Below are 57,671 nucleotides of genomic sequence, written 5' to 3'. Positions count from 1 at the left end.
CCAACATCTCACGACACGAGCTGACGACAGCCATGCAGCACCTGTGGTGCACCCTCGAAGGCGCCCCTGTTTCCAGGGGATGCAGCACCATGTCAAGTCCGGGTAAGGTTCTTCGTGTTGCGTCGAATTAAACCACACGCTCCGCTGCTTGTGCGGGCCCCCGTCAATTCCTTTGAGTTTTAAGCTTGCGCTCGTAGTCCCCAGGCGGCCGGCTTACCGCGTGAGCTAAGGCACCCAGCACACCAACGTGCGCCAGACGCCGAGCCGGCATCGTTTACGGCGTGGACTACCCGGGTATCTAATCCGGTTTGCTCCCCACGCTGTCGCGCCGCAGCGTCAGGTCAAGCCCAGGTGGCCGGCTTCCCCACCGGCGTTCCTCCGGATCTCTACGCATTTCACCGCTCCACCCGGAATTCCGCCACCCTCTGCTTGCCTCGAGTGGACTCGTATCGGCGCGCCTCGCCCCGTTAAGCGGGGCGCTTTCAGCGCCGACGCAGCCCACCGCCTGCGCGCCCTTTACGCCCAGTAACTCCGGACAACGCTTGCCCCCTCTGTCTTACCGCGGCTGCTGGCACAGAGTTAGCCGGGGCTGCTTCTGGTGGTACCGTCAGCATCGTCCCACCCGAAAGGAGTTTACAACCCGAAGGCCGTCGTCCTCCACGCGGCGTTGCTCCCTCAGGCTTGCGCCCATTGGGGAAAATTCCTTGCTGCTGCCTCCCGTAGGAGTCTGGGCCGTCTCTCAGTCCCAGTCTGCCCGGTCGTCCTCTCAGACCGGGTACCCGTCATTGGCTTGGTGCGCCGTTACCACACCAACTACCTGATGGGCCGCAGGCCCCTCCCAGAGCGCCTTGCGGCTTTCCTCCGTCGAGCGTATGCGGGATTGTCCCGTCTTTCGACGGGGTATCCCCCACTCCGGGGCAGGTCACCCACGTGTTCCTCAGCCGTTCGCCACGCAGCCAGGCACGCCTGCTGCGTTCGACTTGCATGCATTAGGCACGCCGCCAGCGTTCGTCCTGAGCCAGGATCAAACTCTACATTGCTGGACTACGATGCGCGATGGATCACGCTTGCTTGTCAAGGTGCGAATGCGGGCGAACAAAAAACTAGTGTCACGGAAGTGACGCTAGTTGGCGAGAGCGCGCCCGCTGAATTGTCAGGTCTACCGTGGCGGTGAGACCGTTGCCGTCGCAACGCTGCGTAGTATACTCGAAGGTCGTCAGCTTGTCAAGTGGCAGGGCAATGGCGGGCAACGCACACGCCAGATCGCTTCAGGAAGCGGTAAAGAGGCCAGAAGACTGCGAACCATCGGATCGTTCTATGTAAGATTCACTGTCTCGTCTTCCGCATGGTCTCTCTCCTCTTTGCCGATCCACCCCTTTGTTATACTATGCATAGTTGTGCTTGCGAATGAGGTGCATCCATGTGGCTCACTCTTCTCTGGGTTGTGATCGGATTGGGGCTTGCCGGTAGTTTTCTCGGTCAGTGGCAACGAATGCGTCAGATTCCACGGTTAACGTCGCCGTGCCTTCCCCCTGATCCGCCATTGATCTCGATTTTAATTCCTGCGCGCAATGAAGAGCGGGGAATTGGCCGTTGTGTGCAAGGAGCATTGGCCCAGCGCTATCCTCATATTGAGGTGATCGTGGTTGATGATGGCTCAACCGACCGGACACCGGCAATTCTGGCCGATCTGGCAGCTACCGATGCCCGGTTACGGATAATCACCGGGAAACCTCTGCCACCGGGTTGGGTTGGTAAATGCCATGCCTGCCAGCAGGCCAGTAGTGCGGCGAGCGGTGAATGGTTGCTCTTTCTCGATGCAGATACGGCGCCGGCGCCTGATCTGGCAGCCGCCTTGCTTTGTCATGCCTTGACGACCAATGGCGATATGGTGACGATCTTTCCCTTTCTTGAGTTGAAAACGTGGTCTGAACGATTGATCTTGCCGCCATTCGTGGCCTTGATCGTGTCCATCTTTCCTTTTGAGCGCCTGGCTAAGCCTGATGTTCGCCCAGAAGAGGTGTTAGCGAACGGTCAATGCATCTTCGTGCGGCGTGCGGCGTATGAAGCGATTGGCGGCCATGGAGCGGTACGGGCTGAGGTGCTGGAAGATGTTCGCCTCGGCCAGCGTTTGCGCGCTGCCGGTTTCACGGTGCGTGGTGCGATTGGAATGGAGTATCTGGCAGTACGGATGTATACGAATGCGGCTGAAGTGATCGAGGGTTTGATGAAAAATGCCTCGGCAGGATCGCGGAGTGGTGGCTGGCGTTCGTTAATGGGGATGACGTTGCTATTGGCACAGGCGTATGGCCCATTGCTGTTGATGATCGGCGGTTGGTTCACCGGTGGCTGGGCAGGAAGTCTGGTTTTGCTGGTCGGAATGGTATCCTGGCTGGTTGGCCTGCTGTTTTGGGGAACGCTGTATCAACGGTTTTACCGGCTCAACCCACTGCACGCCGTTCTCTGGCCGGTCGGTTTGCTGATGTATTTGCTGATTGCCGGGTATGGCATTCTGCGCGTTCGATTAGGACAGGGAGTGGTTTGGAAGGGGCGGCGGTATGCCGGTTAGCCGGGGTGGTGGGCCGATACCTATCGGCCCACCGGTGCTGCTCATCAGGCCAGCTTGAAGTCAATGTGCAGGAATTTGCGGGTTACCGGATGGCGTTGCACGACATAAATCACGACCGGGTATGTCGTACCTTCGATGTCGAGGTTGAAGGACTCGCCTTTCGGCACCGTTCGGAAGATCTGCTCGAAATCGCGTTCGTTGATCTGAATCGCCGTGGTTTCAACGCCTTTGCCGTAGAAATTAGCCGGCAAAATTCCTTCCCGACGGAGTGTTTTGACTTTTTTGCCAAAGATGTGGCGCCGCTGAGCTGTCAGGGTAACGTTTGCCATAGTTTGCCTCTCTTTAGTATTTACGGAGGGGAGAAGCCAGCCCGTTGCCGGCCCGAGACCCTCCAGCGATCCGAAGGGATAGTATATCATAAAGCCGGAATATCGCTGCAATCTGAGGTGATTCGTTGTCTATGAATCCTGTCTCTGAACTGGTGGCTGATGTGGCCGTCCTCACAGACTCCTTGCCATCCCAACACCAGGGCATCTTCTCGTACCGTGTACCTGATCATTTGCAAGCGGCCATCGCGATAGGACAACTGGTGTGGGTACCGTTGCGCCAACAGCAGGTTCAGGGGGTGGTTCTGGCAATGCAGCGCCGCACTGTCAGTGGGTTGCGCGATCTGATTGACCTGGTCGATCCTGATCTATCGATCCCACAACTGACGATTCAATTAGCGCATTGGGTGGCCGAGAACTGCTATACAACGCTGGCAGCGGTGCTTGATCTCTGTTTGCCGCCAGGCATGATCCGGCAGGCGGTGACAACCTGGCGGGCAACGGCGGCAGGGCTTACGTGTGAATTGGGTGCATTACCAGAGCGTGAGCGGGCGATCCTCTTTTATTTGCGTCGGCACGGGGAATTGAGTGAGGCCGACTTGCGGGCGGCGCTGCGCGGAAGTGATGCAAATCTGCGGGCTGCGTATCGGTCATTGGCTGAACGAGGTCTGATTACACGCCGCTTGCGTATCGATCCACCGCGAGTACGTCCCCAACAAGAGCAGTTTGTCCGGTTAACGTTGCCCGATCTCGATCAAGCAATAGCCGAACTGCGCCGTGCACCCAGACAGGCAGCAGCATTGCGCTGGCTGGCTGAACGGACGACAAGCGATCCTCCTACGGTGAATGAATTACGGCGGGCGACAGGTATTGACAGTACAGGGATACGTGCGCTTGAACGGCGGGGTTTTGTACAACTGGTTGGTCGTGAAATCTATCGGGATCCACTGGCAACAGTACATCCGGCCACCGATACACCGCCACCATTGACAAGTGCTCAGCGGGTAGCGTATGAGACAATCGTGACTGCGCTTGAAGCCGGTACGGGCGGAAGGTTTCTGCTCTATGGGATCACCGGTAGCGGGAAAACTGAAGTCTACCTGCGACTGATCGCTCGTGCGTTACGGCTTGGCCGACAGGCATTGGTACTGGCGCCGGAGATTGCCCTCACGACCCAGTTAGTCCGTCGCTTTGTGGCTCGTTTTGGTCATCAACTGGCGGTCCTGCATAGCGGGTTAAGTGATGGTGAGCGCTACGATGAGTGGCGGCGATTGCGGCGGGGTGAAGCCAGGGTGGCTATCGGTGCACGTTCTGCTCTTTTCGCACCATTACCCGATCTTGGTCTGGTGATTGTCGATGAGGAGCACGAACCTGGCTACAAAAGCGATGCAGCACCTCGTTACCATGCGCGTGATGCAGCATTACACCTTGCCGATCTGGCCGGAGTAACGGTCGTCCTTGGTAGTGCGACCCCAAGCGTTGAAACCTACTATGCCGCCCGCAATGGTCAGATTCAGTTGCTCGAATTACCAGAGCGAATTGGTGCCCAGATTGGCGTTGATGGTCTCGTTCACAGTCGCCCCTTGCCGCTGCCGCCAGTGCGTATTGTTGATATGCGGCATGAGCTACAGCAGGGGAATACATCTATCTTCTCGATCAAACTGCAACACGCGCTGGCGCAGACCCTTGCCCGTGGGCAACAGGCGATCCTCTTTCTCAATCGCCGGGGAGCCGCTTCCTTTGTTTTTTGTCGGGATTGTGGTTACGTTGCCCGTTGTGAACGGTGTGCCGCGCCACTCACCGTTCATTACGATACGGCAACCACTGCTGAAGCCGGCGAGTCGGTGCGCGTTTTAATCTGCCATTCATGCGGTCAGCGCACGGCTACGCCGGTAGTCTGTCCACAATGTCTCAGTCACCGCATTCGCGCCTCGGGTATCGGCACACAGCGCGTTGCCGAGGTGGTACGTGAATTGTTTCCCGATGCACGGGTAGCACGCTGGGATCGGGATAGTATCAGTGGAAAGAATGCCCATGATGCCCTGCTAGAAGCAATGGTACGCCACGAGATCGATGTGCTGGTCGGTACGCAGATGATTGCGAAAGGGCTTGATCTACCTCTGGTTGGGTTGGTCGGTGTGGTATTAGCCGATACCGGTCTGCATCTGCCCGACTTTCGTAGTGGCGAGCGGGCATTTCAACTTCTGACCCAGGTTGCTGGACGAGCAGGGCGACGGAGTGAAGGGGCGCAGGTCATTATTCAGACCTATCAACCCGATCACTATGCACTTCAGGCCGCCTGTGAGCACGACTACCGGGCATTTTTTCGGGAAGAGATCGCCTTCCGGCGGGCACTGGCTTATCCGCCCTTTGGCCGATTGGTACGTTTCGTCACCACCGCAGCAACCGAGTCAATCTGTCGACGACAGGCCGAACAGCTTGCTGTTACCTTGCAGACGTACATCACCGGTCGTGATTTGGTCGGCTGGCGTCTGATCGGACCGGCGCCGGCATTCTTTCGCCGACAACGTGATCGGTGGCGCTGGCACGTGTTGTTGCGGGTGCCACCGGCTACAGACATCCGGGAGATACGTCTGGCCCTGGACGCGGTTGGCCCGTTGTACGGTTGGGTGATCGATATTGATCCGGTGCATGTGTTGTGAGGGAGGGGGTGAGCACGGTGAGACTCTAAGAGTTTTCAATACTGATCGTAAGTCTAAGTATTGTCTAAGAGTGGCGCCACACAAAGACGACATCTGAACCATACTCTCACAGCTATATCTCCAGGTACAGGTCATAGTTGCCAACCCAGATCGCATCGAGTAGAATTTCAGCATCGTGCAACAGTTGCCAATCCGGTGGGGGGTAATGGACGAAGACCGGTCTGTCGCGGCGCACACATGGCATATTCAGGCATTAGGTGCGCTTCGAGTGGATGCAGGTCAGGGCTTTTCAAAAGTTTCATAATCGAGTAGCGTGAACTGAAAACGGTGGGTACGTGGCGAAGCAAGGTGTGAAGGGTGGGCGATGGGAAGCGCGCTGGACGCCGTGCGCCAGTTCACCGACTCGCGGTCTCGGCAAGAGTGGATCTATACGTTGTGGCAACTAGTGGCGATTGTGATTCTGGCAGCGATGACGGAGAGACCTCGCTGTGAGGGATGTGGGTGTGGTGGTATGCCTACGCAGCGATGGTGGTGGATCAACCGCGGCGGTGGTGGTAGCCTGGGGCGAGTACGCAGTGGTACGCTGTGTGGGTACTGGACAGCGGGGTGCTGGAAGCACAGCTGCGGCTCTGGTTATCGGCGGAGCAGGTGGATGTGTTCAACGACAAGCGGTTGCGTGGCAGCAGGCATGTAGAGGAACATGCGCTGGCGATGATGAAGATAGCAGGACAGGAGCTGGGGCAGGTGGTGACGTAGCGGCTTGTGGAAGGGGAACATGCGCTGGCTGCGGCACCGGCGCTCGTGGCAAAGGTGCCGCCGGTGGGTGCGTGGTGCGTGCCGATGCTGGCTGGTGCAATGCCCCCGTTGTGCAACCAGTAGGTGAACAAGAGGGACTACATCGGGCTGATGACGCACCATCAGCCGGAGCTGCGGAAACCGGTAGAGGCGTGGATCGCCTGCTGGTCGCAGGAGCGGGGCAACCAGCCCGTGTCCACGCAGCAACCAGCAAGGGGTACGGACGCAGCGAGCAGTGAGCGGTGTGATGCCTCTCTTGACGACAATGATGCAGCGCTCGCTACATGAGGCATGCGGGTGTCCAGGGGGCAACTGGTGTTGCCATAGCTACCGACATTGACAGACAGCGACCGCTCATCAGCATGAGCATCCCCTCTTTCCAAGTCTGATCGTGGCGATTACCGTCTATTGGGCGAATCAGCCAGTCCCGCAATTGCTACCTGCTGGGGGCCTGAAAGGATACAGGCGAGCTGAATGTTATGCAAGTCTGCTGGTAATAAAGAGAATGATCTGGTGGTTTGCAATTTCTTCCCAAGTGTGATGTACGTAGAAATGATTGTGATACCAAATTCAGCGAAGCTGTATGCAGCAAGCGGTATCACTAACAATCAAGTTGACTGATGCAGGAATTAGTATGGATAACACCAGATCAGTCATCCAGGGCTGTCATTGCCCGTAAACGTTTCATGTCACGCAGTGGTGTTGTACCAAAGAACCGTTTATAATCGCGTGTAAAATGCGAAGGATCGTGATACCCAACCTGGAAGGCTGCACTGGAAGCATCAAGTCCTTCACTCAGCATCAAACGGCGTGCTTCTTGTAATCTAAGCTGTTTTTGAAATTGCACCGGCGTTAGCGTCGTAATAGCCTTAAAGTGATGGTGAAAGCTGGAGACACTCATTCCCAGTTCGCGTGCCATTTCAGCAATGCGTAATGGTTGGTCGAATTCAGCTCGTAAGCGCTCCAGGGCTTTGATAATGCGCTGTATCTGCCCCCCAGTGGCTGCAATCTGTTGTAGTCGGTCACCCTGATTGCCGCGCAGTAAGCGAAAAACAATTTCACGAACGATCAATGGGCGCAGAAAATTCGCCTCTTCAGGAGGATCCTCGGCTAGTCTCACTAGACGAGTGACCGCATCGAGTAGTTTCCCCTCCAGGGGACTGACATGAAAAGCGCAGACAGAGCGATTGGTCAGACCAGATTGTCCTGCTTCAGCAATCACTGATCCTACAAGTGCAGGATCAAGCTGTAACACGATGCCCAAATATGGTTGTTCAGGTGAGGCGGCGATCACTCGCGTAGTAATGGGTAATGCAGCGGCGGTAATCAGATAATGTTGAGCATCGTAGCAATATCGGTCACTGCCCAGAACTACTTCTTTTGCACCTTGTAGCACGACACATAGGGCTGGTGTAGACACACCATGACGTTTGGATGTAGGTCTGGTAGTGTAGTATAAGCGCAACCCACCAGGAAGCTCGAGAGTATCACTCTCGTATTGACGAAACAGCCGGAGAACGTATTCTGTCAATGCTGCGCGCTTGCCGGCAATGGGGGTTTCCCTGACTGTTGAAGGATCTGCTACGGCTAACATAAGCTCTTTCTGGCTTTGGAGATTACTTCAAAGAACGTACAGGATCATTCAATAATGCTGGACTATCATTCTATCACAGACACCTCTCCTTTCTCTACAATGACAAACAAGTCAAGAACACGAGGCTCCACCTGCATGATATTAGGAGGGTATATGCGCGGTACTGCGCTATATGGCCCATATGACGTGCGTTCAGAGTATGTTCCTGATCCGACGATCATCGAACCAACAGATGCCATTATTCGCTTGTCGGCAACCTGTATTTGTGGCTCAGATCTCTGGCCGTATCGGGGTGTTGATCCTATAACTCGTCCTGTACCGATGGGTCATGAATATGTTGGGATTGTCGAGGAAGTTGGCAGTGCAGTCAAAATAATCAAGCCTGGTCAGTTTGTTGTTGGCTCGTTCTTCGCTTCCGACAACACCTGTCCAATATGTCAGGCTGGTTATCAAACCTCGTGTGTGAATCGTCAACCGGGTGCACCTACTGGGGCGCAGGCGGAGTATGCGCGTATTCCACTGGCCGATGGGACATTGGTGCCTACACCTGATCTCCCTCCTGCCGATTTGATTCCTGACCTGCTGGCAGCTTCGGATGTGCTGGGTACCGGCTGGTTTGCAGCCGTTGCGGCAGAGGTCGGGCCTGGAAAAACGGTAGCTGTGGTTGGTGACGGTGCCGTCGGGTTACTGGCAGTTCTATCAGCGCGACAAATGGGTGCCGAACGGATTATTCTGATCGGAAGTCGCCATCCACAACGGCAGGCGCTGGCCCAAGAGTTTGGTGCAACGGATGTTATTGAGGCGCGAGGTGATGAGGCGATTGAGATGCTCAAAGAGCTTACCGATGGCTTGGGTGTACACTCAACGATAGAAGCTGTCGGTACGCAAGAGTCAATGATGCAGGCGATTCGGGCCACCCGGCCTGGTGGACATGTAGGTGTTGTCGGTGTTCTCCACGATGTGGCTATTCCAGGTCGTGAGTTCTTCTTTTCACATGTTCACCTGCACGGTGGTCCTGCACCGGTGCGTCGTTTTTTGCCGGAATTGATCAATCTCATCTGGCAACGTGTAATCAAACCCGGTAAAGTTTTTGACCTGACACTACCGCTGGAACAGGTTGCAGAAGGCTATCGTGCAATGGACGAGCGCCGGGCAATTAAGGTGCTACTGAAGCCATAGGAGCGACATCAACATTTGTCGCCCATGATAAAAGCAAAGGCTAATCGGTTGTTGCAAGGAGGCTTGCCAATGAGTGTGTGGAAACCCGAAGATATTGACGTCATTGGCAATTCAATGGAAGTGCGGGTTGCCGCTCTGAGGCGGGATGGTACATTGCAGAGACCGGTTACCATCTGGATCGTGCGAGTCGGTAATGAGTTGTTTGTGCGCTCCTGGCGTGGGCAAAAGGGCGAGTGGTTTCGTGACGCTCAGGCGCAAGGGAGAGGACGGCTGTGGGCTGGTAGTATCGAGCGAGACGTCTGCTTTGTGATGGAAACCGATCCCGAACTTAATGACCAGATTGATGCTGTCTATCGTACGAAATATCGCCATTTCATGCAATACGTCATCCCAATGATTCGTCCAGAGGTGCGCACGACAACTCTGAAGCTTATGCCGTGTTCGTAGAATGCCACACATTCCCTCAACTACCTCAAACGATGGTGTCTAATGAACGTTAATAGTGGTTATCGCGCTTCTGAACGTTGAACTGACTGCATGTACAGCGTATTTCAAATGCACCCGACATCGGTGACCGCTTCTCTTGTGCTGATTGATGCTACGCAGAGGTTGTCATCTGCAAAACTGTTTTATTGTCGCGGAATACAGGCACGATTGTACTATCGAATTGCCAACGACGTATCTTTATTTGATCCGCTGGTCGTGAAGGCACCAGATGACAGGCAACTTCACGCATAAGCCTGGAAGGAGTACCATGTATGAAACAACGCAGGCTGGGCAATAGCGATTTGAACGTCTCGGCGATTGGTTTAGGCTGCATGACCATGACCGGTGGCTACAGTGTTTCTCCGAATCGTCAAGAGATGATCGCACTATTGCGCAAAGCTGTTGAGTTGGGGGTCACATTCTTCGATACTGCCGAAGTGTATGGTCCATTCATTAACGAGGAACTTGTCGGCGAAGCTCTCGAACCATTTAAGGGGCAGGTTGTTATTGCCACCAAGTTCGGATTCAAGCATGATCACAACAATCGCCCTACCCCTGCTGCGGGTTTAGACAGTCGCCCTGAACAGATCAAACGAGTTGCCGAAGCATCATTGAAGAGATTAAGAGTGGAAGCAATCGATCTCTTCTATCAGCATCGGGTTGATCCGAATGTGCCTATCGAAGAGGTGGCAGGGGCGGTGAAAGATTTAATCCAGGCCGGAAAGGTCAGATACTTTGGCATGTCAGAAGCGGGGGCGCATACGCTTCGGCGTGCACACGCAGTTTGTACGGTGACGGCAGTCCAATACGAATACTCGCTATGGTGGCGACGCCCTGAGCAAGACATCCTCCCTCTTTGTGAAGAGTTGGGAATCGGTTTTGTCCCGTACAGTCCTTTGGGGAAAGGATTCCTTACCGGGAAAATAGATGCAACGACCCACTTTGATAGCACCGATTTGCGTAGTCGTATCCCGCGCTTTACATCAGAGGCACGCAAAGCTAATCAGGCGCTGGTTGATCTCCTCGACGAGATTGCCCGCCAACATCATGCCACACCGGCGCAGATTGCACTGGCCTGGTTATTAGCTCAGAAGCCCTGGATTGTGCCTATCCCGGGTACAACGAAACTGCATCGTCTCGAAGAGAATATCGGTGCAGTGAAGGTTGAGCTGACGTCATCTGATCTACAAAGAATCAATGATGCAGTGGCTCTGATCCCCATTCAGGGCGCACGCTATCCTGAAGAATTGGAGCGGATGACCTATCTGTAGAACGTACCCCAACATGTATGATGCCGTTGTAAAAATGATCATAGCCGACAGTTGGCTTTGAGGTACATCCTTAAATATCTTCAGGATGAAGGATCATATCCCCAAAACACGCGACGAGGGCCTTTTCGCCCTCGTCGCAGATTACTTAACCCTTTACGGTATGTTGAGAGATGTCACTGTACCTACGGTATCAGAACCGGTGTTGTTGCCTGGGTGCCGGCCAGATGGGTAAACAGATCATCAAGAACCCGATTGGCCAGAATGAAGGTTTGCGAACGCCACCAGTAACCCGGTACCAGAAACGCCTGTCCGGCTTTGACGGCGTTCAGCGACTGCCAGATTGGTTTTTCTACAAACGCTTTGAGGTGAGCATCCTCTGCGGCTGCTGTTTCAGGATTGCTTGAGGCATAGGTGAAGAAGAAGATCGCATCACCATCGGCGAGATCGAGCCGTTCATCAGAGATCATAATGTATTGTGCTGCGCCGTATTCGGCTTGTGCGGCTTCACCGACAAACCGTTGTGATGGTGGTCGCTGCAGCCCGACATCGCTCAGTATAGCGCCGGGAGGTGTATCGGGCATCCACAGCGAAGTACCATAAGTACTGGTAGCAATTACTGAGATTTCCTGTTGGATGCGATCACCGAGCGCTGCTCGTAGCTCACTAATACGCTGTTCATAATTAGCCAGCATTGCCTCATACATATCAGAAGCATTGAGAACGTCGGCCCACAAGCGCATACCCAGTTTCCAGTCGTTGTAGATGACCGGATCGGCAAAGACTACGGGTGCAATCTGTTGGGCTTGATCAACATCAATCGTTTCACCTACCGTTGTGCCACCAACGGCTAGAATAAGGTCAGGTTTTAACAGGGCGACCTTCTCCAGATTGGCAGGGTAGCCAACATCTTCGACTGTCGTCAGCCGTTCGGCAAACTGCGGTGCGAGTAGGGGTAGCTCGCTCAAGATCCACCCACTGGTGGCCAGCAGGGTCTTCTCCGTCAGTAACACCATTTCAACGGAGGCCATGTCGAGGGCGATAATCCGTTCAGGATTTTCGGGAATGCAGAGTGGTTCGGTAGCAAGGAGTTCGTGATCAAAACTGCGAAAGCCCGGCTGACAAGACTGCGTCGCTGCGGGATCGGTTTGTGAGGCAACGGTTGGTGTGGCGACCGTGAGAGCTGGTGTTGTTGCCAGATCAGGTGTGCTGGTCGGGTTTTGACCAGCGGTCTGTTGAGCACAGCCTGAGATCAGGATCAGGCATACGATCAGCATGGAGATGCGCTGAAACGCTGTCATAGATGGTTCTCCTGTAGACACAAACATTTGGTGATGACTCCGCTTAACCGGACGGTTAGCTATCAACATACCCCTCAACGTTGTGCAGCCTGTGTTGTCGGGTCGCCATCAACAGCGGCGGCAAGCTGGGGTACCAGTTCTTCAAATACGAGCGGCAAGCTCAACACACTGCTATAGACCAGGGCCGGCCCGACCAGATCACTCTCGGCGTCGCCGGTAGAGTCAAGCCAGATGACGCGACCTTCCTGCGTGGCGCGTAGTTGTTGAAAGAGCGGATTAGCTTCAATAACAGCTCGCTGTTCAGGAGTAACCGTCCAGATCAAGACATCGGTATCGAAAAGATCAAGGCGTTCACCGCTAATCGAGCCGAAGAACGATGTGCTGGCTATCTGGTCGAGTTCGGCAGGGAGTACAAAGCCGAGCGAGGTTAAAAAGCGCATCCGTTCGTGTTGGGTGCCAGAGAAGAAGAATTGTCCTTCGTTCGCTGGTGAGGCAATGACCGCTGTGGCGCCGGCAAACTGTGGATACTGCTGTCGGAGTTCAGCAAAACGTGCTTCAATTGAGGAAATTAATGCCTCAGCCTGTTCTGATCGTCCGAGCGCCTGCCCGATTACACGAGTTTGTTCCTGCCAGGGGACACCAAAATCGACGTAGGCATCAGATTGCGCGAGCGTGGGGGCAATCTGACTCAGGGTGTTGTACTCCTCTTCGGTAATACCGGCAGAGACGGCGATGATCAGGTCTGGATTTAGGGCGGCGATGGTTTCAATGTTGAGCTGACCAAAGGGCATGTTGAGAACTTGCGGACGAACGTCACCGAAGGCAGCTTCTTGCCACGGCCAGGCTGTGCGTGTGGCATCACCAAACCAGTAGCGTACCGCAATGGGACGCACGCCCAGGGCGAGGATCGGGTCCTGGTCGGTGTATCCTAGCGCAATTACCCGTTGTGGCGCCGCCGGGATGGTGGTGCTTCCATACTTGTGTTCGATGGTGACGGGGAAGGTTGCAACAGTTGAAGCAGGTGTTGCGCCAGGCGCACTTGTCGGTGCGGGATTTTCCGTAAGTGCATCTGGTGCGCTCGTAGGCGTGACAGTCGCCGGCGCACCTCCACAGGCGGCGAGCAGAGTGAGCAGGATGACAAGGATGAATAGTCGGTATACCATAGTGAAGACTCCGTTCAGGGATTGACAAGATAGTTCGGCTCCGCAAGGATTTGTCGTTGGCACGTGTTATTGACTTGTAACCAGGTGCTTGACGAGATCTCTCCAGTGTTGGAGAGAACGATCATTGTTCCGCTACGCATCGGCTTTCGCTCACTGCTGGGTCGCGACAAATGTCTGCCAGCGGTTCACTATATCAGACTCGGTTGCAACCGTCCCATCGCCCAGCAGCGCTGCACGCACATCCTGCACGATCCAGTCGACACTGAATGCGTTGGACGAGAGCCACAACTCGGCGACTACGTTGACAACCCGGTTGGCTTTGACCGCGCCGAGCGTCGCCCAGAGCGCTGATGTAATGAGCGTGTCAGGGTTATAGGCGCCACCACTCAGCAAGAAGATTACGTCGGCGTCGTGGTCGTTCAGACGCTCAGCCGAGATCGTGATGAATGGGTTTGTCGGCTCGGTCGAAATGTCTTGCGCTGCTGGTCGCTGCAACCCGACCTGTTCGAGGATCGAACCGACCAAGCCTGTCCGACTCAGCGCGAAAGAGTTGCCTGCGATGCTTCCGATCACCGAAATCGTTTGACCGGCCTTTCCCGCACTGGATAGGTCAGTCTTAAGCGTGGTCAACCCACGCTCGATTCGGTCGATGAGGGCAGCCGCGGCCTCAGCGCGACCGACGGCTGTACCGGTCACCTTAAGCTGATCCTGCCATGATGCGGTGTACTCGATCACGGTGGTCGGCGCGATTAACTCCAGCTTCTCCTGAGCTGCCACCGTCGTTGGGATCGACACACCCACAATGGTCGCCGGCTTCAGCGCGGTAAGTGCTTCAAGATTGCCCCCGTCGCGTGAGGCTAGCACCGTCTGCACACCGGCGGCGTCGAACACCGCTTTAGCACTGGCATAGCCAAACGTGAGAAAAACACTCGTGGGCTTTACACCAAGCGCAAGAATTGACAACCCGGCAAACTCGTCGAGCGCTACTACTTGCAGGGAGGTATTGCCGGCGGCAGTTGGCGCTACTGACGTTACCGGGTTGACGGGACTCCACGATCCACAACCAGTTAGGGCACCCAGTGCCAGCAGCCCTGTACCGATCAGGAAGCGACGACGTGTCACCAGTCGTTCAGCCAGTTCAATTCGCTCGAAGAGGCTGAGGTGAGCCGCACCGTTAATCTGGAGCCACATGGCAAGTTCACCCAGATCTGTGGTGTTGGGGGCATGATGAACGAGAGCATCGAGAGTGCTCATGTCGGTTTCGACGGATGTGGTAGCAATCATTTTATTCCTTACCTTTCCGGGTCATACAAACAGAACTCCTCTGCGTCAATCGGACGTAAGGCGCAACGATCATTGGCAGAGGCTGGTACGGCGATCCCGTAGGCGATACACAACGGTACGCCGCTGCGCGGATCGGGCACGACTGCACCCTCGACGCCGAACACCTCACGCAGCAATGCTGGAGTAACTACCTCGGTGGGCGCACCAATAGCGGCGACTTTGCCGGCTTTCAGCGCGATAATGTGATGAGCATGCCGAGTTGCATGGTTCAGGTCATGCACTACCATCACGATGGTGCGCTGTTCGCTGCGGTTCAGCCGCTCCAGCAACTGAAGCACTTCGATCTGATGCGCCAGGTCTAGAAAAGTAGTTGGCTCATCAAGGAGAATGACCTCAGTTTCTTGCGCCAGCGTCATCGCGATCCAGGCGCGTTGCCGCTGACCACCCGATAGGGTATCGACCGGTCGTTCAGCCAGGTCGGTCATGCCGGTCAATTCAAGCGCTTTGACAACGGCGCTTTCGTCGTCGGCAGACCACTGCTGAAACCAGGATTGATGAGGGTAACGACCCTGTGCAACCAGTTCGCGGACGGTTAGTCCTTCTGGCGCCACCGGGCTTTGCGGCAGAATACCGAGTTGTTTTGCCAGTTCACGGGTTGGCATCCGATGAATGGCTTTGCCATCCAGATAGGCTGCGCCTCCCCTCGGCGCCAGTAAACGGGCTAACCCGCGCAACAAGGTGCTCTTGCCACAGCCGTTTGGTCCCACCAGCGCGGTGATCTGACCACGCGGGATGGCAACATCCATGTCGTGGATGATGATGGTTTGATCATAGGCCAGGGTAAGTTTCTCAGTATGCAACATAGATCATTTCTTTCTCAGATGATCCCGATGCGTGTAGACGTAACATGTTCATCGCTTTTGCTGTCGCCACAGCAATCCGATAAAGAAAGGTGCGCCAATGGCAGCGGTAACCAATCCGGCAGGTAGTTCGATGGGTGAAAACAGCGTGCGCCCCACCAGATCGGCCAGGACGACCAGGAGTGCGCCGATGATGCCGGCGGTTGGCAACAAGCCGCTATGATCAGGACCAACCAGTCTCCGCCCGATATGTGGCGCCATTAAGCCCACAAAGCCAATCGTACCCGCAGCAGCAACTGTTGCTGCTGCCAGGGCGACCGCTGTGAGCAGTAACAGGCCGCGCCGCCAGGCCACTGGGATGCCTAATCCCTGCGCGACTTCTTCACCCAGATTGAGGGCGTTGAGATCGCGAGCCAGAAAGAAGGCCAGTGGTACAAAGATAACGATCCACGGCAAGAGGGGCCAGAACTCTTCCCACGAGCGTCCGTAGACACTGCCCGTGATCCAGACCAGCGCCCGTTGTACATCCCAAATATCGCCAAAGGTGATCATCAAGGTTGTGGCTGCGCTACAGATTGCCCCCAATCCAATGCCGACCAGGACCAATCGAATGGGAGAATCGCCGCCTCGCCAGGCCAGAAGATAGATCAATGTGGCGACCGTAACAGCACCGCCGAAAGCAGCAATAGGAATCACGCCGGATGGTACGTTGCGTACGACCACGATAAGGGTCACGGCGCTGAGGCTGGCGCCGGCGCTGATGCCAAGGATGCCGGGATCGGCCAGTGGATTGCGGGTCAAGCCCTGGATAATCGCTCCAGACACCCCAAGTGCCATGCCGACTAGCGCAGCGACGAGCATACGCGGTAGACGTAAAACGTTCACGATGAAGGAATAGTCTTCATTGCCGGTCGGTAGGCCGAGCACAGTCCGTATCACATCGAGCGGTGGGATAGGGTATGCACCGACCCCAATGTTGATCACCATTGCTGTGATCGTTGCCAGCAGTGCCAGAGTCAGTACCGGCGGCACACGTCGGTCAATGCGAAAAGAAAGACCACGGGTGCGCAGGGTTAGCCACGGTGACTGCTGACCACGGGAAGATGGAACCTCAACACTCATGCCGTTACCTCTTCCTGAACGAGCTGCTGTTGCTGGGTGTACTTCTGCGCCATGTAAGCGAGGAGTCGTGCCTGCCGATCTTCGGCAGTGCGGTGGGGGCATGTCAGGCAATACTCACCACCTTCAGTTTTGTACCAGTAACAGCAAGTAGCCCGCCGGAGAAAAAGCTGCCGGTTTTCACCGTAACTGAGCTGGATCAACCCAACTTGCCGATTGTTCAGCGGCGAGCCGGGTACACGGATCACTGCCTCAACTTCGGCTTCGATCTGGGTCGGGTCAAACGCTGCATGTTGCTGGGCAAGCCAGATCAGCGCATTGGCTACTGCATCAGCAACGTTCAGCCATAGACCGCGCGGTTTGCAACCTAACGCCGCGCAAATGTGTTCAATAACCACCGCAAAGTGCGACTCAATACCTGTCCGCATCGCATCCCGCAGCGCTGCGCGATCGGGCACGATAGTCGCATCCGGGTGTTCTGCTGCCGGGTCATCAGGTAAGGCGCTAAAGCGTCCGCCGAGGAGAGCCAGTGCGTCTGCCTGGTGCTCGGCAGTGAAGTGGACGCGCGTATTGGCAGGGGCCAAATCTGGCACCCGCTGTTCAAACAGATAGCACGCCACCACGGTAGGAATAATTGGCCACTGGTAGTTCTGCAACAGCGTGCTACCGATAATAGCCGCAGATGTTGTGCGCAGGCGGGTCTGTTCTGCAGCGATCATGCTCGTGAGCCAGGGCGAACCTGACACAAAATCATCTGCTACGGACACCCAATTTCCATCGGCAGGTATGCCAAATTCTGGTTTGAGATACTCACTGATTGTGCGGATCCGGTCCAGCGTTTGCGCTAATGGTTGCATCTCGATATTCCTCTCATGCGATCAGGTACGCTGATGATGCCATCGCCAGCCACTCATATCACCCTTCACGCTGTCATCGTTTCACCCGCCAGCGCACCAGATAGACGAAGAAGGGTCCGCCGATCAGGGCGGTCATGACCCCAACCGGCAATTCGGTTGGGCGAATGATGAGGCGTGCGGCCACGTCAGACAGCACCAGAAAGGTGGCGCCAATCAATGCGGCATAGGGTAAAATCCAGCGATAATCCACTCCAACCAGAAAACGCACCGCGTGGGGAATGACCAGACCGACAAATCCAATCGGACCGGCAACGGCCACGCTGGCGCCGGCCAGAAGCACGGTCGCTATGGCAGTCAACAGCTTTACCCAGCCGGTGCGTTGACCGAGACCCTTCGCGATCTCGTCACCCAGTGAGATGGTGGTGATCTGCCGCCCCAGCGCCAATGCCAGTAGCAATCCACAGATCAGGTATGGCGACGCCTGTGCCAGCAGGTTGAGATCACGGCCGGCGACGCTGCCGGCCAGCCAGAAGCGCACCTCTTCGAGGGTACGTTGATTGAAGATCAGGATACCGGTGGTGAATGATGAAAGCAGTGCGGTAAGTGCGGCACCGGCAATCGTGATCTTCAGCGGTGTAGGTCCACCACGACCAATTGAACCGAGTGCATAGACCGCCAGTGCAGTGAGTGCGGCACCGGTAAAGGCAAACAGAGCGTACAGGTACAACGAACCAATCTTGAGAAAGAAGACGGCAGAAACGACACCCAGTGCCGCCCCGGTTTCAATGCCAAGGATGCCCGGATCGGCCAGCGGGTTGCGGGTCAGTCCCTGCATCAGTGCCCCGGCCACCGCCAGCGCTGCGCCAACCAGGGCTGCCACCGCCGCGCGCGGCACCCGCAAAGTACGGATGATCAGGTGCTCGGTCGATGCCGGGTTAAAGGCGATCAGTGCCTGCCATACATCGTTAGGCGCGATGTCCGCAGCGCCGAAAGCGATGCTGCTCAGCAGGGCAAGACCGAGGATGATTGCACATACCGGTAAGCCAAGCAAGAGCATCTGGCGCGAGCGCTTGATGCTGATGGTCTGTGTGCTAGAAGTATTTGCAGCAACTGTAGCCATCGAAAAAGGCTCCCTCTATGCTACGCTAGTGGTAGTAACAATCGTTCAATGTCATCCAGAACTCCTTGTGCCGAGCGTAGACCGCCAAATGTTTCCCAATGGGCACCGGTTACCTCAAAAGCTCGTCCGGCTCGGACAGCGGGTATTTGTTGCCAGATTGGGTTGGCGAGCAGTGAGCGGACACTGCTGATTTCTTCTGGGCTAATGCCAGGGTAATTGGCGCTGTATAGCAGGACATCTCCTTTGAGTTCAGGTAATACTTCCAGGCTCAATGCCTTGAAGAAAGTGTCATCGCTGACAATCTCATCGGCAGGTCGTTGAACTCCCGCATCCGCAAGGATCCTGGCAGGCGCCCATGCTTTCGGACCCTGAAGATAGAGCAGTGGTGTTTCCCCAATTAAGGAGAGGTATGACACTGTGAGGTCTGGTATACGAGATCGCAGCAGAGCTACTCGTTCTTCGTATGCTGCAATTCCTCGTTCAGCTCGCTCATAGGTGCCGGTCGCTTCGCCCAGGGCGCGATGTTGCTCTTTCCAATCGAGGGCTGTAGGAATTGATCACGGTTGGCGCAATCTGGCTTAGTTCTTCGTAAGGTGGTTCGACAAAATCGATCCCAATGATAAGATCGGGCTTCAGAGCAGCTACCGTTTCCAGGCTACCGAGTCGTCCATTTCCGATACTCACAATGTTTGCACTCTCTTGGTCACTTAAGCCTGGATAGACTGCCGGACTTCCCAGACTGACTGAACCAATGACAGGAACACCGAGTTCGACTAAAGGCGTCAGTGTGAAGAAGGCATCGAGTGCGATAACCCGTTGTGGTTTAAGCGGCACGTCAGTTGTGCCATATGCATGCCGCACCGTGCGCGTCGCCGCCACCGTCGCCGTTGGTGCGGCAGCCTGCTCCTGTGTCCCACAGCCGGTGATCATGCCCAGGGCTAACACCCCTGCACCGATCAGGAAGCGACGGCGGGTGATCAGCCGCTCGGCCAGTTCGATGCGTTCAATTGGGCTGAGGTGCGCTGCGCCGTTGCACTGCAACCAGGTAGCCAGTTCTAGCAGATCGTCCGTGGCCGGAGCGTGGGGGGCAAGATGATCGATGCTCCATGTGTCTGTGGCAATGTGTTGCGTGTCCATTGTGATGTGCCTCTTGCTTTATACCTATCTGTCAACGAAAATCCCCTGCCGTGTTAAGCGAACGTGAAGAGAGAATCTGTTCAATATCGTTCAGAACAATGAAGAGTGCATCGACCAGTCGAAAGCCCCAGACTCCATAATCGACGGCGAAGATTTGATTGTTCTGACCGGCGAACGTCGCTGACAATAGCTGTAAAACTTGTGGCTCTGGCTGCGTACCGGCCTCAACGCCGATGAAGATGACATCGGCATCGTAGTCGGCCAGGCGCTCCAGGCTAATCGCGGGAAACGGGTCATTGTCAACGTTGCCATTCGTTTTTGATCGTCGTGCGCCAAGATCGGTCAACACCCGGGTGCCAGGGGTCAGATCGAACAGGATCAGGTAGTTATCTTCAGCACCGACACCGTAGCTGTCGATGCGGGTATATTCGAGGGTGTTTAGCGTATCAGCATAGCGTTCTCTGAGTGCTGCGATCCTCGCTTCGTAGCGGGCAAGCTGCTCGTCGATCCGATCCTCCACGCCGACGAGCGATGCCAGAAAGCGCTGGTTCGATAGCACATCGTCGCCAGCAGTCTGATCGATCAGGACAGTCGGCGCGATTGCTGTCAGTTGATCGAGGATCTGTTGGTGTGAGCCACGTGTGCCCAGGATGAGATCAGGTTGTAAGGAAGCGATTGCTTCAAGGTTCGGCTCGTACAATAACCCAACCTCAACCGTCTGCTCCAGTGCTGGCGGGATAGGGCCGAGGGATCGTAACCGCTCGAAGGGATCACCGAGTGTAATGCTGCCCATGCCAATCGGAGCAAAGCCTAGCGATGCCAGTGCATAGGCGTTGTCCAGATCGTGTAAAGCCACCACGCGCTGCGGCACGGCTGGCACCTCGACCCTTCGCCCCAGGCCGTCGACAACCGTGCGCGTTGTTGCCACCATCGCCGTTGGTGCGGCAGCCTGCTCCTGCGTCCCACAGCCGGTGATTATGCCCAGAGCTAACGCCCCTGCACCGATCAAGAAGCGACGGCGGGTAATGAGCCGCTCGGCCAGCTCGATGCGTTCAATCGGGCTGAGGTGCGCTGCGCCCTGCTGGCGCAGCAACTCAGCGATTTCAGTGATGCTCAGGCCACGCAGGTCGAGCTGATCATAGCGACTGAGCAGAGCGTCGGTAGTGTCAATGAGCGTTGCAGCACACATGCGAGTGTTCCTTTCAATTCGTGGTACTTCCATCCACCAGTTCCGCCGCTTCCAGCACCGGCACTGCTGCTAATGTTGGTCTTCCGCGCAACAGCCACAGATTCGGCACCAGGAGGATGGCACTGGTCACAAATGCAGCGCGTAGCGAGCGGTTGCCGATTGCGCCCAGAGGTAACCCGCCCGCCAGTTGCCCCAGCGCGTCACTTTGCCCACCGAGCGAGAGCACCGTTGCCCGCACCCGTGAGTCGTCGATCTGCGCGTTTTGCCAGGTGCTCAGCAGGGGGCCGATCAGCCCACGTGCCACACTGAAACCGAGAAAAGCGATCACCGCGATGCCAATGTGCGGTGCTAGCCCGTAGATCAATAGCCCCGCAACCATCACAGCCGTAAACCCGAACACCAGCCGTTGCGTCTGGCGCTGATCGTCGGAGCGCAGGCGGCGACGTAGCACTTCGGCGGCAGCGATTGACAGCAGCATCTCAATGCCAATGAGCGCTGCAAGCAGCACAATAGGTGCAATAGGCGTCAGCGCAGCCAGATCAAAGGTGAGTACCAGATGGCTCTGCCACAACCGATCCCAGGCCTCGCTGAACAGCCCAAAGAAGAACAACACGGCGAGGAGCCGTAGCAGATACGGACGACGGCGTACCAGCCGCACCCCGTCGCGCAAGGTCGTTGCCATGCGGTGCCAGGTAGTGCGTTCGTCATCAACGGCGCGGCGAAAATGGGTTTCGGGCATAGCAATCAGGCAATACGCGGCACCGATAATGAACAGGCATCCGCCTACCAGGACCGGCAACCCCAGGGCTATGCTGCCCAGGATAGCACTACCGGCCAGGCCGCAAAGTGCTGCAACCCGTGCCACCTGCTCGCCGCGCAACAGGGCTGATCCAAGGTGCTCCTGCCCCAGCTCATCGGCCAGCCAGGCATCATAGGCGCCACTGACGCACGTGATCCCCACCCCCCAGATAACAGCGCCCAGGACGGCAATCGGAAACGTCGGCACAAGCGCTTGCAGCAGATACGCTCCGCCAGTGAGCGTGAAACCGAGCATGATTGAGAGTCGACGGCTGATCAGATCGGCGATCACGCCGGTGGGTACTTCACAGAGGAGTATCGTTATCTCAAGGACTGATCCGACCAGAACCAGTTGAAGCGGTGACATGTTTACTACGGTGAGCTGGTAGATCGTGAACCCTGTCCAGATCAAAACATGGGCACCGTCGATGAGAAAGCTCAGGATCAAATGTGTGCGGTAGGCAGGATTCACAGACAAACATTCCCTCTTCAGATGCAGACGTAAGGTACGTATGAATGTGCCGCGACCATTTCAGGGGCGGTTGGCAGCGCTGACGTTGCGCAGAAGGGTGTTTCAGGATCATATAATGCCGATAGTTAGTGTATGCTAATTACAAAAATTTGTCAAGTTAATAGTTGTAAAATAGTGTATATTGGCGCACGAGGGAGATGACATCTTGGGGTATCCGCAGTAGAACGGCGAGAAATGGGATGTCTATCTGTGCCTCTCATCACAATTCAAGCCAGCGACAAATGGTGTATTATAGAGGCAATTATCAGCCGCAAGCTACTTGAGAGCGCGCGGTAATCGTGATATATTAGGCACAAGATTTGACATTTAGAGAATGAATTAGTATTACTCCATCGACATGCAGGATGCGTGGACGGCAGAAATGCCTGCTTGAGATTGAAAGGTGTCTCGTGTTGAGTCGGCTGTCCCATCCGGTAGCATCTGGCGATGTGAGTAATACCTAGAAAAGTCCTGCGTGTGGAAACGCCGTTGACGATTGTGGGTCATCTGGCCCCTGATCTCGACTGTCTAACCGCAATCTGGTTATTGATGCGGTTTGGCCCGGCTAAAGACGCCGATTTGAAATTTGTGCCTGCCGGTCGCACCTGGCAGGATCAGCCGGTGGATTCTGATCCGCACGTCATTCATGTCGATACCGGTGGTGGCCGGTTCGATCACCACCATACCGCCGATCCGACGCTCAGTGCTGCGGAACTTGTCCGGCGGGCCGTTGCACCTGATGATGAGGCGCTCCGTCGTTTAGTCGATCAGGTGACCCGGATCGATCACGCTGATTACCGACCGGGAAATGTCTTTTTCAATATCACCGATCTGATTGCCGGTTATAACGCACTCTATCCCAACCGACCACATCACGTGGCGCAAGCGATGCTGGCTAATCTCGATGCCTGGTACGAGCACGAGGTGCGGCAGTTGCGGTTCGAGCAGGCGTTCCAGCATCGCCTGGAGTTTGAAACGCCGTGGGGGTTGGGTATTGCCGTGCAAAGTGCGGATGGTGGCTCTTCCCGGCTGGCGTTTAACTACGGGGCAGTGCTCTTTGCCTACCGTGACCGCCGTGGCTATATGGGAGTAACGGCTCAGCGTCGTTCGAGCGTTGATCTGAAACCGGTGTACGATACGCTGCGTCAGTGCGATAGCCAGGCTGACTGGTATCTGCATCCCAGTCACCGGTTGTTGTTGTGTGGTACGCCGAAATCGCCACCGCGCCACTTTTCGCAGCTTTCGCTTGAAGAGCTGGTAGAGATTATTCGCCGCCGCTGAGAAGCGCTTTCCGGCACGTGCTATCACCTTGCTATCCGGCTGGTCGGTAATGACCAGATGTGCTCCTGGCGGGGTGATGTATGTGTCGCTCCCGTCTTCGCCAATCCTCAGCTTCAGCGCGTTGTATCCTCTCTGTCCAGACGGCCTGCCTGCGAGCAACGGGCAGGCCATTGCCGCTTGCCCATGCGTCGCAGGGATTATTGCCATCCAGACCACATTCACCATCAGGCGCGGGTGTGCATCCCGGCCTGTCTGTGGCGTAGCTGTGATGTGTGGAAAATCACGTTCTATGTCCGACAACGGTGCCTGCGCAAGGGTAAGTCTCTCCAGAGTATTGCCAAAGCGGGTATAATACAGGAGAGCTGTATCTAATGAACCACTGTGGGAGATGCCGTGCGCGATTTTACCTCGATTGATGATATTTTCAGCCGCCCGCGCGACGAAAACATCGAGCTGCTCAAGATGTGGGCAGGGACGACGCTGGCTTTTGCGATTGTGCAAACTGGCGCATCAAATCTGCTGAGTAGCACGTTCTTTGTGAACCTGGTCGTGGCGGCAGTGGTGGCCGGAGTGGCCTTCGTCCTGCACGAGCTGGCGCATAGAGTGGTGGCCCGTAGCTACGGCGCAGAGGCTCATTTCATTGCGAATGATCGATGGTTGCTCTTGTCTATCGCGATCAGTTTTTTTGGCCTCTTTATTGCAGCACCGGGCGCTGTCTGGCACCGTGGTCTGTTGACGATGCGCCAGAGCGGGATCATTGCGCTGGCCGGCCCGGTGACCAACCTGGTGTTGTCGGTGTTGTTTCTCTTGCTGCTCTTTCCGGTTGTGATCTTGCAACCACCATTTGTTGATCTGCTGGTGACGATCTGCTATGTCGGATTTCGCTTCAACGCCTGGATTGGTCTGTTCAATATGATCCCGGCTGGCCCGTTTGATGGGGCGAAGGTGCTGGCCTGGGACTGGCGGGTATTTGCGGTGACGACAGCCGTTGGGGTTGGTTTGAGTTTTCTGCTTAGCGATGATCTGTTGTTTACATTAATACAAACCTTCGTTCGCCTGTTGTAAATAGCTGCTGAGGTTTTCATGCGTATTCCATTAATCGCCGGCAACTGGAAGATGTACAAGACGGTTGGCGAAGCAACGACGCTGGTGCGCGATTTGCTGGCCGGTCTCGGTGAATTATCGGATCGCGAAGCTATCGTTTGTCCGCCCTTCACCGCACTCGCTGCCGTGGCAGCGCTGGTCGCCGATAGCCCGCTGGGGTTGGGGGCGCAGAATCTGTACCCCGAAGCGCAGGGTGCGTTTACCGGTGAGGTCTCGCCGCCAATGCTGGTTGATATTGGCTGTCGTTACGTCATTATTGGTCATAGCGAGCGTCGTCAGTATTTTGGCGAGAGTGATGCGTTTGTGAATCGAAAATTGCGTGCCGCCCTTGCCCATGGTCTGCGTCCCATTGTGTGTGTTGGCGAGAGTAAGCCCCAGCGTGACGCCGGGCAGGCCGAGCCGATTGTGACGGCACAGGTGCGTGCTGCCCTGCTTGAGGTGCCTCCGGATCAAATGGCAAACGTGGTGATTGCTTACGAGCCGATCTGGGCCATTGGTACCGGCGATACGGCAACTCCTGCGGATGCGCAGGCGATGCATGCGGCAATTCGGGCAACTCTGGCCGAATTGTACGGTTCTGAGATTGCCGCAACGGTACGTATCCAGTACGGTGGCAGTGTGAAGCCGGATAATATCGACGAATTGATGGCTCAGCCCGATATTGATGGTGCGTTGGTTGGTGGTGCTTCGTTACAGGCAGCCAGTTTTCTGCGGATCATCCATTATCAGTAGATGGAACCTGAACGTAGTTCAGCGCAACAGACGTGCAGGCGACGGTTACTGAAGCCGTCGCCGTTTGCGCTTTCGGCTACCTCATACTCGTTGCGACAGATGTTCGTGACACTTCGACTGCACCTTGTCCACCGTTGTGGGCGGGGTGCAGTTTTTGGTCGTTCCAGGGCTATAGCAGAGAAGAATCCATGCAAGAACTGTTGATTATTATTGCGCTGGCGTTGGCTAACGGTTTATTCGCAGCAACCGAGCTGGCGGTGGTCTCGGCCCGGCGAGGCCGGCTCGAACAACGTGTCGAAGAGGGGAGTCGTGGGGCGGCGGTTGCTCTGCAATTGCAGGAAGACCCCGACCGCTTTCTGGCAGCCGTGCAAATCGGGATTACGCTGATCGGGACGCTCAATGGTGTCTTTGCCGGGGCAACCCTCACCAACCAGATTGCGCCCTGGGTGGCACGTTATGAATGGCTGGCACCTTATGCCGACCAGGTGGCTCAGTTTCTGGTTGTGTTACTGGTGACCTATCTATCACTGGTGTTGGGTGAACTGGTTCCTAAACGGATCGCTCTGCAAAGTGCGGAGTCCATCGCCACCCTTATGGCGCGGCCAATGTCACTGCTTGCCCGCATCAGTACGCCAATCATTATGTTATTGAGTGCCTCAACCCGGTTTGTCCTGATGATCCTGGGTAGGGCAAACGTCGCCGAAGAACGGGTGACCGAGGAGGATATTCGAGCGCTGGTGCGCGAAGGCACCGAAACCGGTGAGGTTGAACTGCAAGAACAGCAATTTATTGATCGGGTCTTCCGTTTCAGTGACCGGGCGGTGCGCCATATTATGACGCCGCGCCACGAAGTGGAAATGGTCGCCGCTGACCGCACCCTCGGCGAAGTCATTGATGAGTTGCTGGCAAGCGGTTACTCGCGTTTTCCCGTCTACGAAGAGACACCCGATCAGATTGTGGGGATTGTCCATGTGCGCGATCTGCTTCTCCTCTACCGGAAACAGGGCGAACAGGCGCTGGTGCGTGAAGCTGTTTCGCCACCGCTGTATGTCCCGGAAAACAGTCGTGCCTCGGCGTTGTTGACGACGTTTCGCCGTAGTCGACGGCATATGGCGCTGGTGGTCGGTGAACTGGGCGGGATCGAAGGCGTTGTCACTCTGGAAGATGTGTTGGAAGAGATTGTTGGTGAAATTGACGATGAGTATGATGATGCAACGCCCCCACCGATTGTGCGCCGCGAGGATGGCTCGTATCTGGTAGAGGGTTCGCTGCCGATTGATGAGGTGCGCACGCTGCTCGATGTTGACGAGCTGCCCGAAGAGGAGACGTATCGCTACGAAACGCTGGCCGGTCTGGTGATCAGTCTGATCGGACAAATTCCCCGTGCCGGTGATGTTGTGCATTGGGGGGAATGGCGGTTTGAGGTCGTGGATATGGATGGTCTGCGCGTCGATAAGGTGTTGATCTCACGCGAGCCGGCTGCCACCTGAAGAGGTTTTGGACCGTGGGCCGGTGATGTTGTTTATTGGGGTGAATGGCGGTTTGCGGTCGTGGATATGGATGGCTTGCGCGTCGATAAGGTGTTGATCTCACGCGAGCCGGCTGCCACCTGAAGAGGTTTGGTACCGTGTGCCGATGATGTTGTTTATTGGGGGGGATGGCGGTTTGCGGTCGTGGATATGGATGGTCTGCGCGTCGATAAGGTGTTGATCTCACGCGAGCCGGCTGCCACCTGAAGAGGGATCGTACCGCGGCTACCATCAGGACGTGAGGTGGGCTGCCAACCCGCCCCACGCCCGTTAGCATGGGTAGATGAACTTACCCTAGATCACCCTGATCCCCTGTCAGGCTGGTTTATTGCGCCCACAACGGCCAGCGATCCTGGGCAGTGTTTTGTGTCACCTGCTGCACGATAGCGCCATCACTGACATTGAGAATGTAAATCTCGAAGTCACCGTCACGATCACTGGCAAACGCGAGCTGTTGGTTGGTAAGTGACCAGGTTGGCGAGTCGTCGGTTGCTGCGTTGTTGGTCAATCGACGCACATTACTCCCATCGCTGTTCATCACATAGATTTCCCAGTTCCCGTCGCGGTCGCTGGCGAAGGCAATCGTCCTGCCGTCAGGTGAGATGCGCGCGAAGCGGTCGTTTGCTGCGTTGTTGCTCAGGTTGCGAATATTGTTCAGACTTATGCTCGCAAAGAGGTCATCAATGTAGTAGAACACGATAGTAGCCCGATAGATCTCAAAGTTCCCCTCACAATTCGTAACCCAGAACAGATAGCGACCATCGGGCGACCAGGTCGGGCTTTCAACATTACATGGCCGGTCGTAGGCGGTAATTGGACTGGCGTAGCCGCGCAATGGTGACACATTCAGGCGGCGAAGGTAGAGTTGTGGAATCCCCTGTCGCTCGGAGACAAACGCCAGCAGCGTACCATCCGGCGACACCGAGGCGTTGTACTCGCTCCCCGGAATGCTTGAGGAGTCGTTATCCGATGGCGGGAAGTTACCGTCAGCATTGCTGTAGCTAATCCGAACCACGCTAGCGCCGGCTGCCTGCTCACCGGCATCGGCAGCAACAGCATTGAGCAAATAGATCTGGCGATACTGAGGACTATTCCGCCGTGAGTCAACCACCAGAAAGTGTTGGTTAGGGTCCCAGCTTCGCCGCCACGAGAAGGCCACCGTCTCACCATTGTTGAAGGTCAACCGTCGTCCACCGCCGTCAAAGGTGGCGCGGTAGAGTTCCCAGTGGCTGCCGGTGTCGATATTCGAGGCGTAGATCAGCGGGGTGGCCGGATCGGGGGCAACCCACGGTGCACCCAGATGCGGATAGCGCCACTGAAAGTAGTGCTGCCCGACATTCCCCATCTCGACCTGATAACCGGGCGGATTGTCCGGGGTGTAGGTCAAGACCCGTCGCTCGAAGAGCTGCACCAGGACATCGCGTTCGGTATCACCAACAACGGCACGTGTCCAGTAGGGATCGGTGATCGGATAGCCCATCGCGAAGAGCCAGTCAACAATCGGTGCGGTAACGACGCGCCCATTCTCAACGACGCGGCCACGGGCGTTCATAAAATCCCAGAAGACACGCGGAATGTTGTGACCCGTCACGCTGTTATACTGCACAATCGTCGTTTCGGGCCGGGCAAGATCCTCGCGAATACCAATGTTGCCGCCGCGAGCGATCACAGCGGAGACGCGCTCGTTTAGTCGTGAAGGATCACGGTAGCCATTGTCAATTGTTGCGATACCGGCGAAATCGCGGTAGCCAGGGGCAATCGTGTTAGCAGCGCGCGGATTACCGGCGACCGGTACGTCTGAAGGATCGCGATAGGTGACATCGTAGGGAAAATCACCGAGCTGCATTCGTCCGCTGACCAGCTCTTTCACCAGAAGGCCGTTCGTTACAATGCCGTCGTCAGGGCGATTGATCTCCATGCGGGCTTTGTCAAAGTACTGAACGGTGCGAATTGCATTGGGGCTTTCCCGGTAGAACTCGCCGTAATCGAACCACGGTCCTGGTCCCCAATACCAGGTGCGTCCACCACGCACGGCCTCGCTGTCGGTACGGCTCCAGATGGCTGCAAAGCGCGGGTCGGCAAAGCTGGTGCGCCCGGAGAAGGGTGCGGCGGCGAGCGGGGCCACGCTGCTGAGCATGAGCGCACCGATCAGGGCGAGCATGCTCCACATCATTCCTGGCCGGTACATAACATCCTCCTTGAATTACTGCCTGATACACCCTGTAGACGATATTATAATCCCTGTAGTTCCCATAACATCTGATATTAAGCTCAAAATAGTGTGAAGATAAGATGAGTTTTGTCGTAAAATGTATAGTCTGCTTAAGCAATCATTCTTTGTGACAAATTACACAGATTTTAAATATGAATTTTTGTAAAAACAAAGTTAAAAATCTCAAAAGCATCGATTATGAGTAAATTTTTTGAGAGTCGGTTTGGCTAGACTAAACCCAGCTTTCCATTATTAAAAACGATACCATTGAGATAATAATGGAAGACGGACAGTATGGGCAGGGTGGATAGAACTTGTGCTGGGATTTGGGTAATAGTTTCAACCTGAGTCTGGTACGAAGTACAGTACGTGCTACCGGTTAGCATAGCACGCGATTCAAGACGAACCCTTCCGCTACCCCCTCGTTCGTCACATCCCGCGTATGACAACGTGAACGGGCACATGGTATCGTCCGTAGGGACGAGTAGGGGCGGGTTCAGAACCCGCCCCTACCGAACCCGCCCATCCGCATTATGCAGGTCATGCCCATGGCAGGATTTGATATAACGCAACTTTTTATCGTATCAGGAAGCGCCAGATCAGACCTTTGCGCGCCCCTCTCCCGCGCAGCGGGAAAGGGGCGAGGGGTGAGGGTTTCAGGGTTTTCCCAGGCTTCATATCCTGCCTACGCCCCCATGTTCTATCCGCCGTTGAACTCTCCAGGGGACGGGATCGTCAGCGACTGACTACCGGCACATAGAGATAGATCCGTTCGACAGTTACGGTCACGGTACCGCTGGCACTGTTCGTGCCATCAGAGATGGTGTAGTCAAACTGGTCGGTACCAACGAACCCTGAGCGCGGGGTATACGTGATAGTTCGCGTCGTGTGCGTGGTAGTTCCGTTTTGCGCCGGACCGACACTGGTAATCTCAAGGTTATTGCCCTCGTCGTTGGCCAAGACGTTGAACGTGGAAGTTTGACCGGTGGAGGTTGTGAAGTTGTCAACCGTTGTCTGTGGTGTACTGGCAGTCTGATTACCGTTGCGACAGGCGTTCAGATTATCCGTGCGCTGTAAATCCCATTCGTTATTATCATCAGGTACCAGGTAATCAAGGACCGGAAAACGGTGTTGGTAGCCGACACTTGACTCTTCCACGAGTTCGTAGTAGTAGGGGTGGAAGCGATAGCGGCAGGCCTGCACCCAGTTCATGCTCTGACCATCATACTCGCGAGGGAACCCTTGAATCAGGCCACCCATTTCAAAATTCTCGCTCCAGGACGTGCTTTGAACGGTTTCACTGGCAATACCGGCACTGAATTCCTCGCCAAAACCCGCCTGTAAGTTGACGATGAGGCCGGCCTCGATGTCAATCTCATAGCCAATGCGCGTCACGTTCGAGAGTTGTTCACGCCGGATCTGAGTCTCCTCTTGCGATGTTGTCAGCGACCATTCCGTCTTCGCATTGCCACGGCCCACCAGGATACCGATGTCGTAGTCACGTCCATCCCACAGGAGTCGACCACGGGTCTTCACCCATTGATAGGTGTCATTGTTTGTGGTGTGATAGGGGTTATAGAGTAACACCTCAAAGAAACCATCGTTGGGATCGGTGTCGCGTAGATCGAGCGGATAGCGATCCGGCTCCAGATGATTGGGACCAAAGACCTGGACCTCTGCCAGTTTGAGCATGTCAGTTCCGGCCAGTTGCACACGAATGTAGCGACCCCGCACAGGTTGGTCATTTACATGCGTGAGGAACGTCGTCACAGGACCAATCGGGTCACCGGTTGTCAGGTCTACACCTAGATCGGCCAGCGTGTAGTGAAAGACGCCCGGCACACCAATGAGATTGGCAGGATCGGTATGGCCACTCATGGTGCGAAAGTCGTTATTAGAGACAAAGATGTGAACATTGGTATGGTGTCCGGGACTCCAGATCCGAATCTTATCGATAGTCTGCACTGAACCCAGATCAACCTGCCACCACGGATTGGCTTGCAGATTGGTTTGCGCAACCGTCCCACTGATAAAGCTGCCGGCAACAATCTGACTATCTACAGCCAGTGCAGCCGCACTCGCATTACTGGACTGGTCAGTGTAGGTGCCACGGAACAGCGCGAGACTGCTCCAATCACGGACAACCGGGATCCATTCCGTCTCGCTGCTATTGTTTCTGTCCCAGCTATCAAGCTCTTCGGCTGTAAGTGGCAAGCTATTACTAAAGGGAATGTACTCGCAGAAGCGTACTGACGCATCAGTTACAGGTAGTGGATTGGTGCCGTTGCTCATCTGATAGCTGTAGCACTTGTACTGAGCCGGTTCGTAGACAACAGCATCGCTACCCCACGAGTGACCCAATGTTTTGATCGTCGATGTTACGGTCTCCGTCGCACGAGTGTTGCTGGTCGCATACTCGCGAGCACCGGTTGCACGGGCCGAGGCGCTGAATCCGGTTACTTCTACACCTACCCCAACATATGCCGAAACGGTATGTGATCGCTCATACGTCAGGGAGTTTTCAACGCCAAACGATTGACTGACCGAGCGCCCAATTGATCCACCTTTTTCACTCTGATCGCCCTGAATGTTTTGCCAGAATGGTGGTACGAACCCTACGGCAGTAACGGTGTACTCGGTCACACTGGCACAGCTTCCCCCGGCTACGCCGCGCAACGAATTGTTATCCCAGTCACCCATCACGATCTGCGGATCACTATTGAAGGCTGGATCGGAACGTCGCGATCCCTTTAATTGGAGACCGGTGGCCTGACCCTGACTGTTGAACCCTTGCTGAAGATAGATCATCTGGAACCCGAAGTTTGACGTTGAGTCGGTAAAGGCGGCTACTACGTCGTCCCGGTTATCTCGATCCAGATCATCAACGGCCAGCGCCAGGTAGCGCACCCAATTACGCCCATTTTGATTATTCCACCAGTGGTCAGTTGTTGCCAGTTGTGGTGATGGGGTGTTCAGATTGATCAGCCGGATGGTCTTAATATTCAGACCGGCAAAATTACCATTGCTGACGCCACTACTGTTATAGCCCAGGACAATCTCCTGACGACGGTTACCGTTCCCGGCAGCGATACCGTCAATGTCGCCGGTTGCCATGACGAAGGTAGAAGCGTTGGCGTCTTCTACCCATTGCAGATTGCTTCTAGCCAGCGCACCGGTTCTGGTATTGAAATCAAACGTATACACCTGGAGGGTTGGACTAATCCCTGGCGTATCGTTTTGGCTCGTACTATACGCCAGTATCACCGAGTCTTGACTATCGCCATTGAGATCGGCCAGATCGATCTGAAGATCTATTGGGGTGGGAAACATTCTCGGTGGTGATGAACGCTCGTGTACGCAGCCGAAAGCTCAGGTTTGATCCACTGCCCTGGTTATAAGTGGGGTCGTATTCCAGGTAGACAAGCTGCACATTGTTGGTATTTTCCTGGAGAAACGCCACGACGATGTCCAGGTAACCGTCGTTATCCAGGTTCCCTACTGCTACGTCGATCAATGTCGCTTGATTGCGATTCTCGGCATTTGATGACCAGGCAGCCACTTCATTCAGCGTGCCGTTGGCTGCTCCTTCCCGGATACTGACTCTCAATGCATTATTGCCACGAGCGGCAGTAACTATTTGCTGGCTGCCATTATCTCTGCCCAGCACATCACCGGCAGCCATTGCGCGCTCGATATAGTTGGTTTCAGTAGCAACGGTGGTGACAACCCAACCGTATCCATCGCTCCAACTCCAGTCCGTACCATCGTTCCAGCCGTTGCCATTGCCGTGAACGACAAACTGGGTACGCCCGATAGCATCAGTAAAACCCTGCACAAACTCCACTTTACCATCACCATTGAGATCGGCAGCAGTGGCAGCCAGCCAGGAGATGTTGTAGCGATTCTGGGCATCATTGGCGAAAAGACCTTCTTCGATAAGCTGGATATTTCCTGGTTGCTGAGGCTCGCCGAGGTTGTTGAGAGAGGCATTTAGCCCATTGCTGGTTCCGCGAAAATCGGGACTTCCCTTAAAACTGACAAAGATCTCGCGTTCTTTCCCCAATTCCACCACTCGGCCAAACGGACTATCACTGCACGAAAGTGGTGTTCCTTGCGGTGATTGCGCGGCAGCTCCTGGGATGAGTAGGATCAGGATGGTAATACCTATGAGAGTGCTTGCCAGAATGATCATGATATTTAGACGGGAGACTGCAAGTTGTCGGCATTTCATGGAATACCTCCTGTGTTAGGGTGTTGTGGTAGTGGACGTAGATCAATCACGATTGCTTCCACTTTCGCCATCGCTTTCCATGCAGCTCAGGAGAAAATGGAAGAAGGCTTCTGGAGAAGTGAAGTGCCATTCCGCTGCGGTCTGGACACATTGAATGCTGATTTGCCAGGGTTCGTTGTGGTTGCTCCGCCACAGACGTAACAGATAGGACTGATACCCAAACCGCACTTTGGAAACATGAATCATTGGGAAGCTCCCTGCAAGACAATAATCCGATTCCACTCCGCCAGACTCCACCAGTGCCATCATCATGCAGAGGTACCGTTAACGGATCGTTAGCGCTCTTTCAAACGGACGTGTGGCCTGATATAATGTCGCTATGAAACGCCTCTCCATCTCTCTACTTGGCTCAATGCAGGTCAGGCTTGATGACCAGGAAGTGACGGCTTTTCGTTCGGTGAAAAATCGAGCCTTACTGGCCTACCTGTCTGTAGAAGCTCATCACCCTCATGACCGCTCCGTCCTGGCCGGCATGTTCTGGCCGGATCATCCCGAAACGGCAGCCCGCCTTAATCTGCGTCAAGCGCTCTTCGCCTTGCGTAAACTGCTGAATGTTGATGGCACTGAGTATATTCAGGTCGACTCAGGCACTGTTCGCTTCAACGCACGTGCTGATGTCTGGATCGATGTCGTCGCATTGACCGACCTGCTCGCAGTTTGCGAGCGCCACCCGCACGCTGATCGCGCCGATTGTCCAATTTGTGTGATGCATCTGGCCGAGGCCGTGGCATGCTACCGTGGCGATTTTCTCAGTGAAATGTTCGTCGGTGACAGCTTTGCTGTTGAAGAGTGGATTCTGCTCAAACGGGAGTGGTTGCGCCATCAGGTTCTGGACGCACTGGACGATCTGACCACATTTTATCTGCGCCAGGCAGCGTATGACCAGGCATATCGCTACGCATGGCGTCAGATAGAACTGGATCCGTTGAATGAAAATGCGCATCGCCAGGTAATGTTAGCCCAGGCGCTGGCAGGTCATCGCAGTGCCGCCTTGAGCCAATATGAGCATTGTCGTCAGGTTCTGGCTCAGGACTTAGGTGTCGAACCGGCGATTGAAACGGTGCTTCTGGCCGAGTCAATTCGCACCGGTGACCTCAAACCGTCTGGTGTGACAGGGGAAGCAAGGGAAAACACTGATTTCAGCTCCCCAAACAGGCATAATCTGCCGGTGGTACAAACCCCATTGATCGGTCGTCAACTTGAACTAGATCATCTCCGGCAGTGGTTGCTGGCGCCTGACGAGCGACTGATTGTACTCGTTGGCGAGGGTGGGGTTGGGAAGTCGCGGCTGGCCCTTGCTGCGGCACGAATGGTCGTGCAACATTTTCGTGATGGGGTCTGGTTTGTTCCTCTGGTTGGGATTGGAACAGATGCAAGGGTGGTTGAAACCGATACGCTACGCGAATTGCTGGCCACAACTATTGCAGGGAGCATCGGTCTCACATTGCACGGGAAGACTGACCCATGCACGCAATTGTTAAACTACCTGTCAGGGCGCGAAATATTGATCTGGCTCGATAACTTTGAGCACTTGTTACCGGCAACCGAGCTGTTATGGGCAATCGTCCAGTCGGCACCACGAGTGACTATACTGGTGACTTCGCGTGAGCGGCTGCATTTTCAGTCTGAACGTATCCTCCAGCTAACAGGTTTACCGGTTCCGGCAGCGGATGCATTAGATAGCGATACATTCGATAGTGTAAAACTGTTTGTAGCGCGTGCGTGCCGGGTTTGGCCGGCATTTACGCTCAATGAAGCAAACCTTGCTGCGATTGTTCAGATTTGTCGTCTGCTTGAAGGATTACCGTTGGGGATTGAACTGGCAGCTTCGTGGGTAGAGCAATTCACACCGATGGAGATTGCTGCTGCTATTGCCACAAACGTCGATATGCTTGCCACTACTTTCCAGGATTTTCCCGAACGTCATCGCAGTGTGCGCGCAACGTTTATCTATTCCTGGCGTCTACTTTCACCCGGTGAGCAGACGACATTAGCGCAGCTTGCTGTCTTTCAGGGCACGTGGAGTCGCGAGGCGGCGTTAAGGGTGACGCAGGCTTCGCTGGCGGATCTGGTTGCTCTGGTTCACAAATCGCTGGTGCAGGTCGTAGCCCCAGGACGCTATACACTGCACACGCTGGTGCGCCATCTGGCTGCTGAACAGGTAGCAGCGATGCCCACTATCGAGCGAGTAGCCCGTGATCGCCATTGCTCGTACTACAGCGAGCTATTGGCAGCTCACGAAACACATTTGCGCGGTGATCATCAGTCTACTGCGCTAACAACCCTGGATGCCGAACGTCCAAACATCCAGGTTGCCTGGGAGTGGGCAATTCAGACTGCCAGACGGGATGATTTGGCCCAGGCGGCACGCAGCCTTCATCTCTTCTACAAGTATCGCAATTACTTTCAAGAAGGTAAAGAACTCTTTGCCAGAGCACTCGATAGCTCACACCAGTGGCCTGATACATCAGCCTGGCAAAACCTACGGGGACGGTTACTGGTCTGTATGGGAGATTTTGCGTTACATTTGGGGCAATATGCAGAAGCAGATCGTCTGCTTGAACAGAGCCTGACATTGTTGCACGATGTTCCAGATGGAACAAGAGAGACGGCGTTAGACATTGCTCACGCAATGGCGTACCTGGGTCTGGTGAAAGAACGGCAGGGTGATTATACAGCGGCCAAAATAATGTATCAGGCAAGCCTTGATCGTTACCGGTTGCTCAATGATCGATCTGGCATGACAACGGCACTCCGTTCTATTGCCAGTGTCGCCGAAGGTCTGGCTCAATATGCAGAGGCAGAAGGTCTGCTTCACGAGAGTCTGGCACTCTCGCAGGAGATTGGCAATCGGCGTGAGTCGGCACTCACACTCAACTTACTTGGCATCGTGACCGAAATGCAGCAACGGTATACCGAAGCATGTCACTATTACCGGCAAAGTCTGCAACTCTTCTCCGAGATTGGTGAACGCTGGGGGATGCATTTGCCCTTGGGGAATCTCGGTGATGTTGCATTCACCCTCGGCAACTATCAGGATGCTAAAAGCTACTATTGCGCTGCATTAAAGCTGTTGCTGACAAGCTGGGCAGTTCCGTACATGCTTATTCAGATTTATCGTGTTGCTGCGGTACTGGCCGCGGAAGATCGGGCTGAACAGGCTGTCGAACTTTTGCAATTACCGCTACACCACCCGGCTCTCGATCAGGCGTTTCGCGAGCGGGCTGAAGCCCTTAATGCCAGCCTGACGGCAATGCTACCCCCAGATCGTCTGGCTGCGGCTAAGGTGCGTGGTCGCGGTCGAACACTCGTGCAGGTGGTGAACGCAATTGCCGACCTCATGCCATCCTTCGCTCACCAGGAGACCTATTGAAAGCTCCATATTTGTGGTATGCCTGAGCGAGGCGCTGCCGTTCATACTGCTACGCAGTGTTGCAAGGGTTCTCCAATTGGTCAGCGTATCGTCACACCGCCCCTTCACGCAGCCCTTGCTGGCGCAAATATTCATCCACCCAGCCCACCTCGTCGGCAGGCAGTGCGATGTCGGGATTGGCACGGTAATCGATCAGATCAGCATACGCGCCGTGGTCGTAACAGCGATCAAAGACTGCCTGAAGGTCTAGCACAACATCGGGGTCTGGTGGGCGCAGGGGAATCGCAATCCGGGGCAAGCGCTGGCGGATTGTGCGTAAGTAAACCTCAAACCGGCCACGATGTCCGGCCCGACTGACACTGACCACATAGTGCCAGGGCCGAAATGGGGTCAGATAGGGTAGCGGAACAGCGACGGTATACATCCCCTGGCGAAGCAAGTCGACCTCCACGAGATGCGTATCACTGGCGAGGACTTCAGCTTGCTTGCGTTGGCACACATCGTGCCCTTCACCGGCGGTCTTGTTTGCCGGACTGAGTATTTCGATGACGGTAACCACTTGCCCACCCTGAGCAAGGTCAATAAGCTCGATAAACGGCTCGCGGATAGGTTCTGCGGGTGCAATAATTACCAGCGGGGTGTCGGCTACCAGCACCGCAGTTCCGCCACTCGTTGTCGGGATTGACACCGGCTGTCGTTGAGTCACGGTCACGTCCTGGTACACCGACCGTTGGGGTGGAATGACGTACAGCCGTTCCCCGATACGGGCGTGGTAGCGCGGGCGAAGCTGGGGCTGAAGTGTGTCAGCAATATATGTAATCAGCCGCTGGTGCACGTCAGGCCAGAGGTCTGGCCGTTCCAGATAGGGGTCCATACCGGGAAATGGGCCTGGCATCCAGATGCCTCCTCTCCTGCTACTTGGTGTGTTACGAGGATGATACCATGAAAGAAGGTAGCAGGGCTGAAAAAGCGCGTGTGATGTGGTAAGTGGATAGGGCAAGGTGCGCTTAACCGTGAGCTTAGTGTATCTTGCTATAATACTCCCCATGTGTTCTTGCGATAGATGAGGCCAGTCTGTGAGTAAGCGCTATCTTCTCGCGATTGATCAGGGTGGTAGTGGCAGTCGGGCGGTGATTTACGATCCCGATGGCCAGGTGCGTGGTTATGGCTATCGGCCTGTGGGGCGCGTGTATCCACAACCGGGGTGGGTCGAGCAGCGTCCGGCAGCGATTGCCCGCAGTGTTGCTGAAGCAATTCAGGAAGCGTTAGGGCGGGCCGGTGTGCGGGGGAACGAACTGCTGGCCTGCGGGATCACCTCACAACGCGATACAGTCTTTGCCTGGCACGCAATCAGTGGCCGACCAATTGGGAATGCCATTACCTGGCAAGACCTGCGCACGGCGCCAATGGTTGCAGCGTTAGAACAGACCCCGTTAGGGCCGCAGCGCCGCGAGCGGTTGGGTCAGTTTCCCGGTGCGTATGCCGGGGCAATGCATATGGCCTGGCGGATGCAACACGATGCAGCCTTTCGTCGCGCTGCTGAACGTGGGGTGTTGCGCGTGTCGCTGGCCGCGGGTTGGATCGTGCAGGCGCTTGGTCAGCCCTGCGAGCATGCGCTTGATCATTCGCTGTTGCAGGCCATGACAGTCTACGATCCGCGCCGACGTGCGCTGTGGGATGAATGGATTGACGCCTTGAATCTGCCGCGCGCAGCGTTACCGGTTGCCCGTCCAACCATCCATCATTTTGGCGATCTGGCCGTGGATGGAGCGATGGTGCCGGTGCTGGCAATGATTACCGATCAACAATCGGCGCTGTTTGGTTATGATTGTCGTGCACCTGGCCAGGCAGTGGCGACGCACGGGACAGCATCATTTGTGAATGCGGTGATTGGTTCTTCACCACCGCCCCAGGGCATCTGTAAGACCTACCTGGCCTGGGAGATTGCAGGTGTGGCAACCTATGCCCTCGAAGCCGATATGACCACGACCGGCGCGGCTGCGAACTGGCTACGTGAGCTTGGTCTGGTGCGGCGGGTGACCGATCTCGACCGTCACGCTGCCCGGGTTTCGGATAGTGGTGGGGTCGTGTTTGTGCCGGCACTGAATGGGTTAGGCGTACCCAGTGAAGACCGGAGTGCTCGTGGTGCTATCTTCGGGCTGGCGTTGGGGGTGGATGTCGGTCATATCGCCAGGGCATTCTACGAAGCCATCGGCTTTCAATTGGTTGACATTCTGGCGACGATGCGGGCCGAAGCCGGGATTAGCGTAGAAGAGTTGCGCGTAGGGGGGGGGCTGGCTGCCAGTGATCTGGCCTGTCAGATTCAAGCCGATCTGAGCGGGGTTCCCCTGGTGCGAGCGGCTGATACCGAGACGACGGCACGCGGCGTGGCGTTGCTGGCCGGGATTGGGGCTGGGGTCTGGGCGCAAGAATCGCTACCACCCTTGATTGACGAGCATGTCCGGCGTTTTGTGCCGCGCCTTTCACCTGCTGAGCGATCTGCGCACTACGAGCGGTGGCAGAAGGCCCTGGAGCGGGTGCGCGGATGGGTAAAGGTATAGGCGACGTGCAGCGCCGAAAACTATCTTGCATCGCATGTCAATTTCGTGCCTGATAGCGGTTGCTGAAGCTACCAACACCTTCTATAATAGAGAAACGATTGCAATAACGTTACAGTAATCGCATGCACTACTATCGGGTGAGGTGATTCATGGGTTTGATCAAACGGGTCGGTACTAAAGCTATCAATGCCCAACCTGCCGATACCGGCGCTCCTGCTGAGGAGGGGACGCGCCAGATCAGCCCTGCTGCTCACCCCGCGGCGGCAGATGAGGGCACACGCCAGATTGAAGCCCGACCGGCCAGCCAGTCGGCACCGGCTATACCGACAATGCTCAGCCCCGGTACACTGTTGCAGGGGCGTTATCAGGTTGAGGCTCCAGTTGGGATTGGTGGTATGAGCGTGGTGTATCGCGGGCGCGACCTGCGCTTTAAGGATGTCGTCCGCTATTGCGCAATCAAAGAGATGGCGCAAAGCGCCCCCGATTCGCAGACTCGTCTGCTGAACCTGAAGAACTTTCAGCGTGAAGCTGGTTTGCTGGCGACCCTGCAACATCCGGCCATTCCCAAGGTCTATGACTTTTTTGAAGAGAATGGCAAAGTCTACCTCGTGCTGGAATTTATTCCGGGGAAAGACCTGGAGACGGTGCTGGAGGAGCACGGTAAACCGCTTGATGAAGCGCGGGTCGCACGCTGGGCACTGCAAATCTGTGATGTGCTCTCGTATTTACATAATCATAAACCGGAACCGATTGTCTTCCGTGATATGAAGCCATCCAATGTGATGGTAGTCGGCGATGATCGGATTGTGTTGATTGACTTTGGGATTGCACGTAATCTTAATCGGGGTGACCGCAAAGGCACAATGATCGGCACCGAGGGCTATTCACCGCCTGAGCAGTACCGTGGAGTTGCTGAGCCGGTTGGTGATATTTATGCGCTGGGAGCCACTCTGCACCACTTGTTGACGAATACCGATCCGCGTCTCGAGACACCCTTTACGTTTCAAGAACGCCCGATCCGTCAGATCAACCCAACCGTTTCACCAGAGATGGAAGCGGTAGTGGCTCGTGCGCTTGAGTATGATATGGCAGCGCGCTGGCAGAGTGCCGAAGAGTTTCGCCAGGCGTTGTTGACGGTGCCTTCACTGGCCGGGGCCGGTACGGCTAAGCCAACGGTATCAGCGCCGGCAGTTCTCAAGGGTGCGCAGACCACCGAGTTGGTCTGGCGGTTTAAGTTTGAAGATGAAGTGCGTTCGTCGCCCTTTGTCAGCGGCGGTTTAGTATTTGTCGGCTGTTACGATACCAACGTTTACGCGCTTGATGCAACACGGGGCGAGTTTCGCTGGAAATATGCGACCGAGGGTGGGATCAGTTCGTCGCCGGCAGTCTGGCAGGATATGGTGTATATCGGCTCAGAAGACGGTACGCTTTACGCCCTCGATATGCGGCGCGGTGGCGTGCGTTGGACGTTTCGGACTGGCAAGGCGATCCGCTCGTCACCCCGAATTGATGATCGGGTGATCTTTGTTGGCTCCGATGATCAGCATGTCTATGCCATTGATGGTCTGCGTGGTACGTTGATCTGGAAATACCGCACCTGGAACCCCATTCGCTCGTCTGCCTGTATCAATGGCTCTTCTGTCTTTATCGGCGGTGACGACGGGAATGTCTACTGTCTTGATAGCCGTACCGGTTCGGTGAAATGGAAACAGCGGACGCAACAGCCGGTACGTTCGTCGCCGGCGTACAGTGATGGCCTGGTCTTTGTCGGTTCACTTGATCAGAACCTGTACGCCCTCGATGCCGAAGGTGGCTGGCCGGCCTGGCGCTTCCGTACCGGCCATTACATCAACTCATCACCCTTTGTGGTTGGGACGCGGGTCTTTGTGGGTGGTGTCGATGGCGTGATGTACGCGCTTGATACCAAAAATGGCCGCCTGGTCTGGAAGTATGAAGTTGGCAGTCAGATCACATCCTCACCACGGGTAGAAGGTGGTCGGCTCTATTTCGGTGCGGTTGATCAGGCTGTCTATTGCCTTGATGCCGGTAGTGGGCAGTTGATCTGGAAATATCCAACCGAAGGGGCGATTGTCTCAACCCCGATGATTGTCAATGGCATTGTCTACATCGGTTCCATGGATCATCATCTCTACGCTTTGAAAGCGTAAGTTCGATAGAGCGAAGGGAATTGGGGCTTATGTCGGATGAAACAACTCCTGCAGCGGACGAAACGCCGACCGAACCGTTAAGTCAGGCCGACATTGAAGCTGAGCGCGAACGACTGCAGCGCCTGACGCCGCCAGAAGAAGATGGCACCCGCAAGATCGGGCAGGATTATCAGCCAGCCCTGACGCTACGCCGTTCAGCGCAGGGTTTTGCCGCTGCTGCATTACGTGACATTGGGCGTGTGCGTGAAGCAAATCAGGACTGTGCTCTGGCTACGATTATGACCCTTCCCCGTGAGGGGAGTGATGTTGCTATAGGTCTATTCATCGTCGCTGATGGTATGGGAGGCCATCAGGGTGGTGAGGTAGCCAGCCGGCTGGCAGTGCAGACGGTGCTCACCAGCGTGCTTGAGCGGCTGGTGTTGCCAGTGATTGAGGATGGTTTGATCGAAGCGTTGCAGCCGTTGATGATTGAGGCCGTGCAGGAGGCAAACGCGGCGATCTGGCGGGAAGCCCAGGCGACCGGTTCCGATATGGGTACCACCTGTACCGCCGCTCTGGTGATTGGGAACGGCCTGTACATCGCCCATGTAGGTGACTCTCGGTGCTATGTGTACGAACCGGGTGGATTACGTCTGCTTACAACTGATCACTCGACGGTGGGGCGTCTGATTGCATTAGGACAGCTCGACCCGGAAGAGGCGCGTGATCATCCCCTGCGTAATCAGCTTTACCGTACCGTCGGGCAACAACCGCAGATAGCAGTGGATTTTGTCTACCACCAGTTGACCAACTGCTCGCATCTGGTTCTCTGTAGTGATGGTCTGTGGAGTCTGGTTGAGGAAAAGGCTATCGAGCAAGCGCTGCGTCATAGTCCCTGGCCGCATGATGTCTGTCGAGAGTTGATCGCGCTGGCCAATCTGGCCGGCGGCGACGATAATATTTCGGCGGTGGTTGTTTCGTTGCCGCTCGATGAGGCATAGCTATGAGTAAGGTTGACCTGCGCATCACGCCCAGTCGAAGTGTCTTACCGGCCAGTCAAGAGCCGCAGTTGCTTTATGCCCTTGTCGAGCTATCGGCGCAGAGCGGTGCGACCAAAATGCCGCGCCTGCCGCTCAACCTGTGTCTGGTCATCGACCGCAGCTCATCAATGCGCGGTGAGCGTCTCCAGCAGGTCAAGCAGGCAGCGATGCAAATCCTCGATCTGCTGGGCGATCACGAGAGTTTTGCGCTGGTTACCTTTAATGACCGTGCTGAAGTTGTGGTCTCAGCGCAACTGGCGCGAGCACGGGCCGAGATCAAACGCCAGATCAGCGCTATCGAAGCTGCGGGTGGTACCGAGATGGCAACCGGACTGGCGCTTGGTGTACAGGAATTACAACGAGCGATGATGCCGCGGGCCGTCCATCGTCTGCTCCTCCTCACCGATGGCCGTACCTACGGCGATGAGGGGCGCTGTGTAGAGATTGCCCGTCGTGCGCAATCACGGGGTATCGGGATTACGGCTCTCGGTATTGGGAGTGAGTGGAACGAAGATTTACTCGAAACTATTGCGGCCCGTGAGAACAGTCGTACTCACTACATCACCTCGGCGGCGGAAATTACCAAAATCTTTACTGCTGAAGTTGAGCGGATGCACAACATCTTTGCTCAGGATGTCCACTTACGAGCTATGCTGCCTTCCCAGGCCCTGCTTCGCTCGCTTGATCGCGTGCGTCCGTACATCGGGCCATTACCGGTTATTGAAGAGGCTGATTTTGTCTGGAGGGCAGCACTCGGCGATTGGCCCGAAAATGATGTACAGGCGTTACTGATGGAGCTGGTTGTCCCACCGTTGCCGGTTGGTCGCCATACGCTGCTTCGTCTTGGCCTGCGCTACCGTACACCGGGGAGTGATGGCGCCACTGCAAGCCATGAACAAGTTCTCACAGTCACAACCCGCAATCCTGATGAAGTCAGCGATGAGGTTGATCCAACGGTCAAACACTGGCTGGAACGGCTGGTGGCCTATCGGCTCCAGGCCAGTGCCTGGCAGGCAGTCGAAGAGGGAAAGCTCGAAGAAGCAACCCGACGATTGCAAATGGCCGGTACGCGGCTGTTTGAAGCAGGTGAAATTGAACTGGCCCGTACTGTGCAGGAAGAAGCAACCCGACTGCTGCGTTCCGGGCAGGCAAGTGCAGAAGGTCGCAAGCGGATTAAATACGGTACACGTGGCCTGATTGGGCGCGAAGGGCAATCGTAGTCTGGAGTGATGACCAATGGTGATTTGCAGCCACTGTCAGGCGCAACAACTCGATGGGACTATCTTCTGTACGGTTTGTGGTGCCAGTTTGATCCATGCCAGGTCTACTCGCCAGACCACGGCCTCTCTGAATCGTGCGGCTGCTGAAGCTCCCCAATTGGACGGTGACGACGCTACCATCGTGCCGGCGCCCGCTACCAAGACTGAAAGCGCAACGATTGCCCTGGTGGTTTTGAGTTCAGGACGGCGTATCGTTTTGCCGGTTACGTCTGAACTGGTCATTGGGCGTAAAGATCAACAACGGAACTTCTTTCCCGATGTTGATTTGAGTCTTGATGGGGGCTACGATGCTGGTGTTTCGCGGCGCCATGCCCGTATTGTCTGTCACAATGGCAGCTATGTTCTCGAAGACCTGGGCAGTTCTAACGGAACGTTTTTGAATCGCCAACGGGTGTCACCGGATCGTCCTGTGCCGCTGCACCATGGTGACGAAATACAGTTTGGTATGCTATTGGTGCGATTTGAAACAAACGGATAAGACACATTCTTTGCGGAGGCTTCTGTATGCCGAAAACAGTCATTCTTCATCTCACCGGCGAAGATCCGCTGCTGGCCGATATCGATCAAGAGCCGCAGCCCGGCGATCTCTTCATTAAAGTGACAAATATGCGCAAACGTGATGGCAAGCCGGTGCCGTATCTGGCTGCCGGTGTACAGGCCGTGATTTTCCCCTGGCATCGCATCACCTTCATCGAATTGATGCCGAGTGAAGAAGAACGCAGCCAGGTCATCGATTTCTTCCGCCAGTGAACGTGCCATGGTCACATCTACATCCCCCGGCGAGTGATCTCTTCTATCGCCGTGATGATCCGAACGACCAACGTCTGGGTGAATTAGTCATTCCCGGTGTGGGCGGGTATGATGCTGCTCAGGTTGTGATTCTCGGTTGTCCACAGGACATCGGCGTGCTGCGTAATCGTGGTCGGCCCGGTGCTGCGCAGGGGCCGACCGCAATTCGGCGTTGTCTATACCGCCTGGGTATTACCGGTTTGCAACATCTTACGATCTGCGATCTCGGTGATGTAGATACCACCGGCGACCTCGAAACGATTCATGCGCGTCAGCAGGCTCTGGTAGCGCGTATCATTGCCGATGGAAAGTTGCTCATTTCGCTTGGCGGAGGGAATGATATTAGCTTTCCCGATATGGCGGCGATGGCAGTGGCAGCTCCGCCGCCGCCGCTGGCAATTAATGTCGATGCGCATTACGACGTGCGGGCCGATCAACCGGCAAATAGCGGTACCCCCTATCGGCAACTGATTGAAGCAGGTCTGATTGCACCACAACGCTACTGGGTATGTGGGGTGCAACCATTCGCCAACTCACCCGCGTATACTGAATACCTGCGCACACGAGGTGCGACGATTATCGAGTTGAACACTGCCCGTCACTATGGGGTTGCCGATACGATGCGGTCTCTACTCGCTACGAGTGATGCCGGGAGTATCGGCTGGGGTTTTGACCTCGATGTGGTACAGGTTGCCGAGGCGCCTGGAGTCAGCGCCCCCAACCCGCTCGGTATGCGCGGTGATGAACTGGTTGCGCTGGCAACGCTGGCCGGTGCTGAGCCACGCACGCGCCTGATCGAATTCAGTGAACTCAATCCCCAATACGATATTGATGATCGTACTGCACGCCTGGCGGCAGTTGCGATCTGGCACGCTCTGGTAGCCTTTGCGACTCATCGTGGAGGGGGAAGACGTTAATAGACGTTAATATCTGTTGCGTTTTTACCTGCTGGTCACATCTTTCTGTCCAGGTCATTGGTACAGGACATGCGTCGAGAGGTTTGCCATGAGCGTTATATCTTCCCCGGCCTACAAGCGTGCCCTTCAGTTCATTACCCTCATGGGTGTCGTGAGTCTGCTGGCCGATATGGTCTACGAGGGTGGCCGAAGTCTGAGTGGTCAGTATCTGGCCTTGCTCGGTGCCAGTGGTGCGGTTGTGGGGTTGACGGCAGGGATTGGCGAGCTGATCGGCTATGGGTTGCGTCTGGTCTTCGGTTATCTCAGCGACCGCACCCGGCGCTACTGGTTGCTGACTATTCTTGGCTATAGTTTGACGGTTATTGCAGTCCCGTTGCTCGCTTTAGCCAATGCGTGGCCTTTGGCTGTTGGTCTGTTGATGGTTGAGCGTTTGAGCAAAGCGTTACGCAGTCCGGCGAAAGATACCCTGATCTCATACGCTGCTGATCGAGTAGGTGCAGGTAAAGGCTTTGGGCTGCACGAAGTGCTGGATCAGATTGGTGCAGTGCTGGCGCCGCTGCTGCTGGCCGGAATCCTGGCATTCAGTGGGAACTTTCAACTGGCGTTTGGGGTATTGATTATTCCTGGCCTGCTCTGCATGATGGTCTTGTTGATGGCACGGATGCGCTTTCCACAGCCTGCCGATTTAGCGCGACAAACCCCGGCAATAACCACAACCGGCTTTTCGCGTCAGTTCTGGTATTACTTGGCCGGCGTTGCCCTCTTTGCGGCGGCCAGTGTTGATTTTGCCCTGGCTGCCTACCATCTACAGCGCCTGCAAATCGTTCAGCCGGCGGGTATTCCTGCATTGTACGCGCTGGCGATGACGGTTGATGCTGTTGCTGCGTTCGGCTTTGGCTTGCTCTACGACCGGATTGGCCTTGGCGCATTGGTTGGGGTAACCGCTCTGGGAGCTTTGAGCACCCCACTTCTCTTCAGTACCGGTCTGCTTACCGTTATCATCGGTGTTGTCCTTTGGGGGGCAGTGTTAGGAGCGCAAGAGTCAATCTTGCGCGCTGCGGTAGGCCAATTGGCACCACCTGATCGGCGAGGTGCGGCGTATGGCCTGTTTCACGCCGGTTTTGGTGTGAGCTGGTTTGTCGGCAGCGCTTGTCTTGGTTTGTTGTATGATAGAGCACTACCGGCGCTGATTGGTGTCTCGGCGGCGCTCTACCTGGGTGCGGCGCTGGTGTTGTTCTACGTTGCCCGTCGGCAATGATGTCGACGATTCGCTACATGGATATTGATAGTTGACCTCGACAGTCGCAGGATGCGATCCCTCCGCCCCGCTGCGCGAGGGATTGCCATTTCGGCAATGAGGCCGGGATCGGTATGAATACGCTGGTTGTTGATATCCTGTTGCCGCTGATAACGGCAAGTCTGCTGGCGTTCTGGGTTGGGTGGGGAATTGCACGACTCCTGCTCCCGCCTGTACTTCAGCCATGGCGAGCGTTGCTAGCGCCCCTGATGGGATACGCACTGACGATAGTCATTGGGTATTGGGTCGTGCGTTTTCTCGGTGGATTAGGGTTGGCACTGGGCATTCTTTTGCCGCTCGGTGGTTTGTGTAACGGGCTGGCATGGTGGCGATACGGCCCACCGCGTATATCCATAGCCCTGCGGCAGTACTGGCCGGCACTTCTGGTGGCAGGAGTTGGGATCATTATCGGTGTCGCACCGTTATTGAGTTATGGCTACTCGGCACCGATTGGTGAAGGTTGGGATATTGAAAATTACTGGCCAACCGCTCGTTACCTCAGCCGGGGGCCGGTAAGCGCCATTGCCACCGCTCCGGCTAATCCACTACGCGATCTGAATGCCAGTCCACCCCGGATCGGGTTAACCCTTGGGTTCAGCATCTGGCAGGGAAGCGTTGATCTGCTCGGTGGCAGTGAACCGCTAACCAGCTTTGCCCCGCTGCTGGCCTGGTTGCGGGCGTTGGGTGGTGTCGGTATATACGTGCTGTTACAGGTTGTCTTCGATCTGCGGCGCTGGTCAGCGACCATCGCTGCGCTACTGTCCGTGCTCAATGGTCTCTTACTGTGGGTGAGTTTCTTCAACTTCGGAATGCAGCTTGCCGCCTGGCCGCTAATACCGTTGGCAATCATAGTAGGGCTTGCTGTTGTTCAGGCTCCCCGGTTTGGCGAGGGATTGGTTGCAGCGGCCATCGGCCTGGCGGCGTTGCCGATCACCTACTACCCGGCGCTTGGCCCGGTTGGCCTGATGGCGGCTGGAATCGGGATCGTCACACTCTGGCAAACGCAAGACCGCTGGCGGGTGATCCGGCAGGCGGTGAGTCTCTTTCTGGTCACACTCCTGCTAGCGTTACCTACAATACCAGACTATTTTGCCGGATTTAATTACCGCTACAGTCTGCCCTTAACCACTCTTGGTCTCTTTCGCTTTGTGCCACTGAGTGATATTGTTGGGCTAACCCCCTTTCGTTTGCGTGCTGCACCCGAACCATTAAACCCGCTTGCCGGGGCGGCTGCGCTGATGATGATAGGACTGGCCGGTTATGCACTTGTTGTAACCCCTCAACGTGCACGCTGGATCGGGATACTTCTCGGCGTGATCCTGTTTCTGCTCTATTTGCGCTTTGGTTCAGGGTATCACTACGGCTACCTCAAAGCAGCAGCCTACGTAGGGTGGCTTGCTGTCGTACTAGCCGTTGCCGGTCTGCAAGCTCTGGTTGAGCGATGGATGCAGCCGGTGTACCGGTGGCGCCTGATCAGCATTGTTGGTGTGGCGTTATGTGTCGGGGCTTCCATCGCAGTTACTGCTGTGCGTGTTGTTATCGATCATTGGGAGCGCCCTGGCCTCTTTGCCGACACCCTGCCGGCATTACGCGATTTGCGGCAGGTCGTACCGGCAGGGAGTAGCGTATTTCTGTCGGGAGATCCACGAGTGCAGGGTGTGAACAGTGCGTTGGCAGCTTACTTACTCGATCATACTGCTGTGTACGGTGCGGTGCGTACCGGCTATGCAACGTCGGTAGCGACAAATACTACAGGTATTGGCGATTACGTGCTGTTGCATCGCGATGAAGATCCGACTGCCTGGGGAATTGTCGCGTCTCCAGTCTGGCGTAGTGACACCTATGCTCTTTATCGAAAGCCGGAATCGGTGATTGCCCATTTACCTCTCGATCAATTGCTGCGCGTTGATCAGGCAATGACGCTGTCTGTTTCTGATCGACGTTTGGGACTGAACGAAATACCTTCTGCCAGCGAACCAGATGAGCGCTGGTTGACCCTCCAGGTTGCGGCGTTGGCCGAGAGTGGCCTGAGCATTGATGGTCGCACGTATCGCGTCCCGGCAGGGCGAAGCTGGTTAACAGTTGGCCCTCTGTTGAGTTCGCGGGCAGTAGCAGTGCGTCAGCACGGAGCCGAACCGATCCTGCTTCAGAGTGCGTTGCTGACAACTGATCCACCAGTTGTTCGTGGGCGATTACCCCATAATGTCGTGCTACAGGCAACCAGTACGGCAGACGACTTGCGCATAACAACATCACTGACGATGTTCAACCCGGACAGTGGCCCGGTGGTTGCCGCTATTGAGTTGTGGGATCGACGACAGGGGTATTTCTTCGGGCGCTACGGGTTGCGCGTACCGGTTGCTGCTACCATCCAGCAGCAAACGATCACGATTGATCTGCGTGATGGGACGGCAATTGCCGTTGATGGGGCCGGCGAACCATTACCACTCGGTGTTCAGCAAGGTGTACGACAACCCGGCGCTTACACAGCCCGGCTCTGGCTCGGTACCGATCAGCGTGCTCTGCTGACGCCGGTAGACCTCTTTGCATTCACTATCGATCTGGCCGGCAATGTTACACTCGATTGGGTCGCGCAACATCCGCTCCTTGCAACAGCGATGAACCGTCCTGTCAATCCTCTTAACATTCGTTTTGGGGATGATATGCTGCTGCGCGGGTATGATCTGAGTGCCGGGCGGGTAACGGCTGGTGAAAGCATTGCCATCACGCTGTGGTGGGAAGCAGTGCGTGGCAATCTCGATGAACGGAGTATTATGCTGCATCTCCGCAATGATCGCGATGAACGCATTGTTGATGTCGATGGCCCACCGGCAGCCGGGGGACGCCCAACCAGTCTCTGGCAGGCAGGTGAAGTGGTGATCGATGATCGTCGTTTGACCATTCCGGCTGATCTACCTCCGGGCCGTTACTGGCTTGTGATTGGGAGTTACCGCTGGCCCTCCCTCGAACCGCTACCGGTCGCAGGTACTGATACAACCGTCTGGCGCGTCCCGATTGAAGTGGTGGCACCGGCCATGATTGCCGGTCATTAAACCGGCGCAGCGGGTTGGGTCACACACCTGTCAGCACTTGCCCAACAATCCTGGGTGGTGGCAGAGTGGGCTATAACTCAACTCCGTGCAATCTGTAACAACTTTTGGTACAATACGAAGGAGCGTACCACCACAATAGAACTACTGTAGTACGGCCTCCATGATGTCGATCACAGTGCGGTAGCACTGATGTATCAATGGCGATGCAGTCGCAGTGAGCATGAAAGAGCATGGCTATGACCAGGAACACTCTCACCGTAACCGACAACCGCACCGGTAAAACGTACGAGATTCCCATCGAGAACAACACCATTCGGGCAACCGATTTACGCCAGATCAAAGTATCGGAAGACGATTTTGGTTTGATGTCCTATGATCCGGCTTACCTCAATACTGCATCCTGTAAGAGTAGCATCACCTACATCGACGGTGATAAGGGGATTCTAGAGTATCGAGGTTATCCAATTGAGCAACTGGCTGAGCAGAGTTCGTATCTTGAGGTTGCGTACCTGCTGCTGTACGGGGAACTCCCCTCAAAGGAACGCCTGGCCTGGTGGGAATACCGGATCAGTCGGCATCTTTTCCTCCACAACAGCCTGGTAGAGCTGATTCAAGCCTTCCGCTACGACGCCCATCCAATGGGTATTCTCATCAGCTCCGTAGCGGCAATGTCCACGCTATACCCCGAAGCCAAGAACATCCACGATCCGGCTGTGCGCGAAAAGCAAATCTGGCGTATTATCGGCCAGATCCCGACAATTGCTGCCTTTGCCTACCGCCACCGCATCGGTCGTCCATTCAATTTGCCCGATAGCTCGCTCAGCTACACCGCCAACCTGCTGTACATGATGGACTATATGAATCAGCGCGAGTATGAAGTAAATCCAGTGCTGGCCAAAGCGCTGGATGTGCTCTTCATTTTGCATGCTGATCACGAGCAGAACTGCTCTACCTCGGTCATGCGTAGTGTTGGCTCAAGCCACGCTGATCCGTACAATGCGCTGGCCGCTGCCGCAGCCGCTCTCTACGGCCCACTCCACGGTGGTGCCAACGAGGCGGTACTGCGCATGTTGCAGCAGATCGGCCATCCAAAGAACGTGCCGGCATTTATCGAGCGGGTGAAGAAGGGTGAAATGCGTCTCATGGGCTTTGGTCATCGCGTTTACAAGAATTACGATCCGCGGGCCAAGATCATTCGTAAGATCGCTCACGAAGTCTTTGCGGCTACTGCTGCCAACCCGCTGCTCGATGTCGCGATGGAGCTTGAGCGAACTGCATTGGAAGACGAGTACTTTATCTCGCGCAAGCTCTATCCGAATGTGGATTTCTACAGCGGTCTGATCTATCAGGCACTGCGCTTCCCAATCGAGTACTTCCCCTTCCTGTTCGCAATTCCACGCGCTTCAGGCTGGCTGGCACAGTGGATCGAGATGCTCGAAGACCCCGAGCAGAAGATTACCCGTCCACGACAGGTCTATGTTGGCCCACAGCGGCGGGATTATGTGCCGATTGATCAGCGCTAATTGAACGATAATAATTATCAGGGCGGTCGTCAGGCCGCCCTGATGATTCGGTAGTCGGTTGGATGAGGGTGAAGACGCAGGTGGTTGTCGTGGGTGGCGATTGGATCGTTGTATCTGAAGGTTAAGCGTCCCTTACCGACAGATGTAGCTTGCAGGGCAACCAAACGATTGCCCTGCAAGCTACGTTCGCCCGGTGTATAGTGTATAGTGCAGGAGATGTTATGCGATCCTACACCTTAAACGCACTACGACCGGCATAACGGGCAGCGCTTCCCAGCTCTTCCTCGATCCGCAGTAGTTGATTGTACTTGGCAATCCGGTCGGTACGTGCCGGTGCTCCTGTCTTGATCTGACCGGCATTTGTTGCTACCACCAGGTCGGCAATCGTAACGTCTTCGCTCTCGCCGGAACGGTGCGATACCACTGCCGTCCATCCGCTGCGCTGCGCCAGTTGGATTGCACTCAGCGTCTCGGTGAGCGAACCGATCTGATTGAGCTTGATCAGAATGGAGTTGGCTGCTTTGGCCTCGATTGCCCGCTGAAGCCGTTGCACATTCGTGACCAGGAAGTCATCGCCGACCAGTTGAACGCGGTCGCCCAGCTTCGCTCGCAACAGTGCCCAACCTTCCCAGTCGTCTTCGGCCAGACCGTCTTCGAGAGAGATGATCGGATAGCGATTGACCAGATCAACCCAGTAGTCAACCATCTCGGCGCTGGAAAGCGAACGGCCTTCGCGCTTGAGATGATACTTGCCATCCTCAAAAATCTCGGTTGTCGCCGGGTCGAGGGCGATAACGATCTGCTCGCCAGGGCGATAGCCGGCCTTCTCGATAGCTTCCATGATCAGTTGCAGTGGGGCGTCGTTGGTAGGCAGGCTGGGGGCAAACCCACCTTCGTCGCCAACCGTCGTGCTGAAGCCGCGGTCGTGAATGACCTTCTTCAACATGTGATAAATCTCGGCACCCCAGCGCAGACCCTCGCGGAAGCTCTCGGCACCGACCGGCATAATCATAAACTCCTGAAAGTCGGTGCTGTTCGTGGCGTGCTGACCGCCGTTCATGATGTTCATCATCGGCACCGGCAGTACGTGGGCGTACACACCACCCAGGTAGCGGTAGAGGGGCAGGCCAAACGCAGCCGCAGCCGCCTTCGCCGCCGCCAGCGAGACACCCAGAATGGCGTTGGCACCGAGCTTGCTCTTGTTGGGCGTGCCATCGAGCGCGATCAGTTCCTGATCAAGGGCAATCTGGTCAGCAGCGTCGAAGCCGATCAACGCTTCGGCAATGTCTTCGTTGACCGCCTGTACGGCTTTCAGCACCCCCTTGCCGTTGTACCGTGATTTGTCGCCATCGCGCAACTCCAGCGCTTCATGGGCGCCGGTTGAGGCACCACTGGGTACGATGGCCCGTCCGACATCACCACTTTCCAGCCGCACATCGACTTCGATGGTTGGATTGCCTCGTGAATCAAGCACCTCACGGGCAACGATTGCTTCAATTAGTGTTGACATACTTCCTCCGGGAAACCAGGCCCGAATCCTTTGGTCGAACAACGTGTAGTTGTTGACCGCTGCTCAGTATAGCACGAATAAGCGGAGCGCTGCGTGAAGGTATTGTGAACGTACCGCTTCCGCTGCCCAACCAGCAGTGCGGTTGGCGCGGAAGCGTGGCTTACGTAAACCGGGATGAGTGCCAGAGCATGATCAGGCGTGTAGATCGGGTAAATTGAGCGTCAACGGACTGCTGTTCATCAGCGGTCGCAATGGTGTGATCGAGACGTAACCGGCGCGCACCGCACCATCATCGGTATCGACATCGAAATCGGGAACCCGTTCGCGAGCGAAGCGAAAGATGATTTGTGAACGTTCCACCGGGCCGGTCGGGTTGAGTTCAATATCGAGGTAGTGACCGAAGAAAAACTCTGAAAGACGGGTTTGGCGAAATCCGCGCAGATCGTCTGGTGAAGCGACGTGGGGGACATTGACGTTCAGCACCAGCGGTGCCTGACCGCGAATTTGTTCGAGCAACGGAAACAAGCGCTCGGCAACGTAAGCTGCCGTCGCCCACGGCATCGGCTCAGGGCCGATATATTGCAGGGAGACGGCCATAGCCGGCAGTCCCCACAGCGCCCCAATCATCGCCGCTCCGACCGTACCGCTCAGCATCACATTACTGCCACCGTTCAGGCCACGGTTAATGCCGGCAACGACTGCGTCGATTGGAGGCAGCACCCCACTCAACATCGCCACCGTCACGCAGCCCACCGGTGAGCCATTGTGGGCAAAGGCCAGCATACCATCAAGTTCGGCAGGGGGAATAATTGCGCGTAATTCGCGGTTAGTTTGCGGTGGCAGCGCCATACTCATGGCGCTCTGTTCTTCGGCTGGAGCAACGACACTCACCCTGGCACCCGCCGCGCGCATTGCTTTGGCCAGTGCCCACAGGCCGGGGCTATCGATTCCGTCATCATTGGTCACTAAGATATGCATGCAGCATTACTCCGCAACGTGATCTGATCATCGGCAGAGAACGCCGTCAAGAGACGACGTTCTCTGTTCAGCATATCACGCCGCGCCACTCTGAGCAATTGCCGCTTCGACAATCTCGATGCCAACCTCGTTCAGACCACGTGCCTTTGCAAGTTGCTCGGCGGCGGCACGCAAGGTGCGGCTGGCACTGATGCGGGCAAGGTAAGGGACGGCCTCAAGGGCTGCGTTCAGCCGCTCGGTTGCCTCTTTCGTCCAGGGCATCGTTTCCGCAGAGGTCGGTTTGGGTGGGCCGGCAGGGCCGGGATTGATGGTCTCGACCGGTAGGAAGTTGATCACCGTTTCGTAGAACCGATTCACCAGTTCTTGCATGATATTGGCGGCGCCGGCATAGCCCATAAACGGGGTGCCGGTGGTGCGACGGACAACCGGGCCGGGGAAGGTTGCGGGAATGAAATGGGTACCGCGAGCGTTAGCTTCGGCCAGATAGATCTTCTCGTTGATACTACCGAAGACGAAGGCCGGCGCTTTGGCGTGTAACCGTTTGCGAATCTCGATATTGTCGGGTTCATCTTCCCGGCGCGGGCGGCCCGATACCCAGGCAATCTTCATCCCCAGCTCGTCGCCGAGAAAGCTGCGCAGACCATCGGCATAGCTGCGGGCAGCGACAATAGCGCAATCCACGGTGGCAAACCAGTCACTCTGCGGCCCACGCCACAAATCCCACACCGGCTGCAGGGTGGTGCGCTTCTCGCGCTCAATGAAGGCGTCAACTTGGGCCGGATCAATGCCCAGGAGCTGCCCCAATTCGCGCAAAAAGGCCGTCGTCCCAAACACACCAAACGGCGCAAAGAGATACGGTCGTCCCAAATCTTCAGCCAACCCCTGCCCGAATTCGCGGTACATCACCACATTCACTGCCGCTTCAGCCAGTTTGGGTGTCGTAGCAATGCTGCCTTCGTAGGGGTAAACGAGATTGATCTCGGCACCAATCCCGGTGATCAACCGCTTCAGTTCGTAGAGGTCGCTTGGCGCGTTGAAGCAGCCAAGGGACGGCCCGATAATGTTGACCGTGCGCGGACGAGGCTGGACATCCGCGTCAACAAACGGCTTGCCGTACTGTTCCCAGGCAAAGCGCAGAGCGCGTTCACGCCCTATCCATTCGTCCTGTTCCAGAGATTGGCTCCAGAAGAAGCGGGCGTCGGGATCAATCCGAGCGACCAGTTGGGCGTGATCGGCGCTGATCATCTCACTCTCAGCCGTGGAGATGACCAGTAAGCGTTTGCCGTCCAGCATACCCATCGTGCGCAGATCGTCGATGGTGCGAATCAGCGCTTTGGCAGTACCGTTGATGACATCCTCCTCGCGGATCGAGGTTGGGGTCAGGTTGGCCATGTGTGGCAAGGCGTCGGTATAATCGGTGACCGCCATGCCGAGCAGGTTGTAACAACCGATTGGTGCATCGCAGACGATATGCACATCGGGGAAGCAGCCAAACACCCACGACGCTCCCCAGTAGCTACTTGTGTCAGAAATATCGCGGATCAGCGTGATACTCATCGATGTCCCTCCCGGCGATCATCACCCTCGAAGAAGGCCAGCATGCGGTCGTAGATGGGCTTGCGGTTGAGCAGATCACGGACAAAGGTGAGCGAAGCGATCATCCCCCCGGCCAGGAAGAGGGGGCGCACGCTGAGGATGTTGGTGTAGTAGACGGCGGGAATACCCTTCTCTTTAGCGTAGGCAGCCAGTGTCGTGGTGCCGATGATGAGGTCAAACGACCAGCGTTCCATTGCCGCCTTATCATCTTCCAGGGTTTTGCGATAGATCACGGCCTGCGTGCCGTGCGCTTTCAGCCAGGCTTCGTCGGCGGCAGTGAGCGCACTCGGCCCAATACTCGTGCTCACATACGGCACATGGGCGCCGCCTTCGATCAACAGGCGGGCGTAGAGCATCTCATTCCCTTCATAGCCCGAAACCAGGATGGTCGCGCCCTGCAATGGCTTACTGGCCAGAAAACCGCGGGCAGCAGCTTCTTCCTCGGCAGCAACCCGTTCGACCACATCTTCATCGAGTTCAAGGGCTGCCCCAATCGCACGGAGCCAGGCTGCACTGCCGTCGGCACCGATGGGAGCACCGCTGATCACCGCCACACCGCGCTCACGCAACACACCAATCGTCTCGCGGTAGAAGGGGTGAAGGGCCGCGACTGCGGCTGCCCGCCCCGCCTGCCGAATCTCATCAACATGCCGACCGGGTAGCGTCGTGACGACGCGCCCACCCATCCGGCGTACAACCCCGTCTATCAACAGCGGATCGGCAGGAAAGACCTCACCGATCAGGGCCAGGGTGCCCGGCTCGTGGTCGCCGCTGGTGTCGATAAATCGCCGCATCACCGCTGCCAGGGCAACGTCTTTGGCTTCAGGATGGGAATGGATGGCATACGCGGGCACTCGCACCAGAATGACCGGCTTGCCGTCAATCTCTTTCGGCAACAACTCTTCGGCGAGGCCGGCTGTTTCGGCGACACAGAGTGAAATAACTGGAATGAACGTGGTATTAGCCGCTGATGCAGCCTCGGCAATTGCGGCATTGGCTGCTTCCTGAACCTTGCCGCTCGACAATTCAGCCGTACCGAGGGCAGGAGCAACGATGCTCTTGCGGGCGGCGTAGAAATGGGTGACGAACGTCAGACCGTACAAACAGCCGGTATCGGTAACCATTGCCGGTTGTGCGCCCTCGATCCTGGTCAGTACCCGTAAGGCTCCGAAGGCCGGGCACATTGTCTGGGGATGGAGTTTGCAGGCGCCACCACGAAACGGTTCTGTCGCTGAATCGGCACCCGCCGGCGTCAGGGGAATGATCTCGGCCATAGTAACTCCTCTGCCTGGACACAGCCACTTTGCTGGGTTCCAGGATGATGATACGGGGAAACGGACAGTTGGTATTATACAACAAAATTCTTGCGTAATAAGTCATGCAGGATAAAGATAGCGGCGGGTTGGCGCGCCAGCGGGTTAAAACCTTGCCTCAATCTGTGGAAGCCCCTCCGGGGTTGGCCTGGCGGCGGGGAGGGGGTATCGGGCGGCGAATTGGAAGGGGGCGAGTTAGTGTGGATCGGCGGGTAAAACCCTGCCTCAATGCATTAAAGCCCCTGCGGGGCTGCCTGACGGCGGGGAGGGGTGACGGTCGTGCCATGATGTGCTGGATGGATTGCCTTACCCGCTCGTTGTGCGCGTGTCGCGACGTTTGGATTGCGGCAGCGCAGCCGTGCTCACGATCCGGCGCGTGGCACGCCGTTGGCCATCCTGGTCACGGGGATGCAAAAGGAGTATGCGACACGCCCCCACCCTCACCCGCCCCCAGCTATGCATTACCTACAACTGGTGTCAACCACGTGCGTATCAGCGAGTATGATCGCTATGGGTGCTGTTGTGGGCGACTGGCCCGGTGGCAGTGCGCCGCTCCAGCCGTGCTATCACATGCCGGATGGGTTGCCTTACGCACGCATCATGTGCGTGTCGCGCGGTATGGAGTGCGGCAGCCATGCTGCCGCAGCAGCCGTGCTCACGATCCGGCGCGTGGTACGCCGTCGACCACCCTGGTCACGGGGATGTTTTGTGTACTCGTCACGATCATAGGGTCTGTCAGGAATGAATGAGAGAACTTCTTGTAAATGTTTTTGAAATAGGTTCTACTCTTCATCAGGCCACGGATCGGCGCTGAACTGATCGTGTACCTCTTGCAATTGCACGTCGGCGTAGCTGGCGTAGAAGCTGCGGGTGACTTCGACGCTGCGGTGCCGCAGGATTTGCGAGACTTCGGCCAACGAAACGCC

General features: G+C 56.0%; 42 protein-coding genes, 1 rRNA gene and 1 pseudogene (2 of these 44 only partly in view). 21 read left to right on the top strand and 23 right to left on the bottom strand.

The features are described 5' to 3' along the window. A 16S ribosomal RNA gene (locus CAUR_RS20180) occupies positions 1-1,040 on the bottom strand (it extends 446 nt beyond the left edge of the window). A gap of 380 nt (positions 1,041-1,420) precedes the next feature. Between CAUR_RS20180 and CAUR_RS20175 the strand changes: the two genes are divergently transcribed. Continuing rightward, the gene (locus CAUR_RS20175; RefSeq protein ID WP_012259674.1) at positions 1,421-2,569 is read left to right on the top strand and encodes a glycosyltransferase family 2 protein; all 1,149 of its coding nucleotides are present in this window, start codon (positions 1,421-1,423) and stop codon (positions 2,567-2,569) included. Between the two features lie 44 nt (positions 2,570-2,613). Here CAUR_RS20175 and CAUR_RS20170 read toward each other — a convergent pair whose 3' ends face one another. Beyond that, positions 2,614-2,898, bottom strand: a complete 285-nt coding sequence (locus CAUR_RS20170; RefSeq protein WP_012259673.1) for a 50S ribosomal protein L25 — start codon at positions 2,896-2,898, stop codon at positions 2,614-2,616. A gap of 131 nt (positions 2,899-3,029) precedes the next feature. Between CAUR_RS20170 and priA the strand changes: the two genes are divergently transcribed. Beyond that, a complete protein-coding gene (gene priA, locus CAUR_RS20165; protein ID WP_012259672.1) occupies positions 3,030-5,558 on the top strand; it encodes a replication restart helicase PriA in 2,529 nt (842 codons plus the stop codon). A 585-nt stretch (positions 5,559-6,143) separates the two neighbouring features. Further along, entirely contained in the window at positions 6,144-6,314 is a 171-nt protein-coding gene (locus CAUR_RS20160) for a hypothetical protein (protein WP_157866499.1), read from the top strand. A gap of 688 nt (positions 6,315-7,002) precedes the next feature. Here the strand turns inward: CAUR_RS20160 and CAUR_RS20155 are convergent. Continuing rightward, positions 7,003-7,947 (bottom strand): AraC family transcriptional regulator, encoded by a 945-nt coding sequence (locus CAUR_RS20155; protein WP_012259671.1) that lies wholly within the window; start codon positions 7,945-7,947, stop codon positions 7,003-7,005. Between the two features lie 153 nt (positions 7,948-8,100). On the opposite strand from CAUR_RS20155, the gene CAUR_RS20150 reads away from it, so the two are divergent. The 3 genes from CAUR_RS20150 (at position 8,101) to CAUR_RS20140 (ending at position 10,883) form a co-directional block, all read left to right on the top strand. Next, the gene (locus tag CAUR_RS20150; RefSeq protein WP_015909511.1) at positions 8,101-9,126 is read left to right on the top strand and encodes a zinc-dependent alcohol dehydrogenase family protein; all 1,026 of its coding nucleotides are present in this window, start codon (positions 8,101-8,103) and stop codon (positions 9,124-9,126) included. A 69-nt stretch (positions 9,127-9,195) separates the two neighbouring features. Continuing rightward, positions 9,196-9,573, top strand: a complete 378-nt coding sequence (locus tag CAUR_RS20145) for a DUF2255 family protein (protein WP_015909510.1) — start codon at positions 9,196-9,198, stop codon at positions 9,571-9,573. A 311-nt stretch (positions 9,574-9,884) separates the two neighbouring features. Beyond that, positions 9,885-10,883 (top strand): aldo/keto reductase, encoded by a 999-nt coding sequence (locus CAUR_RS20140; protein ID WP_012259668.1) that lies wholly within the window; start codon positions 9,885-9,887, stop codon positions 10,881-10,883. Between the two features lie 182 nt (positions 10,884-11,065). Here CAUR_RS20140 and CAUR_RS20135 read toward each other — a convergent pair whose 3' ends face one another. The 10 genes and pseudogenes from CAUR_RS20135 to CAUR_RS20085 all read right to left on the bottom strand — a co-directional run bounded on the left by CAUR_RS20135 (position 11,066) and on the right by CAUR_RS20085 (position 22,180). Further along, positions 11,066-12,181, bottom strand: a complete 1,116-nt coding sequence (locus tag CAUR_RS20135) for an iron-siderophore ABC transporter substrate-binding protein (RefSeq protein WP_012259667.1) — start codon at positions 12,179-12,181, stop codon at positions 11,066-11,068. A 74-nt stretch (positions 12,182-12,255) separates the two neighbouring features. Further along, a complete protein-coding gene (locus CAUR_RS20130; RefSeq protein ID WP_012259666.1) occupies positions 12,256-13,344 on the bottom strand; it encodes an iron-siderophore ABC transporter substrate-binding protein in 1,089 nt (362 codons plus the stop codon). Between the two features lie 150 nt (positions 13,345-13,494). Further along, the gene (locus tag CAUR_RS20125) at positions 13,495-14,628 is read right to left on the bottom strand and encodes an ABC transporter substrate-binding protein (protein WP_012259665.1); all 1,134 of its coding nucleotides are present in this window, start codon (positions 14,626-14,628) and stop codon (positions 13,495-13,497) included. 8 nt (positions 14,629-14,636) lie between these two features. Continuing rightward, positions 14,637-15,491, bottom strand: a complete 855-nt coding sequence (locus tag CAUR_RS20120; protein WP_012259664.1) for an ABC transporter ATP-binding protein — start codon at positions 15,489-15,491, stop codon at positions 14,637-14,639. A 48-nt stretch (positions 15,492-15,539) separates the two neighbouring features. Then, positions 15,540-16,610, bottom strand: coding sequence for a FecCD family ABC transporter permease (locus CAUR_RS20115; protein ID WP_012259663.1), 1,071 nt, complete (start codon positions 16,608-16,610; stop codon positions 15,540-15,542). Beyond that, on the bottom strand, positions 16,607-17,464 hold the full coding sequence (locus CAUR_RS20110; protein ID WP_012259662.1) for an IucA/IucC family C-terminal-domain containing protein: 858 nt from the start codon (positions 17,462-17,464) through the stop codon (positions 16,607-16,609). The genes CAUR_RS20115 and CAUR_RS20110 overlap by 4 nt, the downstream gene beginning before the upstream one ends. Before the next feature lie 73 nt (positions 17,465-17,537). Continuing rightward, a complete protein-coding gene (locus CAUR_RS20105; RefSeq protein ID WP_012259661.1) occupies positions 17,538-18,584 on the bottom strand; it encodes a FecCD family ABC transporter permease in 1,047 nt (348 codons plus the stop codon). A gap of 20 nt (positions 18,585-18,604) precedes the next feature. Beyond that, positions 18,605-19,514 (bottom strand): annotated as a pseudogene (locus tag CAUR_RS21670) (iron-siderophore ABC transporter substrate-binding protein). 238 nt (positions 19,515-19,752) lie between these two features. After that, the gene (locus CAUR_RS20090; RefSeq protein ID WP_012259660.1) at positions 19,753-20,910 is read right to left on the bottom strand and encodes an iron-siderophore ABC transporter substrate-binding protein; all 1,158 of its coding nucleotides are present in this window, start codon (positions 20,908-20,910) and stop codon (positions 19,753-19,755) included. 13 nt (positions 20,911-20,923) lie between these two features. After that, the gene (locus CAUR_RS20085) at positions 20,924-22,180 is read right to left on the bottom strand and encodes an MFS transporter (RefSeq protein WP_012259659.1); all 1,257 of its coding nucleotides are present in this window, start codon (positions 22,178-22,180) and stop codon (positions 20,924-20,926) included. A gap of 516 nt (positions 22,181-22,696) precedes the next feature. On the opposite strand from CAUR_RS20085, the gene CAUR_RS20080 reads away from it, so the two are divergent. From CAUR_RS20080 to CAUR_RS20065, 4 genes are all read left to right on the top strand, one after another. Then, positions 22,697-23,500, top strand: coding sequence for a hypothetical protein (locus CAUR_RS20080; RefSeq protein WP_012259658.1), 804 nt, complete (start codon positions 22,697-22,699; stop codon positions 23,498-23,500). A gap of 381 nt (positions 23,501-23,881) precedes the next feature. Beyond that, positions 23,882-24,565 (top strand): zinc metalloprotease, encoded by a 684-nt coding sequence (locus CAUR_RS20075; protein WP_242604997.1) that lies wholly within the window; start codon positions 23,882-23,884, stop codon positions 24,563-24,565. An 18-nt stretch (positions 24,566-24,583) separates the two neighbouring features. Then, complete coding sequence (gene tpiA / locus CAUR_RS20070; RefSeq protein WP_012259656.1) at positions 24,584-25,336, top strand: triose-phosphate isomerase; 753 nt, start codon at positions 24,584-24,586, stop codon at positions 25,334-25,336. Between the two features lie 188 nt (positions 25,337-25,524). Beyond that, positions 25,525-26,826 carry a hemolysin family protein gene (locus CAUR_RS20065; RefSeq protein ID WP_012259655.1) on the top strand — a complete coding sequence of 434 codons (1,302 nt, stop codon included), beginning with the start codon at positions 25,525-25,527 and terminating at the stop codon, positions 26,824-26,826. A 364-nt stretch (positions 26,827-27,190) separates the two neighbouring features. Here the strand turns inward: CAUR_RS20065 and CAUR_RS20050 are convergent, their stop codons facing one another. The 4 genes from CAUR_RS20050 to CAUR_RS20035 form a co-directional block, all read right to left on the bottom strand. Next, on the bottom strand, positions 27,191-29,053 hold the full coding sequence (locus CAUR_RS20050; RefSeq protein ID WP_012259654.1) for a TolB family protein: 1,863 nt from the start codon (positions 29,051-29,053) through the stop codon (positions 27,191-27,193). 759 nt (positions 29,054-29,812) lie between these two features. Next, the gene (locus CAUR_RS20045; protein ID WP_242604996.1) at positions 29,813-32,407 is read right to left on the bottom strand and encodes an Ig-like domain-containing protein; all 2,595 of its coding nucleotides are present in this window, start codon (positions 32,405-32,407) and stop codon (positions 29,813-29,815) included. Continuing rightward, entirely contained in the window at positions 32,352-33,308 is a 957-nt protein-coding gene (locus CAUR_RS20040; protein ID WP_012259652.1) for an FG-GAP-like repeat-containing protein, read from the bottom strand. Before CAUR_RS20040 ends, CAUR_RS20045 begins: the two co-directional genes overlap by 56 nt. A 42-nt stretch (positions 33,309-33,350) precedes the next feature. Beyond that, positions 33,351-33,554 (bottom strand): hypothetical protein, encoded by a 204-nt coding sequence (locus CAUR_RS20035; RefSeq protein WP_015909506.1) that lies wholly within the window; start codon positions 33,552-33,554, stop codon positions 33,351-33,353. A 133-nt stretch (positions 33,555-33,687) separates the two neighbouring features. Here CAUR_RS20035 and CAUR_RS20030 point away from each other — a divergent pair, with 133 nt between their 5' ends. Then, complete coding sequence (locus tag CAUR_RS20030; RefSeq protein WP_012259651.1) at positions 33,688-36,741, top strand: AfsR/SARP family transcriptional regulator; 3,054 nt, start codon at positions 33,688-33,690, stop codon at positions 36,739-36,741. Between the two features lie 91 nt (positions 36,742-36,832). On the opposite strand, the gene CAUR_RS20025 is transcribed toward CAUR_RS20030, so the two are convergent. Then, on the bottom strand, positions 36,833-37,636 hold the full coding sequence (locus tag CAUR_RS20025; RefSeq protein WP_012259650.1) for a DUF4058 family protein: 804 nt from the start codon (positions 37,634-37,636) through the stop codon (positions 36,833-36,835). 181 nt (positions 37,637-37,817) lie between these two features. On the opposite strand from CAUR_RS20025, the gene CAUR_RS20020 reads away from it, so the two are divergent. The 10 genes from CAUR_RS20020 (at position 37,818) to CAUR_RS19975 (ending at position 51,348) form a co-directional block, all read left to right on the top strand. Continuing rightward, positions 37,818-39,302 (top strand): FGGY family carbohydrate kinase, encoded by a 1,485-nt coding sequence (locus CAUR_RS20020; RefSeq protein ID WP_012259649.1) that lies wholly within the window; start codon positions 37,818-37,820, stop codon positions 39,300-39,302. A gap of 149 nt (positions 39,303-39,451) precedes the next feature. Continuing rightward, positions 39,452-41,470 carry an outer membrane protein assembly factor BamB family protein gene (locus CAUR_RS20015; protein ID WP_012259648.1) on the top strand — a complete coding sequence of 673 codons (2,019 nt, stop codon included), beginning with the start codon at positions 39,452-39,454 and terminating at the stop codon, positions 41,468-41,470. 29 nt (positions 41,471-41,499) lie between these two features. Next, the gene (locus tag CAUR_RS20010) at positions 41,500-42,450 is read left to right on the top strand and encodes a PP2C family protein-serine/threonine phosphatase (RefSeq protein WP_012259647.1); all 951 of its coding nucleotides are present in this window, start codon (positions 41,500-41,502) and stop codon (positions 42,448-42,450) included. A gap of 2 nt (positions 42,451-42,452) precedes the next feature. Beyond that, positions 42,453-43,709, top strand: a complete 1,257-nt coding sequence (locus CAUR_RS20005; protein ID WP_012259646.1) for a vWA domain-containing protein — start codon at positions 42,453-42,455, stop codon at positions 43,707-43,709. A gap of 16 nt (positions 43,710-43,725) precedes the next feature. Further along, the gene (locus CAUR_RS20000; RefSeq protein WP_012259645.1) at positions 43,726-44,247 is read left to right on the top strand and encodes an FHA domain-containing protein; all 522 of its coding nucleotides are present in this window, start codon (positions 43,726-43,728) and stop codon (positions 44,245-44,247) included. Positions 44,248-44,273: 26 nt separating this feature from the next. Next, complete coding sequence (locus CAUR_RS19995) at positions 44,274-44,519, top strand: hypothetical protein (protein ID WP_012259644.1); 246 nt, start codon at positions 44,274-44,276, stop codon at positions 44,517-44,519. A gap of 2 nt (positions 44,520-44,521) precedes the next feature. Then, a complete protein-coding gene (locus tag CAUR_RS19990) occupies positions 44,522-45,475 on the top strand; it encodes a formimidoylglutamase (protein ID WP_242604995.1) in 954 nt (317 codons plus the stop codon). An 88-nt stretch (positions 45,476-45,563) separates the two neighbouring features. After that, entirely contained in the window at positions 45,564-46,733 is a 1,170-nt protein-coding gene (locus CAUR_RS19985) for an MFS transporter (RefSeq protein ID WP_012259642.1), read from the top strand. 113 nt (positions 46,734-46,846) lie between these two features. After that, the gene (locus CAUR_RS19980) at positions 46,847-49,825 is read left to right on the top strand and encodes a hypothetical protein (RefSeq protein WP_012259641.1); all 2,979 of its coding nucleotides are present in this window, start codon (positions 46,847-46,849) and stop codon (positions 49,823-49,825) included. A 236-nt stretch (positions 49,826-50,061) separates the two neighbouring features. Next, complete coding sequence (locus CAUR_RS19975; RefSeq protein WP_015909504.1) at positions 50,062-51,348, top strand: citrate synthase; 1,287 nt, start codon at positions 50,062-50,064, stop codon at positions 51,346-51,348. 229 nt (positions 51,349-51,577) lie between these two features. Here CAUR_RS19975 and eno read toward each other — a convergent pair whose 3' ends face one another. The 5 genes from eno to CAUR_RS19950 all read right to left on the bottom strand — a co-directional run. Continuing rightward, positions 51,578-52,858 carry a phosphopyruvate hydratase gene (eno, locus tag CAUR_RS19970; protein WP_012259639.1) on the bottom strand — a complete coding sequence of 427 codons (1,281 nt, stop codon included), beginning with the start codon at positions 52,856-52,858 and terminating at the stop codon, positions 51,578-51,580. A gap of 192 nt (positions 52,859-53,050) precedes the next feature. Next, positions 53,051-53,836 carry a 5'/3'-nucleotidase SurE gene (gene surE / locus CAUR_RS19965; protein WP_012259638.1) on the bottom strand — a complete coding sequence of 262 codons (786 nt, stop codon included), beginning with the start codon at positions 53,834-53,836 and terminating at the stop codon, positions 53,051-53,053. Between the two features lie 75 nt (positions 53,837-53,911). After that, positions 53,912-55,393: a chlorophyllide a reductase subunit Z gene (gene bchZ / locus CAUR_RS19960; RefSeq protein ID WP_012259637.1), complete on the bottom strand. Its 1,482-nt coding sequence runs from the start codon at positions 55,391-55,393 to the stop codon at positions 53,912-53,914. After that, positions 55,390-56,706 (bottom strand): chlorophyllide a reductase subunit Y, encoded by a 1,317-nt coding sequence (gene bchY / locus CAUR_RS19955; protein WP_012259636.1) that lies wholly within the window; start codon positions 56,704-56,706, stop codon positions 55,390-55,392. Before bchY ends, bchZ begins: the two co-directional genes overlap by 4 nt. A gap of 821 nt (positions 56,707-57,527) precedes the next feature. Beyond that, positions 57,528-57,671: the end of a tyrosine-type recombinase/integrase gene (locus tag CAUR_RS19950; RefSeq protein WP_012259635.1), read on the bottom strand. It continues 1,008 nt past the right edge of the window; 144 of the gene's 1,152 nt are visible here — the last part of the coding sequence; the start codon falls outside the window, past its right edge; it ends in the stop codon at positions 57,528-57,530.

Source organism: Chloroflexus aurantiacus J-10-fl (assembly GCF_000018865.1).
GTDB classification, from domain to species: domain Bacteria; phylum Chloroflexota; class Chloroflexia; order Chloroflexales; family Chloroflexaceae; genus Chloroflexus; species Chloroflexus aurantiacus.
The sequence above is the reverse complement of the archived record's forward strand: the minus strand, read 5'-3'. Positions and strand labels throughout refer to the sequence as shown.

What these genes read in the sequence shown, in the direction of transcription:
- eno (WP_012259639.1), bottom strand. Translation starts at nt 52,858, where the DNA reads ATGTCAACACTAATTGAAGCAATCGTTGCCCGTGAGGTGCTTGATTCA.
- CAUR_RS20000 (WP_012259645.1), top strand. Translation starts at nt 43,726, where the DNA reads ATGGTGATTTGCAGCCACTGTCAGGCGCAACAACTCGATGGGACTATC.
- CAUR_RS19995 (WP_012259644.1), top strand. Translation starts at nt 44,274, where the DNA reads ATGCCGAAAACAGTCATTCTTCATCTCACCGGCGAAGATCCGCTGCTG.
- bchY (WP_012259636.1), bottom strand. Translation starts at nt 56,706, where the DNA reads ATGGCCGAGATCATTCCCCTGACGCCGGCGGGTGCCGATTCAGCGACA.
- CAUR_RS20035 (WP_015909506.1), bottom strand. Translation starts at nt 33,554, where the DNA reads ATGATTCATGTTTCCAAAGTGCGGTTTGGGTATCAGTCCTATCTGTTA.
- CAUR_RS20125 (WP_012259665.1), bottom strand. Translation starts at nt 14,628, where the DNA reads ATGATTGCTACCACATCCGTCGAAACCGACATGAGCACTCTCGATGCT.
- CAUR_RS20120 (WP_012259664.1), bottom strand. Translation starts at nt 15,491, where the DNA reads ATGTTGCATACTGAGAAACTTACCCTGGCCTATGATCAAACCATCATC.
- CAUR_RS20045 (WP_242604996.1), bottom strand. Translation starts at nt 32,407, where the DNA reads ATGTTTCCCACCCCAATAGATCTTCAGATCGATCTGGCCGATCTCAAT.
- CAUR_RS20115 (WP_012259663.1), bottom strand. Translation starts at nt 16,610, where the DNA reads ATGAGTGTTGAGGTTCCATCTTCCCGTGGTCAGCAGTCACCGTGGCTA.
- CAUR_RS20145 (WP_015909510.1), top strand. Translation starts at nt 9,196, where the DNA reads ATGAGTGTGTGGAAACCCGAAGATATTGACGTCATTGGCAATTCAATG.
- CAUR_RS20130 (WP_012259666.1), bottom strand. Translation starts at nt 13,344, where the DNA reads ATGGTATACCGACTATTCATCCTTGTCATCCTGCTCACTCTGCTCGCC.
- CAUR_RS20090 (WP_012259660.1), bottom strand. Translation starts at nt 20,910, where the DNA reads ATGTGTGCTGCAACGCTCATTGACACTACCGACGCTCTGCTCAGTCGC.
- CAUR_RS20170 (WP_012259673.1), bottom strand. Translation starts at nt 2,898, where the DNA reads ATGGCAAACGTTACCCTGACAGCTCAGCGGCGCCACATCTTTGGCAAA.
- priA (WP_012259672.1), top strand. Translation starts at nt 3,030, where the DNA reads ATGAATCCTGTCTCTGAACTGGTGGCTGATGTGGCCGTCCTCACAGAC.
- CAUR_RS20025 (WP_012259650.1), bottom strand. Translation starts at nt 37,636, where the DNA reads ATGCCAGGCCCATTTCCCGGTATGGACCCCTATCTGGAACGGCCAGAC.
- CAUR_RS20040 (WP_012259652.1), bottom strand. Translation starts at nt 33,308, where the DNA reads ATGAAATGCCGACAACTTGCAGTCTCCCGTCTAAATATCATGATCATT.
- CAUR_RS20175 (WP_012259674.1), top strand. Translation starts at nt 1,421, where the DNA reads ATGTGGCTCACTCTTCTCTGGGTTGTGATCGGATTGGGGCTTGCCGGT.
- CAUR_RS20030 (WP_012259651.1), top strand. Translation starts at nt 33,688, where the DNA reads ATGAAACGCCTCTCCATCTCTCTACTTGGCTCAATGCAGGTCAGGCTT.
- CAUR_RS20140 (WP_012259668.1), top strand. Translation starts at nt 9,885, where the DNA reads ATGAAACAACGCAGGCTGGGCAATAGCGATTTGAACGTCTCGGCGATT.
- CAUR_RS20065 (WP_012259655.1), top strand. Translation starts at nt 25,525, where the DNA reads ATGCAAGAACTGTTGATTATTATTGCGCTGGCGTTGGCTAACGGTTTA.
- CAUR_RS20155 (WP_012259671.1), bottom strand. Translation starts at nt 7,947, where the DNA reads ATGTTAGCCGTAGCAGATCCTTCAACAGTCAGGGAAACCCCCATTGCC.
- CAUR_RS20105 (WP_012259661.1), bottom strand. Translation starts at nt 18,584, where the DNA reads ATGGCTACAGTTGCTGCAAATACTTCTAGCACACAGACCATCAGCATC.
- CAUR_RS19985 (WP_012259642.1), top strand. Translation starts at nt 45,564, where the DNA reads ATGAGCGTTATATCTTCCCCGGCCTACAAGCGTGCCCTTCAGTTCATT.
- CAUR_RS19980 (WP_012259641.1), top strand. Translation starts at nt 46,847, where the DNA reads ATGAATACGCTGGTTGTTGATATCCTGTTGCCGCTGATAACGGCAAGT.
- CAUR_RS20015 (WP_012259648.1), top strand. Translation starts at nt 39,452, where the DNA reads ATGGGTTTGATCAAACGGGTCGGTACTAAAGCTATCAATGCCCAACCT.
- CAUR_RS20005 (WP_012259646.1), top strand. Translation starts at nt 42,453, where the DNA reads ATGAGTAAGGTTGACCTGCGCATCACGCCCAGTCGAAGTGTCTTACCG.
- surE (WP_012259638.1), bottom strand. Translation starts at nt 53,836, where the DNA reads ATGCATATCTTAGTGACCAATGATGACGGAATCGATAGCCCCGGCCTG.
- tpiA (WP_012259656.1), top strand. Translation starts at nt 24,584, where the DNA reads ATGCGTATTCCATTAATCGCCGGCAACTGGAAGATGTACAAGACGGTT.
- CAUR_RS20135 (WP_012259667.1), bottom strand. Translation starts at nt 12,181, where the DNA reads ATGACAGCGTTTCAGCGCATCTCCATGCTGATCGTATGCCTGATCCTG.
- CAUR_RS20050 (WP_012259654.1), bottom strand. Translation starts at nt 29,053, where the DNA reads ATGTACCGGCCAGGAATGATGTGGAGCATGCTCGCCCTGATCGGTGCG.
- bchZ (WP_012259637.1), bottom strand. Translation starts at nt 55,393, where the DNA reads ATGAGTATCACGCTGATCCGCGATATTTCTGACACAAGTAGCTACTGG.
- CAUR_RS19975 (WP_015909504.1), top strand. Translation starts at nt 50,062, where the DNA reads ATGACCAGGAACACTCTCACCGTAACCGACAACCGCACCGGTAAAACG.
- CAUR_RS20150 (WP_015909511.1), top strand. Translation starts at nt 8,101, where the DNA reads ATGCGCGGTACTGCGCTATATGGCCCATATGACGTGCGTTCAGAGTAT.
- CAUR_RS20010 (WP_012259647.1), top strand. Translation starts at nt 41,500, where the DNA reads ATGTCGGATGAAACAACTCCTGCAGCGGACGAAACGCCGACCGAACCG.
- CAUR_RS20110 (WP_012259662.1), bottom strand. Translation starts at nt 17,464, where the DNA reads ATGCAACCATTAGCGCAAACGCTGGACCGGATCCGCACAATCAGTGAG.